The organism is Flavobacterium hercynium, from assembly GCF_002217285.1.
In the GTDB taxonomy this organism is placed as follows: Bacteria; Bacteroidota; Bacteroidia; order Flavobacteriales; family Flavobacteriaceae; genus Flavobacterium; species Flavobacterium hercynium.
Genome location: NZ_MUGW01000008.1, coordinates 274,049 through 331,719, shown reverse-complemented (window position 1 = coordinate 331,719; position 57,671 = coordinate 274,049). Strand labels below are relative to the sequence as shown.

Here is a 57,671-nt window from a genome sequence, read left to right as displayed (position 1 = left end):
TACTTTCCGGAGCTATGTTATCTATATTGTATTTCATTTTTTTCTTTATTGAAACAAAGAAGTAATCTGTTTGAAATCTTTTGAATCGGGTGAAAATGATCCGTAAATCTCATTGAACTCTGTTGTCAGTTTCTCAAAATCATAATCTTTCTCCAGCTGATCCATACAGGTTACAACCAAACTTCGTTTTGCTCCCGGGCTGTAAGCTGCATCTAGCTTTAAAGCATAATTCAGCAGTTTATAATCAAGATCACCAAAACGCAAATGTTTTTGATAGGTATTAAAAACACAGGTTTCTTCTTCGTCATTTTTTAATTTTAATTCTCTTTCATTACTCATCCAGCCGTGACCGTGACGAGTTGCATAACTTCTTGTTACGTAATAAACCTCAACATCTTCGATTTTTAGTTTAGTACAAATTTCGATAGCATTTTTTGAAGTTGTATTGGCATACGTTACATTAGGAAATACACCGTGATCCATATCCAGTAAAATACCCTGACTTCCTTCAAAAATTAAATGATCGTATTTTGCTAAAAAGCTGTAATCGCAAATATTCCATTTTGTTTTTTCGATCGTTTCAATGTAGTGACTTACTTCATGATCGACTTCAAGCGGATCTAAAAAACCATAGTAATAAGCGATTTTACTCAACTTTTCGATTAACATTTCTCGTGGTGCTATCAAGTCGATCGCAAATAATTTATACGGTCCTTCATTACGCTTCATGGTTGAGCCAACGCCTTTTCCGCAAGTTCCGTGATCGATATTTTTGGCATTGCTTCTGTTGTGCCAGACATCAAAAGGGGTTGTAATTTTTGCCAGCGGATGAATGTAAAGTTCTAAACTTCCGTTTTGCGCTTTTAACTCTTCGGCTTCATTGACTAAAAAAACGGGGTGAATAGTGCAATGTTCACTAAAATAAGACGGCAAACCGCGAAGTGCACCACTTGCAAAACTTGAGTGAACGTGTTTTCTGTCACCGATCATAACGGTATGCGCGGCTTGTTGTCCTCCTGAAAAGCGAATAACTATAGATTCAGGGTTTTGTTTTGCCAGAAAATCTGTTGTTATGCCTTTTCCCTCATCACCAAATCCTAAACCTATAACTATTTTCGCTGTTTTCATTTCTTAATTATATATCTTATCTCTTTGCTTTTTGCTTAAAAAAATCACGTTCTTATCATCTTCTTATCACGAAAAGTCGCAAAGTCGCAAAGTTTTAAAGTTTTAAAGCATTTCTATGTTGTCTAAATTATCTGTGGTTGCAGTTGAATCTGGTTTTGCTAAACCTGAAACAGACGTTTTGTGTTTGTCACAGATGATTTTTTTAATTACGTTTGGAATTTCTCTATGGTCTTCAATTGAAAGGCAGTTTTGTCCTAACAAAGCTTTCCATTCTTCATCTGCATCAATTGCCTGACCTGAATGCAGTACGCTTATGTGATATACATCGTATTTTTTTTGCGCTTCTGCCAGTAACTCAAGATGTGTATATGTCTGTTGTCCCTGTCCCATAATTTCTTTTATGGCCGAAGCTGGAAGTGTTTTTAGTCCTGGTTCGTCACCAACCGTAAACAACAATCCTTTTTGGCCTCTTTTATCAAAAGCATCTGTTTTGGTATGAAAGGCTGCAAAATACCAGGCTAATAAATAGCTTTCGCCCATGTTTCCACCACCACCGCCTTCGATGTATGTTCTAGTCAACCACATGTCTAGTTCTTCATCTCCAGATTCAAATTGTCCTACCTGAAGCGGATATCTGTCGCATTCATGATCGCCAATTCCTAAGAATAAAAGAGCCGGATCCGGAACGCCTCCCTGAATGATTCCACCCATTAGTTTAGGTAGACCTTCTTTGATTAGTTCATGTGGAATGTGTCCCATACTTCCTGTAACGTCAAGACCTAAAATAATTGGAACTGTATTTGGATGAACTTCTGAATCTCTTGCTTCTCTAAAAACCACACCATTTGGGTTCATAGATTCATGCGCCATTCGTAACGCATTTTGTGTAAATATCTCGCTAGCTGATTTACTAGCATAACCTACTTTTTTTGCTCTGCTTTCGCGTGCACCGAAATCGTATCTTGTACCTCCCATAACTAAAATGTTTTACCAAATAAATATTCGAATCTCTTTTTTGTTACTTCAAACTGAATGTTTAAATTTCTAATGGTCAACGAAAGTTCCATGTCTTTCTGAACAAAGGCTTCCGGTTGGAAATCAGCAAATGTCAAACTGTTTTTATCCAGCGGACTAATGTCGATTAATCCTTCTTGCTCTCTTTCGAGTCTCTTTATTTTTAATTCTATATCTTCAACTCTACGTCTGTAAATTAACTCTGAATCTTCACCAATTGTTTTGGCTCTGTCTTCTCTAATCTGATCATTGTTTCTTTTTAAAGACTCAATAAATCTTGGTTTTAAATCGTCGCTCATTGGGTTTGTTTTTTTGTTTCAAGTTTTTTTGTTTCAGGTTTCACGTTATCTGCAGCAACTTGAAACTTGGCATGTTAAAATTGAAATGGTTAATAGTTTTTTTTAGCTTTTCCTTGTTTTATGTTTAGGTTTCGCAGTATCTGCGGCAACTTGAAACCTGAAACTTGAAACCTATTTACAAAGTAATTTTAATAACTTCTACACTTTCTCCTTCGAAATCTTTTACAGAATTCGTCGTAAATATTTTGTCAAAACAATTCAAAACTTCAAATCCTTTATTGAAAATTCCGTGGCTTACGGCTAGGTATAATTTTCCGGCGTTTTTCTTTTTCAGTTCTTCTGCTAATCCAACGAAAGTTCCTCCGCCGTCGCAAATGTCATCGACAATTAAACAATCCATTCCGTTTAAATCGTCTTCGTACACTTTAAATCCAGACAATTTTCCGGTTTTTACATCACGGCTTTTGCTGCATTCTACCACCTCAACGCCTCCTAAAAACTCCGATACTTTGTAGATTTTCTTTAATGCACCACCATCCGGAGAAATCAATTTTACGTTTTGACCAATTACTTTTAACACTTCCTGAATAAAAGTATGATTTGGAATAACCTCGCAATTGTTTACTAATGCAGGAGTAACTTCTGAATGCGCATCAAAAACAAAAACTTTATTTAACTGAAGTCCGTTTATAATATCTGCATATACTTTTACTGATAATGATTCTCCTTTTATCATAACACGATCTTGTCGTGCTGCCGGGAAATACGGAATAAAAAGATCAATAACTTTTACATCCATTCTGCGCAAAGCATCTACTGTGATACACAATAAACCCAAATCGTTGAATGAATTTAATCGGTGTGTGATGGTTATCTTTTGAGTTGTATCAAAATTTGGATCGATTTTAATATGTGGTTCTCCTCCGGAAAATGTAAAACTTTGAAATTTAATTTCTTCCTGGTTAAGAACTGGGGCGAATTTTGGGTCTAAATTTAGTATCATAGTTTTTTAGTTTGCGTTAATTATACGCAAATGTAGAATTTAATTTTTAATAAACAATTTATTTTGTGTAAAAATTACGCAAACTTATTCTTTTTCTTCTTTAAAGTATTCTTTGGAAACCTTTTGCGCTATCAATTTTCGCTTTTCTTTTAATGCTAAATCCTCGCTATCAAAGGCTTTAACCATTCTTTGCCCTTTGGTTCCCACTCTTCCGTACTGCACGATTATATTTTTACCGTCTAAACCAATTTCCCAATATTTATTACTTCCGTTTGCGGTATTGAAATAACGTTCAAACGCAACATTGCTATTCGCAGTTTCATTTTGAGTATTATGCAAAGCATCATTTTCAACTTCAATATTGATTTCCTGCATTTCTACTTCATCAAAAAAAGATTCGTTTTTCAGCGCAGCTCCAATCATTTTTAAAACTCTTGGTCTGTTTTCGATCCAGTCTTTCGAATAGATCTGACAAACGGTCCAGCCATTGGCTTTTAGAATTTCCGGTCGTAACAAATATTGTTCGAGGATATCATTATTAGCATAATGCAAATCGTCATCAATCATTATTCCTAAAATAAAGGCTTCATCATCTGCTGCTTTTTTAATTCCCAGATGGCATTTAAACTTACTTTGTCCAATATTTTTGGTTACGAAATAACCCATCTTTTCCATTTCTGCCTGAATCTGATCTGAAATCAGACTTGATGTTTCGATTTTGTGTTTGCTGTTGATCGAATTTAAAACATTGTTTGCGGCTTCTAATTGTCCTAAACTAATCAGTTCTGCATATTGCAGGTATTTTCTAAAGTAATTGGCACCTTCATTGTATTCATTCTTAATGTCAGTATACTTAATCGAACTAACGACGCACATGCTTCTCTTCGCTCTTGAGAAAATTACATTCAGTCGTTTTTCTCCGCCACGTTTGTTAATTGGACCAAAGTTCATCAGCATTTTTCCGCTTGAATTATATCCGTAGCAGGTACTCATGATGATAATGTCTCGTTCGTCTCCTTGTACGTTTTCAAGATTTTTGACAAAAAGTCCAACAAACTGATTGTTTTCGATACGTTTGTATTCTTCTTCAATCAGGTTTTCAAAAACTTTATCTTCAACACAAAGATTTTCTATTGCCGTTTCGATTTCGTTTTGCTGTTCCATTGAGAAAGCGACAATTCCGATACTTTGTTCTTTGTTTTGTACCAAAAGTTCCCGCACCATATTGGCAATATAGGCTGCTTCTTTTAGGTTAGAACGTGCGTTGTACACTCCTTTTTGAATATAATGATACGAGATCGGTTTAGAGAACAAAGATTCCAGATTGTTCTTTGCTTCTTTTACATCTTCCACAATTATAGGTTTACCTAATTTACTATGATCCTTTAAATCCGGAATGGTCAATAATTTACTATCGTAAAAGGAAGCGTTAGAAAAACCAATCAAAGCTTCATGCTTGCTTCGGTAATGCCATCCGAGCATAATCGAGGGAAACTTGCGCGCTCCTTGTTTCAGGAAACTGTCGGCATCTAATGAGAAATAATCATTGTCTTCTGCTGTGGCATCTGTCCATAAATCATCTTGGTTGACGGATGAACTTCCAAAGAAATTACTTGGCGGCATTTGCATTTCATCCCCGACGATTATCGTTTGCTTGGCTCTGTAAATTGGTACTAATCCTTCTTCGAGCGTTATCTGACTTGCTTCGTCAAAAATAACTACGTCAAAATAATTTTCATCAACAGGCAAGGTGTCCGAAACGCTTAGCGGACTCATTAACCAAACGGGTTTTATTTCGCGAATGATTTGTCCGGAATCTGAAGAAGCTAATTCGCGAATCGATTTAAATCGGATGCTTTTACTGAATTCATTTTCCAGTATTTTTCGTCCTTCTGTAATCGATCTTTTGCTTTCTTTCTGGTCTGGCGTCATTCCGGAAACGGACATTTCAGACATCAAAATCAGCTCTTTCAAATTACTGACTTGCTTGGCGATAATGTATTTTCCGTTTAAGGCTAATAAATCGGCATGCATTCTTTTAACTTTCTGAATTGAAGTATGCAGCAAATCCATGTTGAATTTTTTATGCGTGTAATTTATCGCATAATACTTTTCTAATGATCGTTCGGCTAAAGTAATTTTGAGATGCTCCAGCGGAAGCTTTTTCGTTTTTAATAATTGAATTACCGATGGATTTACGTCTTGTATTTCATCAAAAAAGGAAGCATACAGGTCAAAGTACATTTTCTTGGTATTTATCGCTGTAATTTGATTCTCGATATCTGTAAGACTTATATTCTCATAATTCTCGATGCTGTTACACAAAGAAGAATTTACTTTTAAGAACAGGTTTTTAATTTCGGCTACTTCTTTTCGTTCTGCTTCGTTTAAGTTTCGGGCAAAATTTAAAATCGTTGCATCTAATTCTTTTTTAAGCGTTTCGGTGTGGTACTTTAATTCAAATAAATCTCCGAGATTGTATTTACTTTCTAATTCACTTTTTAAGACATTAAACTTTTCTTCTTCTTCAAACTGAGCGCAGTAATTCTCTAAAATTACAGACAAGCTTGGTTTTATGGTATGTTTGTTAAGATCGTAAACGGCTAAAATTTCGTTTCTGATCTTTTTATAATCGGAGTTGATGAAATTAAAAAAACTGTTTTCGTTTTTTCTGATGACATCCAAAGCAGTTCTGGCATCGGTTTCTGATGGTGCGCTTTTCCAATGCGGATATTGTTTGGTTAATCTATCAATGTCTGTTCTTAGTTTCAGTAAGCTTTGAACGTCAGTTTCAAGTGATCGAAAAAGAGCGCTGTTTGATTCCAGTAATTCTGATTTATTGCTATCAAAATAAATAAACGTTGCCATTGCTTTACGCAGGAATTTCTGAATCTCGAAAAACGTATTTACTTCTGTTGGAATTGCTACAAAATCTAATCGTTCTGAAATATTTTCCAGTGTTTCCTGACTGCTTTCCAGATCTTTCTTTAAATCTGATATGTGCTGGTATTTACGAAAGGCATCTGTTTTTAGAAAACGAAACGGATGCACCGAGAAAAACTCCGATTGATTGGTTTCCTTATTGATTTCAAAAAGCTTTTCGAACAATTCGTGATGTGTATCCCAATCCTGCAAACCTGCATTATCGTCCAGCATATTTAAACTGTCTAACAAAGCCTTGTGTGTGCTGGATACTAAAACATCGAAAAGTGACTTGATGGTAAGTTCTGTATCGCCATCGATTCTGGCATTCATGAAATCATGAAAAACAGCTACTTTATTGATTTCAGCATCTATTTGATCTACAAGATTATCCCGTTTTTTGGCGATAGTCTGAAAATTATTTTTGGCGGCTGTAAAATCGGTAAAGGTTTGCTTTAAATCTAAAATAAACTCTTTTTTATCTGCCTGCGAATCGTGAATCAAACAACATAAGTCGTCTAAGCCTTGATTTTTAAGTCTGTAAAAAACCACATCTAAGGCTGCACGCTTTTCACAAACGAATAATACTTTTTTACCATTTGCAACATAGTTAGCAATCAAATTGGCAATAGTCTGTGACTTTCCGGTTCCCGGTGGTCCTTGTATGATGTAACTTTCTCCGGTTTCAGAATATTGTACCGCATTGTTTTGCGTAGGATCGCTCGCTACAACATTGAACGTTTTGGTAAAATTGTTCCCCGAATCTAATTCGGTTTTAAAATCTTTCTGCGCCAGCGAATTGAACAAGCTTTTAAAGACATTGCTCTCCACATCATTCTCGATTACCTGATTGTAATCACGAACCAATGACATTTTTTTGTAATTGAAATTACCTAAAATCAAGTTACAAGTGTCAAATTCCCAACGAAACGGATTTACATCGCCTTCGTCAAGCTGATAAAAGGCTCTTTCGATGGTTTTGTTTTCATTAAAAAACTGCGGACTTTGTTTGATATCGCTGTTAATCAAATATTCTAATGACGAAGCCTGCGTAAAAACATAATTGCGAAACAACTCTAAACCATACGGCTGAAAGTTTTCCTGCTGATAGGAATAATTCAGGTTTCGTTTGTCCTGAATGGCTTCTTTCTTTTTAGAACGTTTATTGAATTGTGTCAGGATTTGTTTTGCCTGCGAATGAATGAGTTTTATTTTCGGTTTACCAATATAATCTAAAACAATTCCGGAACTGTTTTTCTCAATTTGCACGCGCAACAATTCATAAATGGCTTCGATTTTGGTTTCGGATAGCTGAATGGTTTCCGGCAATCGAATATCATAAAGTTCTTTTAGCATGTTTGCCAAAACAGGATTGATCTCTACTTCTGAATCCAGAAATTCAAGTGAATAATCGTCTTTTACTCCTTTTTTCTTGGTCAGTGTAACGGATGCCAAAAGTAAAGGCGAAACTATTTTTTCTGAACTTTCTTCTTTTGTGTTAAACCAGTTCAAATTACACAAAACTAATTTCAGCTGGCTAAAACCGTATTCGTTGATATCTTTATTAGCTTCTAAACGAATTTTATCCAGAGTTGGCACGATATAAGTATTGTCGCCAAACTCTAAATATTTATTAAGTGAAATGGTACTTGTATTGCTTATTTTTTTTGAAATATCTTCATTCCAGTAAAACAAAGATTTAGGATCAATGTTTTCATAATTCAATGCCTGCGGAACAGATGAAATGGTAAGATTTAAAAATTTTAAATTGGGCTGGAAATATAAAAGTCGGTTTCGCTTGCTGTTGTCGAATAATCGGTTTCGAAGTTTTTCGTGAATGAACTGATTTTTATTTTGAATTTTTCCATCGATTAAACTAGACAGATCGTATTCGGTTTCCGGATTATAATCTCTGTAATTTTGGAGTTTTTCGATAATTTCATTTAAATCTTTCCAACGATTTTCCCTGTTTAATTCTGTCATTCCAAGAATAATATTTGAGATCGCAGGATTGATTTTACTGTTCAGAAAATACATTTTCTTTCTGTAGTCTACAAAACGCTTTACATCTTCACTTACCGTAAAATCAAATTGTAATGTGATACTTGCCAGAATCATTCCCAACACAAAAATATCGGTCAGTGGATCATGGTGATCGAACTCAAATTCGAAACTGCTATAATCTTTTACGTAAGATGGTATTGCGCTATCTTCATTATCATCTTCAGAGTAACTCTTATCTCCATAAGCTCTGGTTACGCCTTCTCCAATTTCAGTGGTACTAAATTGCTCGCCCGAAATTTCGAAAGCTTTACTTTTGCTTTTAAAAAAGGCGGCAATTGCTTTTCTATTGTCTTTTATTTCGAATGCATCATCTGTAATATGAAGATGCTGATCTTCAATATAAATTGACGAAATATCATCAAGCGATGCTACTTTTCCCTGATTATGGATAGCTGAAACAGTTTTTAACAGAGGCACTATTATCGCAATAATGTCATCGTTAGCAAAAGCTCCTTTTTGAAAATTGTCTGTGATAAATTGATAAAAAGCGGATTCCTTGATAGATTTAATCATCTTAATATGTGTTTTCTAAGTCTGATTCTAATATTTTATTTAAGGTAGAAGTGCAATTCTGAGCAAATGCTTTATAAGTCTTTTCGGTGAGATTGAGTTCTTTCTTCAGAATTGCTTTCATTTCATCTTCTAAACCTAATTGCTCTGAAATATCCAAAATATGTCCCACAAAAGCATCCTTTAAATCAGGATCGCACAACCCAAAGTCGAGCATAACATAAGCGTAATACTCTTTTAAGTTTTTTTTGCTGTCTGCAATTTTCAGTTTGAATACTTCATCAATAAAAGAAGCTGTGTTTCGATCTGAATTAGAAAAATATTGTTTGTAAAGTGCTGTACAATATTCAGATTGTGCCCATTTTGGTTTCAGAATAATGGAGATTAATTCTTTTGTGGTATCAAAAACCACTTTTTTAGAAAAGAGATTGAGCTGATGTAAATCTATTTTTCCGGATATTATTTTTTCTGTTTTAGAGTAATAATTGGCATTATCTTTTTCGAAGATTTCCAGCGATTTTGCTCTGATAAAATTCTCAGGATGTGTTTCTCCGTCTGATCCTTTTTCTATTCGTTCCAGAATTTCGTTGGCTTGTTTCAGATAACTTTCTGCCGATACTTTTTCTAAGCCTGTATTTAGTTTGATTAAAGTCTGAATCGTGGTTTCTAAACTTCCGCTTACTTTTAAAGCGCCAAGGTCGCAATATAATTCGGTGTAAAGCTGATACAATCTTGCAGTTTCGTAATAAAACAATTCGCTGTTGCTATCACTTGCAATGGTATTAATGATTCTGTTTGTGATTTCGTAATCTCCATTTTCCAGATTGAAAAGCAGAATGTGTGACAATTCATGTCCGAATAAAACCAATAATTCGTCTTCGTTTAATAACTTTAAAATGGTTCCTGATAAAATGATATGCGCTTCGTTTTCAAAAAAAACAACTCCGGCGTTATTACCATCCATGCTTTGCGACTGATAAATCGTGATCGGAACTATGATGCCCAATTTATCTTTTGCTGTTTTTAAAATTTCATAAACTTTCGGTTCCGTTTCGGGATCAATTCGATAGGAGTTTTTTAATAAATCCGTTTTAAAAGCTTCCTGCTGTTCTATTTTTACTTTTTCTTCAGCAAACCAAGACCAGGTTTTGTCTTGCTTTTTAAAATAATCTTTTAAATCCGAATGGAATGGAAATGGTTTAATCATCGTAATTTAGTTTAAGCAAATTTTATTTCAAAGTGAAAGCCATTTTGTATTAACGCATTGTATTTTAATTTATCAAACTTAAACAGTTTTGCCGGACGTCCGCTTTTTATTGGCGAGAAATTTTCTGTTTGTTCGAGAAAACCATAACTAAGAATTTTTTTTCTGAAGTTTCTGCGATCAATTTCTTTTTCAAGAATGGTACAATACAGATTTTCAAGGTCAGAAAACAGAAATTCATCCGGAAGCAAATCAAAACCAATAGGTTCGTAAGTCAGTTTTGCTTTTAATCTCGAGATTGCTTTTTCTAGTATTATGTTGTGATCAAATGCCAATGCGGGAATTTCATCTATTTTATACCATTGTACTTTCTCTGCATCAGTATCTGCCTTTATTTCTAAATGAGAAGCATCGACCAGAGCATAATAGGCCACTGAAATGACACGATTACGTGAATCTCGGTAAATGTCGTCTCCAAAAGTGTACAATTGCTCCATAAATGTCAATTGTACATTGGTTTCTTCGTGCAATTCTCTGATCACCGCATCACTCAACGATTCGTCCTGTTTTACTAAACCGCCCGGTAATGCCCAATATTTTTCGGTAGAACCAAATTGCTGCTGTATTAGAAGCACGTACAGATTGTTGTTTTTGTAACCAAAGACAATAGCATCTACAGCAATCCGTATATTTTGAAAATTTTCCATAATTTAAACTCGTTACCTTCTGATGAAAATTATAATCTATTCCCCAGAAACAATTTTAATTCTTTATTAATACTTTCAAAAAAAGAACTCGAAGTATTATTTTTTGCTGTTAATACATATACAAACTCTTCAGGCACGTGAAAACTATTCCACAATAATTGCAATTTGTTTTCTTTGATATATTTTCTCGCATTACAGTTCCACGTGATGGCAACTCCTGAGTTTTTTGAAAGCATTTCGAGCATTTCAGATTCTGATGGAATGATGTAATTTGGTACCATTGAGGGTCTTTTTTTGCTGAAAGCATGAAGCCAGAATATTTTGATGTGTGGAATCCTCGCATCATGAGAATACCATTTCTGACTGTTGAGCCATTGTTCTGTTTCGGTATAATTGTCTGCTTTTAACTTCTGACGAAACTCTGCTGCATCCAGACTTACCGGCGCGACCATGATTAGTTTTATCTTTCCGACAATTTCATAGATGGTATCGAATGTATCGTACCTTTTTGTTGTAATGGCAAAATCTAATTTCTTGGCATTAACAAGTTCAAAGAGTGCATCGTTCTCTGCAAAGGTAAAATCGATAAAATCGAATTTGGAGAGCAAAACACTGCCACAACTATTGAATAAATCTTTTGAAATACCAACTGAAATTAAGCGAACTGAATCTTCGGCTTTTGCCCTGAAACCCGTTTCTACATTTTCTAATCGGTCAAGTGCATCAATAATTAAATTATTGAGTAACTTAGCGTATTCTGTTGGTTCTACGCCTTTTGACTTTCGGTTAAACAATTTATAACCTACATGCGCTTCGAGCATTGATATCTGCTGACTTACTGCCGGCTGACTCATAAACAATTCTTTTGACGCAACGGAGAAGTTTCCGTTTTTATATACCGCCTTAAAAGTTCTATACCATTCGAGATTCACCATGACATAAATATTTTTATAACAAACATAGTTTATTTTATTTTTACTGATATCACTTAAAGCGTAAATTTGTCAAAAATTTTAAAATATTATGAAAAAAATAGCTTTCTACACAATTATAGCATTTACAGCTTTTAGCACAGCTGCTACAGCTCAAAAAACAAAAATAGGGATGAAAAAAGTATTATTTGTGGTAACCAGCAATGATAAATTGGGTAACACAGGCGAAAAAACAGGATTCTGGTCAGAAGAATTTGCTGCACCGTATTATGAATTATTAGATCAGGGAATAGAAATTACAATTGCTTCTCCATTGGGTGGTCAGCCGCCAATTGATCCAAAAAGTGCTGATCCTTCGTCTGCAACAGAAGACACGAAACGTTTTGATGCTGATAAAACATTACAGGAAAAATTAAAAAACACACATAAACTTTCGACTATTAACCAAAAAGATTATGACGCTGTTTTTTATCCTGGAGGTCACGGTCCATTATGGGATTTAGTAGAGGACAAAAGTTCAATTGCTTTGATTGAATCTTTTTATACTCACAAAAAACCGGTTGCTTTTGTTTGTCATGCTCCTGCAGTTTTGAAAAACGTAAAAGTAAATGGTGAATTTTTAGTAAAAGGTAAAAAAGTAACCGGATTTACAAACGCTGAAGAAGAAGCGGTTGGATTAAGTAAAGTTGTTCCATTTTTATTGGAAGATGCTTTAACTCAAAATGGAGGAAATTTTTCTAAAGGTCCAAATTGGCAACCATATGCTGTAGAAGACGGACTTTTAATCACAGGACAAAACCCGGCTTCGTCTAAATTAGTAGCGGGTAAATTATTGCAAAAATTGAATAAATAAGCTACTAAGGTTCTGAGGTTCTAAGTTGCTAAGGTTTTCTCTTAGGAACTTATAAACTCAATCTCTTATTCGCTAATTAATAAACAGATACTAAGCTTGCTGGATCAGTTTCAAGAAAAAAACTTAGAACCTCAGCAACTTAGTATCTTAGCAACTTTAAATAAAAAACACATGTTAAACTTTGAATTATATAATCCGACGAATTTAATCTTCGGAAAAGGGCAAATCGAAAAATTATCAACTTTAGTACCAAAAGACGCAAAAATATTATTGGCTTACGGTGGTGGAAGTATTTTTAAAAACGGAATTCACGAACAGGTAATCAACAATTTAAAAGGTTTTAATATTATTGAATTCGGTGGTATTGAACCTAATCCGCATTTTGAAACTTTAATGAAAGCTGTTGAAGTTATTAAAGCGGAAAAAATTGATTTTATTCTTGCTGTTGGTGGTGGATCTGTAATTGATGGTGTGAAATTTATTTCGGCTGCTGTTAATTTTGACGGAAACCCAATTGACATTTTACAAAAACGTTTGTTGATTAAAGAAAATGCGGTACCGTTTGGAACTGTTTTGACTTTACCTGCAACGGGAAGCGAAATGAATTCAGGAGCTGTTGTTACGATTAAAAGTACTCAGGAAAAACTTTCTTTTGGCGGAAGCGCTTTGTTTCCTAAATTTTCTATTTGCGATCCTACCGTTATTGAGTCTTTACCAAAAAGACAATTACAAAATGGTGTTGTAGATGCTTACACGCACGTTATGGAACAATACTTAACGTATCCGCACGAAGGTTATTTACAAGACAGAATTGCTGAAGGAATTTTGCAGACCTTAATCGAAATTGGTCCAAAAGTAGCAGAAAATCCAACAGATTATGCTTTGGCTTCTAACTTTATGTGGAGCTGTACAATGGCATTAAACGGTTTGATTCAAAAAGGAGTTCCTTCTGATTGGGCAACCCACATGATTGGTCATGAATTAACAGCATTATACGATATCGATCACGCAAGAACGCTGGCTATTATCGGGCCAAGTTTATACACGGTGATGTTTGATACCAAAAAAGGGAAATTAGCACAATACGGAAGAAGAATCTTTAATTTAACAGGTTCTGATGATGAAGTAGCAAAAGAAGCGATTAACAAAACAGTTGAATTTTTCCACACTATGGGAATGGATACTAAACTTTCTCAATACACAGACGATTACAGCAAAACTGCTGATTTTATCGTATCTCGCTTTGATGAAAGAGGCTGGAAAGGTTTAGGTGAAAAACAATTGATTACTTTAGATAAGGTAAAATCTATTGTAGAAATGAGTTACTAAATTTTCAGCTTTCTGAAACTAAAATGAAAAAGGCGTTCTTAAATTATTAGGAACGCCTTTTTACAATACTAAAACAAAACTAACTAACTCAATTTTTGTTAAACTCATTAAACTCTAATTTATAAAGAGTGTTAACGTAGTATTCTTACTTTTATTGTGTAGCTAGTGAAATATTTTTTTTAATTTCTTTCGTTTAATTTTTTAGTGATCGCATCATTTAGTTTTTCTACCGCTTTCTTCATATTCTTCAAATCGGTATTTTTAATTTCTTCTAACATTTTTCCGTACAGGAATGCCTGAAGATCGTACTGGTTTTCTTTATTCTTTAAGATCAAAACTCCCGAATCCGGTTTTCCGACTTCATTAAAATAGATGCCTGCAATCATACTATTTCCCCTGTGCTTTCCAAAGATACTTTCGACATTCTTGCCTGTTGAAAAATTATTTGCTATACTGTTGAAGTTTTCTACAATTGTTTTACGATCATCAATATTAGCGGTGAAAATACTGTAGAAAATCTCAGAATCTTCTCTGTCGTCAGCAATATTTTGATCAAAATTTAAAATTTTGGCATCTATTTTATTATTCCATTCTGTGTAAGCAATGCTTGCGGCTTTCTCAGGAATTACGTTACTAACTTCTACCGAAGTACTTGACATAATTACTTTTTCATCTATCCATAATTTACTTACTTCCTTATTATTTACTTTTTCTTTCGTTATTTTTCCGATTTTCTTTTTCCTGAACTCATTGATTTCGATTGTATTATTTTTCAATGCAAACTGAATTCTATTGAAATAATGTACCGCAAAAACATCACAATCGTAGCGCTGTAACATGCCGTTTGTCCAATATTTGGTCATAAAGAAATGATCAATTTTAATGTATTCCGGTCCGTCAAAGATTTTTCCGTCTTTGTATGTTGATTTTATATCATAAAGAGGATGATCGTACCTATCCATATTCTCCAAATAGTTGTTTGAATATTGGTACTTTAGCTCTCCTTTTTCGTAATATTCTACGTAATTGAATTCTCGAAAATCGGTTGCAAAATAACCTTGATACGGTTTCTCGTCTTTGTAAATTCCTTCGAAAGCATCCCCGCCAATATCTGCGATATAAAAAGACTTATCTATTATTTTTGTTAATTTTCCGTTTGTGTACTGTTTCTGTTTGCGAACATTTTCATCTGACATACTTCCATATTTATTTTTATAAAACACTTCTTCGGTCATTTCTCCGTTTTTGAATATCGTACGTTTTTCAGAATCTGTCAACTCCCCATTATAAGGCAAATCATTCTTGTACTCTATTATTCCTGTTACTTTTCCTTTGTCATAAAAAGTCGTTTCTCCATTTAAGATATCCTCCTTGGAATTGTATGTTTTTATAATGTTGTCGATATTATAATCAAAAACTTTTTGCAATCCATTTTTTTTGAAATTCACGACCTGAATCAACTCATTATGATCCTTATCTTTTGTTTCGATAAAAGTTCCATTATAAGGTTTTCCATCTTTATAAATTCCTTTCGCAACAAGACTATCTTTATCCGTTTTTATAATTGATTCTCCTTGTTTTAGTCCTTGCACATAATTTTGATTTGCAAGTAATCCACCCGAAAAAGTTTCATCGAAATTACCGTCAAAAGGTTTTCCGTTTTTATAAGTACGTTTTTTTATAACCGTTCCTTTTTCGTTATATGCAATTTGCTCCCCCTCAATATTACCATTTATAAACTTCGTAGTTTCAGCTACTTTTCCGTTAGGATGATATTTAATTTCTTCTCCTGATTTAATACCCTTTTTATAGGAAGTCTTAGATTTAATCGCCACAGCAAAATTGTTCTGCAGATAATACTGAAAACCAATTCCTGTGAAAAAGTTTTTTCCATACGTCTCAAAATCACCTTCATTTAATGTTTGAATCAATTTTCCAGCAGCATCGTAATTTACTTGCTTAATTGGATTCATAACATACTCTTTAACATTATAAGTTGTTTCTTGTGCAAGCTGTTTCGAATTAATCCAAAATGTTTTTACGGAAATAAGTTTACGCTCTACAGTTTTTTTACCTTTAGAAGTAACAATTGCATTCGATTCCTCAACTACAGGATATGCTGTAATCACAGGATCGTCGCCTTGTTCTTTCTTTCGATTTCTGTCTACTTTATTAGTGCGATAATAGTCCCAATCATTAATATCCTCAAAACTTCCGCTTACAGGTTTTCCATCCAGATAAACACCTTTTATTAAAATGGTTCCGTCCTGATGGTACACGATTGTTTCTCCGTTCTTCCTGCCGTTTTTATAGCTAATCGTTTTGCGTTTTTTTCCATTCGGATAATAATACGTCAGAACAGGAACAGCCGTATTATTATAGTATTTATAAAATGAAAGATCAAAACCGTTTGCATCGTACCAAATTACATCTCCTACATAAGCATTCTCATCACTTTTTAAAGTGTATCCTTGAAATTGCGGTGCTTTACTTATGTAAAAATCTTCAAGCAACGTCAGATCTTTAACCGTTTTAGAAGGGCTGATTCTGTAATAAGATGCATTCTCTTTTTTTGTTTTATCCCAGTTCTCATCAAAATAAGTGAGATTTGATTCTTGAGCATAAAAATGGGTTGCTGTCAGCATTAAAACAAGCGTGTAAAATTTATTGGTCATATTTGAGAGAAATTTCACCAAAACTAATGATTTTTAAATGATGATTCCCTTTTTTTAAATAAAAACAGATTTACACATTAGCTTTGTTCTCATTTTAGGTAAATCGCACAAAAAAAGAAACGGATTCCATAGTTTTCAAAATTTTCTTAAATCAGTTTTTGTGTTATTTCTGCATTATTAAGTACTTTTGTTTTAAATTAATAAAAAAATGAGCGAAAATTTAAAATTTGCAGTAATTGGAGGTGGAAGCTGGGCGACGGCGATTGCAAAGATGTTATGCGTAAATCTTTCAGAAATTGCGTGGTATATGCGTAATGACGCAGCGATCGAGCACATTCAGAAATACAAGCACAATCCCAATTATTTAAGTTCAGTAGAATTTGATACTAAAAAGCTTAAGCTAACCAATAATATTAACGAAGCGGTAGAATATGCAGATTACATTATTTTTGCTATTCCTTCTGCGTTTCTAGATACTGAATTAAAAAACTTAACGGTTTCCTTAAGTGATAAAATAATCTTCTCTGCTATTAAAGGAATTGTTCCTGAAACAAGTTTGATTGTTGGAGAGCATTTTCATATTCAATACGATATTCCGTATTACAACATTGGTGTTATCACCGGTCCTTGTCATGCTGAAGAAGTAGCTTTAGAAAGGCTTTCGTATTTAACCATCGCCTGCGGAGATCCAAACAAAGCAAAAACGGTTGCTAAAACACTTTCCGGAAATTACATTAAGGCAAAAATTTCAGACGACATTATTGGAACTGAATACGCTGCGATGCTTAAAAACATCTATGCTATTGCTGCCGGAATCGCTCATGGATTAGGTTATGGCGATAATTTTCAATCGGTTATGATGAGTAACGGAATACGTGAAATGAAAAAATTCATCCGAAAAGTGCATAAAATGAAACGTAACATTAATGACTCTGCTTATTTGGGCGATTTATTGGTTACAGGATATTCGGTGTTTTCAAGAAACAGAATGTTCGGAAATATGATTGGAAAAGGTTATACAGTAAAAAGTGCTATGATGGAAATGAGCATGGTTGCGGAAGGATATTACGCTACTAAAAGTGCTTATAAACTAAATCAGGGTTACGGTGCAAAAACACCTATTATCGATGCTGTTTATTCTATCTTATACGAAGGAAAAGATGCCAAGTCTGTGTTTAAGAAATTAACGGAGTCTTTGGACTAGGTTTTTTTGAGAAAAAAGAAAATAGAGTAAAGACTTTAACTTTACTATTGAATATAAAAAAGAGCCGGGATTTAGCAGTAAATCCCGGCTCCTTTATGTATAGTTGAATATTCTTTTAAATCTAAAATCTACATTCTAAAATCTAAAATTTAAAATCACTTCACCATAATTCCTTCAACAAACAAAATTGGCACTTCCTCCGTATTGTTTTCGTTGATTAGGTTTGATTTGAAGATGAATTTTTTATCGTATAATGTGTTTCCGATGAAGAACGTTACCATGAATTCGTTGTTTAAAACCAGAAGGCTTTTTTCAACCATTTCGATTTTTACTACTGAAACGGCAGGAACTTCAACAAAAGCATGACGTAAAACAGAAGTTTTTTTCATTTCTCCATCGATGGTTCCAAATGCTTTTGAAACTACCATAACGCTATCTAAATTAAAATCACTGTCGTTTACTAAATAAGCGTACCATACTTTTTCCATAAAGTCGTCGCTCCATTCCTGAACAGCAGCTAAAAAAACGTTTTCTACTTCGGGGATTGTAATATCTTTTTTCATAAGTGTAAAAAGTTATAAAGCCAAAAGTCGAAAGCCCCAATTAGGAGACTTTCGACTTTTGACCTTCGGCTTAAATTATATATTTGCTTTGAATTGCTCTAAGAAACGTACGTCATTTTCATAAAACATACGAATATCACCAATTTGATACAACAACATGGCAATACGCTCTATTCCCATTCCGAAAGCAAAACCGTTATATTCGTCCGGATTGATATCGCAATTTTTAAGAACGTTTGGATCTACCATTCCGCAACCTCCAATTTCTAACCAGCCTGTTCCTTTTGTAATACGATAATCGGTTTCTGTTTTTAGTCCCCAGTAAATATCAATTTCGGCGCTAGGCTCTGTAAACGGAAAGTAAGACGGACGCAAACGAATCTTCGATTTACCAAACATTTCTTTCGTAAAGTAAAGCAGGGTTTGTTTTAAGTCTGCAAACGAAACATCTTTGTCGATGTACAATCCTTCTACCTGATGAAAGATACAGTGCGACCGTGATGAAATTGCTTCATTACGAAAAACACGTCCCGGAGAAATGGTACGGATTGGCGGTTTGTTATTTTCCATATAACGCACCTGAACAGATGATGTATGCGTACGCAACAACACGTCTGGATTCGTTTGTATGAAAAAAGTATCCTGCATATCACGTGCCGGATGGTATTCCGGTAAGTTCAATGCTGTAAAGTTATGCCAGTCGTCTTCGATTTCCGGACCTTCGGAAACGTTGAATCCGATATTAGCAAAAACATCTATTATTTGATTTTTAACAATAGAAATAGGATGACGCGAACCAATAATTACAGGTTCTGATGATCTAGTTAAATCACCAAAAATACCTTTTACTTCTTCTTTGCTTTCCAGTTCTTCCTGAATAAGACGTACTTTTTCTTCTGCAACAGCTTTTAAAGTATTTATTACTTGTCCGAAATCTTTTTTCTGGTCGTTTGGAATATTTTTGAACTCTGTAAAAAGTTCTTTTAATAATCCTTTACTACCCAAATATTTTATACGAAATTGCTCTAAGGATTCTTTATTTTTATCATTAAAGGCTTTAGCTTCCTCTATATGCTGTTTTATCTTGTCTATCATTTTCCTGCCATAATTGAGGGAACAAATTTAAGGAATTTGTTCCAAGTATAATATTTAAAATCTAAAGTTTCCTTCAAATTTAATAATCTATTTTATGAGGCTAATTTTACCTTCAATTTGCTTTACTTTTTCAAGCCAAAAGTCTATTCCTTCCTGATTCTTAATAATTTCTTTTTTAGAACGTGATGAAAAAGGACCAAATTTAGTCCAGTTTTTATTCCTGTCTTTATCGATTTCACTTTTAGTAGCTGGCTCAATTCGTGTGCGCCAAAAATCAATATTTTTAAGATATTTTGCTTTCATATCTTCAAAATACTCCAATAATTTTTCTTTTGAATTCGGAATATAACCCGGTCCACTGCATCCGCAAGAGTGAAATGTAATGCCAACAGTATACAAACTTTTAATGTGTTCCCATTTTTTTACATCATCCTTTTTTGGTGACTCAAAATCAAGTCCCATATTGGCCATTAATGCTGCACATTCCGGACATTTGGCTTCCTGGTCTGATTTCTCACCTCTGTTTATATCATTCATCAATCTCCTCTTAAATGTTTTTCGACAATTAAAACAAGCGTAATGTGGTTTATAGGAAACCATGGCATATCTACACATCTCTTTTTTTACTAAATTTTAAAGTGCTATTTTCAGTTAGCATTCCAGTCCACAGATATTGAAAACTGGAATGATAACTAAAAAACTATTCAATAAGTTTTCGTTCTAAAAAATAATTGACAATGGCTTCTTTCATCAATACCGATTGTTCTCCTGCTTTTAGTGGTGGCAATTCTTCTTTTACCTTATAATGTGGCCAGCCTTCTTCGTCAAAAAATTCGAATTCATAAAACCCATAAGGTTCTAATAATCTGCAAATGGCAATATGCATTAGATTGAGTTTTTCGTCTTTTTTGAATTCACGGTGTACTTTTCCGAGTTCCTGAACTCCAATTAGGTAAATTATGGCATCTAAATCTAGGTCTTCGCCTTGCGAAAATTGATTTGAAAGTATATCGACGAGCTTTTCCCAACGCTCTTTTAATTGTGTATCTCTGGACATTTGTTTTTTAATTATAAATTATGAATTGCGAATTATAAATTCACGAATCATAAAATTTAGTCTGCAAAGATACGCACTTCAAATCCAAAGACCTTAAAAAACGAAAACTTCTGTTTTATAGTGATTAAAATGGCACACAGATGACGCTAATTCTAACAGATTTGCGCAGATTTTTATTGTTTATTTTAAATCACGAAAACTTTAGGTGGTTAATCAGACAAATAATTTTAATCACCGTTACATCTGTTACATCCGAATAATCTGTGGGCTAAAAAACATTAGAACCTTTGCATCTCTGAACCTTTGAACTTAAAAAAGATATATATTTGCGCCTCAATAAAATCATAAACATTATGAGTATTTTAGATATTATTTTGGGAGCGCTTTTGGCCTTTAGCTTGTATAAAGGAATTAAAAACGGGCTCTTTGTAGAAATTGCCTCTTTTGTTTCTTTATTGCTGGGAATTTATCTGGCTATTAAGTTTTCATCATTTATGAAGGAAATCATAATGAAATATGTTTCCTGGAATCCGAACACGATTCAGGTTACAGCATTTCTACTGGTATTTATTTTAGTTGTAATTGGTGTTTATTTGCTGGCAAAATTCCTAACTGGAATTGCCGACTTCGCTCAATTAGGCTGGCTTAATAAATTGGGCGGCGGTTTTTTCAGAATCCTGAAAACGATTCTGATTGTGAGTATTTTTATTGCTCTTTTTGAAAAAGTAAATTTCGACAATACTTTCGCCGAAAAAGAAACTTTAGATAATTCGATCTTTTATAATCCAATTAAAAAAGTAGCCGGTTTTGTGTATCCGTCTTTAGAAAAATGGTACGAGACTTTTAAAGAGGAACATGCTAAAAAGAAGGAGCATACTCATACAGAAACGGAAGAGAAAGAAGAATAATTTATATCTCGATCAACCTAACAGGTTTTCAAAACCTGTTAGGTTTGAACACTTATTCGAGTAGAAGAACTTTACTCGTTTATCTTCACTTTTCGAAATGATTACTTTATAACGAATAGTTTACGTGAAATAGTTTTCAATATTTCCTTGTCGAGCATTCTTTTCAAAGTTCCGTAGGAACGATCGATTTTGTAGCAACGGATTTTAATCCGTTGTTTAAATAGCGACCACATCTAAAGTTCCAGAGGAACGATCCATTTTATTTGATTTGCCTAAACAGGCGTAAGATATCGGTCGATCCTATGGATCTTTTTTTTTATTCTATTTGCAAAACCGGATTAAAATCCGGCTCTACAATATCAGCCGAGCCTATGGCTCTTTACAAACAAAATCTAATGAAAATAAGTCAAATACATAAAAGGTTTTGAAAACCTTGCAAGATCTCTAATACGACAAAACCTAACAGGTTTTGAAAACCTGTTAGGTTTGAATACTAATTTGAATAGAAGAACTTTACCAGTTTATTTCTAGTTTTTGTCCTTTTTTAAGGGTAATATTTTGTTTTTTAGCACCGCTGATTAAGGTTGTTTTTCCGCCTAGTTTAGATAAAACTGAAACTTTTTTAAGCGTTTTATTTTCCCATTCCATTTGGATTTCGAAACCTCCTCTGGCACAAATGCCTTTTACACTTCCGGTTTCCCAAACATCTGGCAAGGCTGGTAATAATCGTATTTCGTTTTCATCTGATTGTACCAGCATTTCAGCAACTGCTGCTGCTCCACCAAAGTTTCCATCGATCTGAAATGGCGGATGTGCATCGAACAGGTTTGGATATGTTCCGCCACCTCTTCTTGGTGTTTCTGTTTTCTTTCCGTCCGGATCTACGTAGCGAAGTAATTCTCTGTACATTTTGTAAGCACGGTTTCCGTCCCACAATCTTGCCCAAAGATTAATACGCCAGCCTTTTGACCAGCCGGTGGTTTCGTCTCCTTTTATTTCTAATGTTTTTCTTGAAGCATTAGCGAGATCGGGTGTTTTTTCAGGTGTAATATGATCGCCTGGGAAAAGTCCAAATAATTGGGATTGGTGACGGTGTTTTGGATCTTCGTCATTCCAGTCAAAATACCATTCTTGCAAGTTTCCTTTTTTTCCTATTTGATACGGATATAATTTTGCGATTGCGGTTTCCAGCTTCGCTCTGAATTCAGCATCTACATTGAGTACTTTTGAGGCTTTTACTGTTTTATCAAAACATTCTCTGATCATCGCCAAATCCGCTGTTCCTCCGTATATCGTTGCGCCTATAAATCCGTCTGGTGCGATGTATTTGTTCTCGGGTGATGTTGATGGTGAAGTAATTAATTTTCCGTTTTTATCGGTAACCAGCCATTCTAATAAAAACTCTGATGCTCCTTTCATTAGCGGATATCCTTCGTCTTTTAGGTATTTTTTATCTTGGGTAAATACATAATGTTCCCAAATATGTGTACTTAACCAAGCTCCTGATATTGGCCAGCACGCCCAGCTTGGGTCTTCTTTTCCAAAATTCCCAACCGGATTTGTCATTGCCCAAATATCTGAATTATGTGCCGAAGCCCAACCTTGGTTTACACCATAAAAAGTCTTTGCGGTTACTTTTCCGGTTACTGAAAGGTTTTTTATGAAACTCAAAAGAGGCAAATGCATTTCTGAAAGATTCGTGTTCTCGGCAAGCCAGTAATTTTCTTCTACATTGATGTTCATGGTGTAGTTACTACTCCAAGGCGGACTCAAATGCGGATTCCAGATTCCTTGCAGATTTGCCGGAACGCCTAAGGTTCTTGAACTGCTAATTAGCAAATAACGTCCGTAATTGAAATAAAGAATTTCGAGATTTTTATCTTCTTTTCCGTCAGCATAACGTAATAATCGTTCGTCTGTTGGCAGATTGGGAGCGGTTGTTTTACCAAGTTCTAAGTTAACGCGATTGTAGAATTTTTGATAATCGGCAACGTGTGCTTTTTGTAATGTTTCGTATGATTTTGCAAAGGCTTTTTTTAAATTTTCGGCTGCAATTGCTTTGTTGTTTAAACCTTGTGTTGCCGGATTTTTGTCGAAACCGTTAAAACTTGTTGCGATAGCGACATAAATCAGAGCTTCGGTTGCATTTTTGACTCCTAAACTGTTGTTGGAACTTACGATTGTTCCATCAGTATTTTTAATTTGCATGAGGGCGGTAAAACGTGTTCCTCTTTCTTTTTCTAAAAGGAATGAGGGTACAACCTGATAACCCGGGTTTTCATGTATTGGTGCTGTACCGTTTAAGGCTAGCGTATTATTTTTCACTTCTACGTTGGATTGCAACAAACTGCTGGAATTGATATCAAAACTTAACGCTCCTTTTTGACTGCTGGTGAGTTTGATGATCATGATTTGATCTGGTGCGGAAACAAAATACTCACGGGTAAATTTTACGCCCTCTATTTCGTAGCTTACTTTTGATATGGCGTTTGCAATATCGAGTTCTCGATAATAATGGGAAACTTTTCCGGTGTTGGCATTTTTTATTTCCATGGTTCCGAGCGGTGCATACGCTTCGGAGTTTTTACCTTGAATTTTTTTATTGAGTTCGTCGGCTAATTTGTAGTTTTCGTTCTGAAGGGCTTCGCGAATAGCAGGAAGATTTTTGTAAGCTTCCGGATTCATGTTGGCGTTTACGGGCTCTCCTGACCAAAGTGTCGCGTCGTTCAGATAAATTTTATCTGACTGAACACCTCCAAAAACGGTTGCACCAAGTTTCCCGTTTCCGAGAACAAGGCTTTCTTCAAAAAATTCGGCGGGTTGATTGTACCACAAAACATGACTGGATTGTGCCGTCATGCTCATACCGAATGAACAAAGAACGACAGCCAACCACTGTTTTTTTATGATTTTTACATTCATATTAGTATTGTTTTATTTTAAAAATCAATTTACAATTTATTTAATCTCCACACAAAGATAAATTAATAAAAACTGAATGATTCTTTCTAACGTTTTCCGCGTGAGGGATAGCAGCTGGCTACCGAAGTAGCGCGAATAGCCCGACCGCATTTTCGAAAGGCGCGCAATAAGCGGTTTGCTGCATAGCGCCTTTTGTAAATGCGGTCACGCCCTAATTATTTTTGCAAAACAGCATTAGATCTGAACCTTAGTTTGCCGGTTTGTAATTGAAATTTCTAAAGGTAACTTTTCCTTCTCCCACTGCTGAAAGTCCAAGACGAAGACTCATGAATCCGCTTAAGACATTGTGGTGAAAGGCTGATACTTCTGCAGAATTTTCGATTTTTGTCCACACTCTTCCGTTGATGCTATAAAACATGCTTACGAGTTGCTCTTGCTTTTCTAAACGCAGAAATAATTTTCTTTGGTTTACCCCTTTTTGCGTTGGAAATTGCCACGATCTTAAAATAGCCAAAATGTTCTCTTTGTCTGCCGCGATTCCGGTGTAAAGTTTACTGTCGTAAAACAGAACAAGTCCTGCTGTTGCGTTTCCTTCGATTTCGACTTCGACTTCTGCACTATACGAATGATCTGAAGGGGTGCATAAAAGCGGAGAACTGTCGCCTACTCCATTTCCTTTTGCCGTAATTTGAATTCCTTTGTTAGTAAACTTAAATCTATCTGCTTCGTATTGATTGTAAAATTGCCATTGCGGATTAAGTTCAGAACCTGAGAAACTATCTGAAAGCGAGAAAGTACTTTTTATGGTTTTACCGGCAGGTTTTTTAATCGCTCCTTCGGTTTTACTGTTTTCAGGCATTTTAAACCAGCCGTCTTTTGTCCATTCTACAGGTTGCAGCAATGTTTGGCGTCCCATGTTGTAATAACCGTTTTCGTAACCGTGAAAAACCATCCACCAATTTCCTTTGGCATCATCGATTAAGCTGGCGTGTCCTTTCGACAACCATTTTTCTGAACTATTGTTTGTTTTTAGAATTGGATTATGCGGTGCGTTTTCCCAAGGTCCTAATGGTGATTTTGATCTTGCCGAAATTACCATGTGACTTGTTGCTGGGCCGGCGGTTCCGCCTTCTGCAACTGTCAGGTAATAATAATCTCCATGTTTCAGCACTTTTGGCCCTTCCATACAGAAGCATTCTATTGCCCAGTCTGATGGAATTTTCCAACCGTCGTAAACATGTTTTCCTTCGCCAGCAACTGCTAATCCGTCTTTTGATAAGGGCACATAGTCGCCATTGCTGAAGTATAAATAACGGTTTCCTTTGTCGTCTGCAAAATGTCCGGGATCGATGTTTCCGATTTTTAAGTCTATGGGATCGCTCCAAGGTCCGTTTATACTGTCTGCCCAAACTACATAATTGGTATCGTTTGCCGGAAAATAAATGTAAAACTTATTATTGAGTTTTACTAAATCCGGAGCCCAAACAGAACCTACGCTTTTCTTAAGGGCGTGGGTTACGGGTTTCCAATTGACCAGATCTTTTGATGTCCAGATTAGCAAACCCGGATAATAATTGAAAGAGGAATGTACAATATAATAATCTTCGCCATCTCTAATTATGGATGGATCAGGATAATCTCCAACAAAGATTGGATTTTGATAAAATTCTGTTCCTGCTTTGGTATTCTGCTGCTGCGCATTGCTGGCAAGCGATATCGAAAATAGAAAGAGGAGAATGACTTTTTTCATAATAAAGAAAGGTTTTATCTGTTTTGAAATACGTTGCTTACTTGTTTACTTCGTATTTTTGATTGGCTGTAATCATTTCCCAATTGTCTGTTCTAAATGGTGATGCCGGAAATTTTTCTTTGTTGAAAAGATTGATTTCAGTATCGTCATCTGCCCAACCGTAATGAATGGCTACGGGATTTGGCACATTTTCGCTGGAAACAATTACGGTGTTATTCTTGATTATCGCTTTCGCGGAATGAAATACTTTGTCTGCTCCTGCGATCTCAAATCCTTTTAGGTTTTCTGAATTGTCGCCAGCTGTTAATCCGCCTCCAATGTTATTGAAAGTCAGAATGATTTGATTTCCTTTTATTTGTTGTGCTTTGTAAGTTGGTCCACTGTAAACTCTTTTTTTACCATAAAAGTTGTTTAATGCAATGGCGGCCAAACGAAGTCCAACCTCTTGCTTGTTTTTTGGGTGAATGTCTTTTGCATCTCCAATATCTGTTGTTACGGCCATTCCTGTATTTGGTAACTGCAAGGTTTCTGATTGTGCTTCACGAAGTTCTGCCCATTTACTGCCTACTTTGCTGTTTCCTTTGAATTCATCGAAGGTTGACAACTGCACGAAGTAAAAAGGAAAATCACCTTGTTTCCATTTTGTTCTCCAGTCTGTTATCATAAGCGGAAATGCTTTTTTGTACTGTTTTGCTCTCCACACATTGGCTTCGCCCTGGTACCATAATACACCTTGAAAAGCATACGGAATTAATGGATTTACCATAGCATTGTATAAAAGTGATGGATAACTGTTTGGTGAAGCAGATAGTTTTACCTGAACGACATTGAATTTCCAAAGTCCTTCGAGTGCCAAACTTTTATCGCCAAACTGAATTTTTAGATCTGCCGGATCGCCATAAATTCCGCCACCTCCTGAATAATCTGCAATGCGAACTGCGATTACATTTTTTCCTTCTTTTAGAACGCCTGCCGGAATTTTATACACTCGTAATGCTTCCCAAAGTTTATTGGTACCTACTTCTACACCATTGATATAGGTTACATCTTCGTCGTCTACTTTCGCCAAATGCAAAACGGCATCAGCTTTGGCTTGCTCAGCAGATAATACGATTGTTTTTCGCATCCAGACTACGCCATCGATATTACCGATCTGTTGGTTTTCCCATAAAGACGGCACTTTGATTTCCGGCCATTTGCTATCATTATGATCTGCTTTTTTAAACTGCTCTTCATTATCCATGGTAACAGGAAAGCCCTGAATTTTTTTGATATTGTCTAAAGCTGCATTTTTATATGCTTCAAATACGGCATCCATATCTAATTGCGGAACATCAGCAATCATGCTTTTGAACTCTTCGCTGTGTTGAAATGCTTCGCGGCTTGTCCAGGTTTCTACGCAGGTTCCGCCCCATGATGTATTGATGATCCCGATTGGAATATTTAATTCGGCATACAGTTTCTTGGCAAAGAAGAAACCCGCAGCTGTAAAATCGCGAATGTTTTCTTTGTTAGCTACAAGCCATTTTCCTTCTTTCAGGTCTTCTTTGGGTGTTCCGCTCAAATCCTGAGCTACTCCAAAATGACGAATCATAGGATAATTGGAATCATTTATTTCTTTTTCGAAATTCATGGTTTTGTACATCTGGAATTCCATGTTGGATTGTCCGCTGCAAATCCATACCTCTCCCACCAAAACATCTTTGACGGTGATTTTATTTTTTCCGGTAACGATAAGTTCAAATGGTCCTCCTGCTTTTTCGGCAGTTAGTTTTATCATCCATTTTCCGTTTTTATCTGCCTCAATAGTTTTCGTTTGTTTGTTAAAACGAACTTCTACTTTTTCACCTGCATCCGCCCATCCCCAAACCGGAATTTCTTTGTTGCGCTGCAAAACCATTCCGTCAGAAAATACCAAAGGCAACTTTACGTTTGCGTTTGTAATGATGCTGAACATCAGGAAAAGAAAAGCTATGTTTTTTTTCATCATTTTTACTTTAAAATTGATCATTTAACCCTTTAAATGATATAAGTGATATAAGAAAAGAAAAGTGCAATGTAAATTGAAACTTAAATTTTCTTATATCACTTAGGATAGATTTACTAGATAAAATTAATTAATAATGCACTGGTATCTCAACAATAGCGGGCATTACTAAGTAATTCTTTCTTATTTAACTGTTACTGAAACTTCGTTTTTGACGTCTCTCGAAGAATTTCCTACTTTGAAAGTATATTTTCCTGGTTCAACTGTCCATTTTTTAGTCGCAACATCGTAATAAGCTAATTCTTTTACCGGAATCTGAATCGTTACAGTTTCTGATTTTCCTGCTTTAACTAATACTTTTTTGAATCCTTTTAGTTCTTTTGCTGCACGGCTTACTTTTGAATCAGCGATAGAAGAGTAAACTTGTACTACTTCTTTTCCATCTACTTTTCCAGTATTTTTTACATCAACTGAAATAGAAATTGTTTCTGTTGCAGCATAAGATGTTTTGTCTGCTTTTGCATTTCCAACAGCGAAAGTTGTATAAGATAATCCGAATCCGAATGGGTATAATGGTGCAATGTTTTTAGTATCAAACCAACGGTATCCAACTAAGATTCCTTCAGCATAATTTACTGCTTTGTCTCCAGGGAAACTGTTTGTAGCATGAGCCGGAGAATCCATCAGTTTTTTAGGCATTGTCCAAGGTAATTTTCCTGATGGATTTACTTTTCCTAATAATACATCTGCTAAAGCATTTCCGCCTTCTGAACCGTTGAACCATGTCCAAACTAAAGCTGATGTTTTTTGGCTGATCGCATCTACATCAAATGGAGCACCCGCTACCATAACTACAATAGTTTTTGGGTTAACGGCTAATACTTTTTGAATTAATTCTTCTTGTCCGAATGGTAATTGTAAGTTTCTACGATCTGATGCTTCTGTTTCATAATCACGGTTTGAACCTGCGAAAATAATTGCTACATCTGATTTTTTAGCTGCTTCTAAAGCTTCCTGCAATTTAGCCGGATCTAATTTGTCGATTGTAACTGGTCCATTAGAAGTAATATTTCCTAAATTTCCTTTGTTTTTTTCGTCGTAACGCTCTAAGTATCCTTCAGCATAATTAATTTGTACTGATGAAGGCAATCTGTTTTTTAAACCTTCAAGCGGTGTAACTTCTCTTTTTGTTTTAACTCCTGCTCCAAATCCTCCTAAAGCATTTTTCTTTGTTGCGTTGTTACCAATCACAGCGATAGATTTTACTCCGTCTAATTTTAATGGTAGTGCATTGTTATCATTCTTTAATAATACAACTGCTTCTGCTGCAATTTTATAAGCATCCTGATAATGTGCTTCTGTAGCGATACTACCTTTTACACGGTCTTTACCACCAATCGCTTTTACTTTGAATAAAACTTTTAAGATTCTGCGAACGTGAACATTGATTTCTTCTTCTGAGATTTCTTTTGCTTTTGCTGCTGCAATTAACTTATCTGCCAAAAAGAATTCGTTGAATGGTTTTGGTGTTCCCATTTCGATATCTAATCCGCTTTTTAATGATTTTACTGTTGAGTGTACTGCAGCCCAGTCTGAAACTACTACTCCTTCAAATCCCCATTCGTCACGTAATATTTTGTTTAACATATAATCGTTCTCACATAAATATTCTCCTCTGAATTTGTTGTAAGCGCCCATTATGCTATACGCTTTTCCTTCTTTTACTGAAGCTTCAAAAGCTGGTAAGTAAATTTCACGAAGTGTACGCTCGTCAATTTGTACATCGACAAAATCACGATTTGTTTCCTGGTTGTTTGCAGCGAAATGTTTTACACATGCCATAACATCGTTGTCTTGTAAACCAACTACCATTGGTACGGCTAATTTTTTGTTTAAGAAAGGATCTTCGGTCATGTATTCGTACGTTCTTCCTCCAAGCGGCGTTCTAACGATATTGATTGCCGGTGAAAGCAACATATCTTTATCTCTTGCACGCATTTCTTGTCCAACACTACTTCCAAAAAGATATGACATTTCAGCATTCCATGTTGCAGCCAAAGCGCCTGCAGCAGGATAATAGGTCGCAAAATCGTTTGTTAATCCTGCCGGAGCCCAGTTATCACGGGAAATTTCCTCACGAACTCCCAACGGACCATCAGCCATTTTTAATTCCGGAATGCCTAAACGTTCTACACCGCCTGTTGTAAACATGCTGTTTCCGTGCAACATTCCTATTTTTTCCTCGATTGTCATTTGACTGATCAGTTTTTCGATCTCTGCGTCAAATTCTGAACCTATTTCTTTGCCTTTGTATTCTTCTGTCTGAGCTGAACTAGATTCTGCTGTTTTTGCATCATTTTTACACGAGGTAAATGCAAAAGCCAAAGCTACTGATAGATATAAAATTTTGTTTTTCATGCGTAGTATATTTATTGTTTTAGAATAGTAATGTTTTTGGTAAGATGAATAGCATCTGAAGCGCTTCCTATCTGAATTTCAATCGAATTGTTTTCTAACTCGAATTGTTGTTTCGCTACATTCCAGTATTGAAGGTCTTTAGCTTTTAAAATTAAGGAAACTTTTTTGGTTTCTCCTGCTTTAAAAAAGATTCTCTGAAATGCTTTTAATTCTTTCTCCGGTCGTTCGACTTTTGATTCTAATTGTTTTACATATAATTGAATAACTTCGTCTCCGTCTTTATTTCCTGAATTGGTTACAGAAACAGTCACTTTTACTTCATCGTTTTTCTTGATTGTTTCCAAATTGGTTTCTACCGAATTATATTTAAAAGTCGTATAACTCAACCCATGTCCAAAAGCATATAAAGGTTTGCCTTTAAAGTATTGATATGTTCTGCCATTTCGAATGTTATAATCTAAAAAATCCGGTAAATCGGTAATGTCTTTTACCCACGTTTGTGTTAATCGGCCAGCTGGATTATAATCTCCGAAGAGTACATCTGCCAACGCGTTTCCTGTTTCCTGACTGTTCTGCGTCATGTGAACAATGGCAGGAACATGTTCTTGTGTCCAGTTGATCGCGTACGGAAAACTGCTTATAAGCGTTACGATTGTTTTAGGATTTGCCTGATAGACTAATTTGATTAGGTCTTCCTGCTCTAATGTGATCGATTGACGGTCTACAGCTTCTTTCCCTTCACTTGGCACAGGACAATTAGCCCAACCAGCATTACAAACGGGATGATTACCAACAATTACAAGTACTACATCTGCTTTTTTAGCTAGTTGGACAGCTTTGCCATCTGTATTGTTCTTAGCATAAAGTATTTCTACATTATTGCCCAATTTCTTTTTTATGCCTTCTAAAGGAGATACCAAATAAGGAGGCGTTCCGCTGTACCAGTCTAAAAGGACTTCGTCTGCACGCGCTCCGATTACGGCAATTGTTTTTAGTTTTTCTTTTTGTAAAGGCAATAACTGTCCCTCATTTTTTAGCAAAACAATCGACTTTTGAGTGGCTTGCAATGCGATGGCTTTGTGTGCTTCTGTTTTCCAAGGATCGATGGTGTCTTTTCCTTTTCCGATTTTTGCATACGGATTTTCGTCTGATGCATCGAGCAAACCAAGCTGAATCATTACACGGTAATTTCCGCGAATAACGGCATCGATTTCTTTTTCTTTTAGATAACCGTGTGCCACTGCTCCGTAAACACCTTCGGTAAATTCGTCTAAAAACTGATTGATACCTGCTTTTACTGCTGCCGCTGCTCCCAGATATTTGTCTGCATAGAATTTATGATCCGACAATAACAATTGAAAAGCGCCTCCATCGGTACAAATGATTCCATTTTGTCCCCATTCTTTTTGAGTAATGTTTTTCAGCATCGGATGTACCATTGCGGGAATTCCGTTTACTTTATTATAAGCTGCCATATATCCGCGTGATCCTCCTTCAACAACGCCCATGTAAAATGGTAAAGCATAATATTCGCGCCAAAGTCTTTCATCAAAATCAGATGATGTGTAGGTTCTTCCGTCTTCGTTGCTGTTCGCCAGAAAATGTTTCATCAGCGAAGCGGTCTGCCAGTATTTTGGATTATTTCCCTGCAATCCTTTTACAAAAGCTACAGTCAATGTTCCGTTGAAAAAAGCATCTTCTCCAAAACTTTCTTCGGTACGTCCCCAACGCGGATCTCTTGCAATATCTGCATTTGGAGCCCGAACGACTAAACCGCCACGATTGTATTTCTGAAAAGCATATCGTGTTTCGTATCCTTCTACTTGGGCAACTTTCTGAATTAAATCGACATCCCACGTTTCACCTAAACCATACGCCTGAGGAAAAGTTGTAGTTGCTACCGGTTGTTTGTTTTTTCCTCCCCATCCTCCGGGACCACCAAGTGCCAAACCATGTAATCCTTCTACATGTCCTGCTCCCACAACTCCTAATCTGGGTACAGACGGATTTGTGCTTAAGGCTGCAATCTTTTCATCAAGTGTCATTAACGATAACAAATTGTCAATACGCTTTTCAGTATTTAATGTAGCATCTTGAAAAGGATATTGTTTTTGCTGTGAAAACCCACAAATAATGGACAAAAGAAAAACGATATGTAGAATGCGGTTTTTCATTTATAGTTTTTTGTTGTGATAACTAAAACCCGACAGTTTTAAACCTGTCGGGTTATAAATCACTATGAATTATATTTTTTTGAAACGAATTGCTGTTCCTCCAGCTCCTCCTAAATGTAAATTAAGTGTGTCTGAAGCTTTTACTGTTTTCTTAGAAATTGCGATTTCAGCAGGATTATGTGTTTCGTCTGTTCCCGGTGCATCAGCATAAATATGCGCTTCGTAAGTTGCATTTGGATCTAAAAATGATAACGAAATGTTTGTATCTCTTGCATTTTCATTAGTAATTGTTCCTAAATACCAGTCAGCGCTATTTCTGTCTTTACGAACTGTTGTAATGTATTCGCCAATTTTACCTTCTAATATCTTGGTATCTTCCCAATCTGTTGGAACGTCTTTTAAGAATTGTAATGCCGGTTTTCCTTCGTAATTTTCAGGAAGATCTGCCATCATTTGAATTGGCGCATAAATTGTTACATACAATGCCAACTGCTGCGCTGCTGTTCCGTGTACTCTTTTACCCGGATAACCTTGCTTAACCTCAACATCAAAGATTCCCGGTGTAAAATCCATTGGGCCTGAAAGTAATCTTGTAAAAGGAAGAATCGTTAAGTGATTAGGCGGATTTCCTTCACTCCACGCATTATATTCTTGTCCTCTTGCTGCTTCTCTCGAAACCATATTTGGAAATGTACGACGCTCTCCTGTATCTTTTATTGATTCATGATATAATACGGCTAAATCATATTCGGCTGCTTTTTCCAGAACGTATCTAAAGTAGTTTACACCAAATTGTCCAAAATGCCATTGTTTCATATTTAATTTAGAGCCAACGTGACCAATTTTTACCGAATGCATTCCCAGTTTTTTGTACAACGCAAAACCTTCGTCAATTTCTTTTAAGTAATTAATTAGGTTTGAACCTGTTTCATGGTACCCAATAAGGGCTACGTCTTTTTTCTTACCGTATTCTACCACTTTTTCTAAATCGAAATTGTCTGCACTTTTTGTAAAACTAAACATGTGCATGTGGTTTTCATACCATTGTGGTGTCCAGCCTTTGTTCCATCCTTCGATCAATAAATGATGAAAACCTTCTTTTGCGGTAAAATCAATGTATTGTTCTGCACGTTTCGTTGTCGCACCTTGTTTGTCGCTTTCCCAAAAAGTATACTTCCCGATGTGCATTCCCCACCAGATTCCGAAATATTTGTATGGCTTGAAGTAGCTTGTGTTCTTTAATTTGTTTGGTTCGTTTAGATTTAAAATCAAATATGACGTTATTAAATCTGCTGGTTTTTCTCCTATTTGAATAGTTCTCCAAGATGAAGTAAACGTGTCTTTTACACGAACTTTTACACCATCCGCCCAAGGCACAAGATCTGATTTTAATTGTGTTCCGTTGGTATGCACCAAAGTCATACTGGCAAAGTCAATTAGATTAGCTTCGTGAAAACTCAAGGCTAATCCGTTTTTGCTTTCTATTGTTAATGGTGTTAAAACAGTATCAAGTGTCGTAACCGGAGCGTCTTTAAAAAGATATTCGTCACGGTTTTCTCTGTTTGCCGGAATCCACCATGCTTTTCCATCTTCTTTTAGGTTAAAAGTCGTTTTCTCATCCATAATGAAAATACTGTCTTTTACATTTTGTTTTGGATAAACATATCTAAAAGCTACTCCGTCATCAAAAGCACGAAACTGAATTTGAAGCTTGCGTTTGTTTTTTGATTTTTGCTGTAACTCAACTACTAACTGATTGTAGTGGTTTCTAATGTTTTTCTTTTCTCCCCAAACTTGTTCCCAAGTTTCGTCAAAAGAAGTATTTTTTACACTTTTGATTTCAAAATCTGTGCTTAAGTTTTCGTTGTCTTTTAATAAAAATCCCATGTCTGATGCTGTGATCACTTCAGAATTTCCGTGTGATACGGCATACTTTGGGGCATTGTTTACTAATTCAAATTTTATTTTGTTTGCTCCGTTTGGAGATGCCAATTCATAGGAATTCTTGTTCTTCTGGCTGTACCCAACTGTAACAGAAAGTAATACAGCGGAAATGATGATATTTTTTTTCATGCTATTTTTTTTAGAGTTTTATTTAAAATAAACCGGATGATGTAGATACCTCATCCGATTTAAAAAACTAAACTTAAACTCAATTTTTATCTGCTTCACTCCTAAAGCAGTTTTGTCCTGAATGCACTGTTAATGCAATTTTAAACCAAAAAGAAATTCTGGTTTTGTATTTTTATCGCTTTACAAAAAGTCGTTTTACTCTGCTGTAATTACGATTGTAGCTTGTTTTAATCCTTTACTTTTTGCTGTTAATTCTAATCTTCCCGATTTTTTTCCGGACTGAACCACAACTAAACATTTTCCGTTAAGAGCGGTATGTTTTGAACCTTTGTAGGATTCGTGACTTACGGGATCTCCGCTGCAAACCCCTACTATTTTTCCGTTTCCTTTTAATTCGAAATTAATTTCGTTGTTGGCATTTGGCGCTAAGATATCTTTTGCATCAAGAATGTCTACTATTACAAATGACAAATCGTTTCCGTCTGCTTTTATGGTACTTCTGTCTGCTGTAAGTTTAAGATTTGCTGGATTTCCGGCTGTTTTGATTTCTTTTTCTAAAACTGTTTTTCCGTTTTTACGGGATACTGCTTTTAGTGTTCCTGCCTGAAATGGAATTCTCCACATAACATGCAGATCGTCTCCTTTTTTGCTTCTTACTCCAACTGATTTTCCGTTTAAGAAAAGCTCCACTTCATCGGCTTTATTATAGTATGCCCAAACATCAACGGTTTGTCCGGCTTTCCAGTTCCAGTGCGGAAAAATGTGAAGAACCGTTTTATCTGTCCATTCACTTTGGTACATATAATACACATCTTTTGGGATTCCGGCTAAATCTACAATTCCAAAATAAGAACTCACAGATGGCCATTCGTACGGAGTTGGTTCTCCGATATAATCGAATCCTGTCCAAATGAACATACCGGATAAGAAATCGTGTTTTTTAATTATTTTCCAGGTTGCTTCATGTGTAGATCCCCAAGGTGTTTGTACCTGATCGTAAGCAGAAACGGTATTCCCCGGATTTCCTTCTGTAAATTTAAGATCCCAACGTACCGGCCATTTTTTTATGGTATCTGAAACGGCATCATAATAACCTCTGGTTTGTAATCCCGAAGTGGTTTCTGTTGCAATAAACGGCACATTTGGAAAGTTCTTTTTATGATGCTCATACGTTTGATGCGCATAATTGTATCCGATAATATCCAATGCTCCCGATTTCGCAATAGCGTTGAATTGTACATTCGCTTGTTCGAATTGCAGTGTTACATCGTCAATATTCATGTTCACCGGCGGGTTCATTCCTGCTGTAATGGGTCTTGTTTTATCGTATTTGCGTGTTAAGTCTGCTAATTCTATTGCCGTTTTCGCGCCACTTTCACTCCATTGATCCGGAATTTCATTTCCGATGCTCCAAATAAAAACACTGGCGTGATTACGATCGCGACGCAGCTGATCTACTAAATCTTTCTCATGCCATTTGTCCCAATCATTGGCATAATCGTATTTGGTTTTAGCAATCTTCCACATGTCAAAAGCTTCATCCATTACAATGAAACCCATTTTGTCGCACAGTTCTAAAAGTTCTGTTGCAGGCGGGTTATGACTTGTTCTGATTCCGTTTACTCCCATTTCTTTCATGATTTCAAGCTGACGCTCGATAGCACGTGTATTAATTGCAGACCCAAGCGGACCTAAATCATGGTGCAGACAAACTCCTTTGATTTTGACTTGTTTTCCGTTTAGGATAAAACCTTTGTCAACATCAAACTTAAAGTCTCTGATTCCAAAATTGGTTTTGTACTGATCTACAACCTGCTCATCAATACTAATTTCTGTAACGGCAGTATATAATTCCGGTGCTTCAACAGACCATAAAACGGGTGTTTCAACATCTGATGCCTGATTTACAACCAAATTTGTATTGGGTTGAATTGTTATATCTTGAGTAACTGATGTTACCTGAGTATCATTTTTAAAAATAGTAGTTGTTACTATTGCTTTTTTAGTAACGGTGTATTTGTTCTGAATGGTAGTTTCAAAACTAACCGAAGCTTTTTCTGCTGTAACTTTTGGTGTCGTAACATAGGTTCCCCATTGTGCTACATGCAGTTTATCTGTAGTTTCAATCCACACATTTCTGTAAATTCCTGAACCGGAATACCAGCGTGAATTGGGTTGTTTTGAATTGTCAACCTTTACAATAATTTCATTTTCTTTATCACCATAATTTAAATACGGTGTCATTTCATATTGAAAACCAATATATCCGTTCGGACGTTTTCCTAAATAATGTCCGTTTACCCAAACTTCACTGTCTTTGTAAACGCCATCGAATGTAATCGAAGTTACTTTGCTGCTGTCTGCTGCTGCAACTTTAAATGTTTTTTTGTACCAGCCTAAACCTCCATTAAGTGATCCTCCTCCGTATCCTCCAGGACTTTTTTCATCAAACTGACCTTCGATACTCCAATCATGCGGAACGTCTAATGTTCTCCATGTTGTTGAAGCTCCAATGGTGTCTTTGTCTTTTATACTATCGTTTAAATGAAAACTCCAATCTGAATTAAAAGAAACTTTTCTGTTAGCAAAAGCGTCTTCTTTTTTGCTGCAAGAGCTTAATAAGATGATTCCAACTAAAGTTAATAAGAAAAGTGAGCTACTTAAATTCTTTCGTTTATGCATCGGTACTATTTTTTTGTTTTTTGGAAATTGAATATAGAAACAATTAAGAATGCTATTATTTCTATTGTGATATTATAAATCCCAGCTTTAAAAACGAATAATGTCTTTAAAGCTGAGATTTTAGATTTTAAACTTACTATTGTTTAGCAATCAGGTGATATACTAAATACCCACCATCTGCTCTAATTGCAATATAGCTTAATGTTGTTTCTGTTAATTCAACAATTCTTACGTTAGTAAAACTGAAAGAAGAACTAAAGTAACTAGCTTCATTTGGGTGTAACATTTCTACTCCTCCGTTGAAAGCAATTTTATCTTCTTTAAACTCTTTAGTTAGCGTATAATTGAAAGTTCCTGTTTTTGTAGTTTGCTCTGCACTTCCTACTGTTGGGTTGGTTTGTGTTACTGTAACATTGTACCCTCCGTTAAGATCGAAAGTAACTTCTCCCCAATTTTTATCTTCCAAATTTGCCCATGGAATATCTGTAAGAAGTGGCCACCATCCTGGAGCACTAATTGTACTGTTTTCATACTTACTATCAACAAATTCAAGAGGCTGAATCATGTTTAATACCCATGTTTTTCCTTCTGCTCCGTTAGTAAGGCGACCCCATCTTTCGTCTCTAAAGTAATTATCATCATTTTCTGAAATTGTTACCTGAACAGGAGTTGTTTCTACAGCTCCACCTCTTGTATAAGCAGTGTAATGAATAGTGAAAGTACCGGCAAATGGAAGCGCGATAATATCATTGCTTTTATTAGAATGTCCTAAAGCATTTCCTTTACTATCAAAATAACTCCAATACGAAATAGCTTCCGGATTATTGCTTGTTACCACAATTTCATGCTCATTTGTAGGACTTTGAACAATAGAATATTTAACGGCATCAGAAGTTAAACTAACTGCTGGTAAACTTTCGCGGTCTTCAACAGGCTCACATGAAAATAATAATGAACCTATGGTTACTGCTGTGACTAATATATATAATATACGTTTCATAATCATTTTGTTTTAAATTAGTTCCAACCTGGATTTTGTTGAATTGTTCCGTTTGAAATTACAACTTGTGATTGTGGCAATGGGAACCAACCTAAAGTTTCAGTTCTAAAAGTCACATTAAATTGAGGATCACTGTTAGTGTTATCAATTTCAGCTTTCGCCACATCAACACCTTGTCTGATAAGGTCAAAATAACGTTGTCCTTCAAGTGCTAATTCTAATTGACGCTCTTTCATGATCGCTGCTTTAGAAACAGGAACTCTGTTTGTTGTGTTTTGGAAAGCACGGTCACGAACCTGGTCTAAATCTGCTTGTGCGATACCTGCATTTCCATCTAAGTTTAACTCAGCTGCCATAAGCAATACATCTGCATAACGAATAATAGCATAATCCTGATCATTATCAATTTGGAAATTTCCTCCTTTAACTTCAGTTATAGCAGTACCCGCAGCATCTGTAATTGGGCAATATTTTTTCCATGAATAACCTGTGTATTGACGTTGTTCTCTTTTTTGAGCGTCAAAGTTTAAATTTTCAGCATCATAGCTAATAATTGTTGCATCTCTACGAGTATCTCCAGGTGAGTAAGCATTGTATAATTTTGGTGATACTGTAGCTCCACCCCATCCTGTTGCATATTTTCCGATAGATCCTCCACGAGGTGCGATGTTTACCTGAAAACGGTTTCCTTCGTTTAAGTTCCAGTTTCCTTTTCCTGAACCGTTAAAACGAACAGCCCAAACTATTTCTGTATTATCTTCTAAGGCAAAATCTTCGAAAGAAGCTGCTAACCAAAGGTGAGCAAAATCTTCTACTAGACCGTGTCCACTATTGTTTACTACATCATTAATGTATGAAACAGCCTCTGCTTTTGTAACTACACCAGCCAAATCCGGCTTTTTGTAATAATCTGTGTAAAACAAAAATGTTCTTGCTAAATACGCTTCTGCAGCCCATTTTGTAATACGACCGAAATTAGGATCTTTTGGTTTAGAATAATTTTGACTTCCTAAATTATCAGCTGCAAATTTTAAGTCACTTCCAATCAAAGCATAAGTAACCTCAGCTGCTTGTCTTGGTAATTCAAATTGATCTGGTTTTACAGTATGGTCAAGAGGTACAATATCTCCAAACATTTTTGCTGCCTGAAAATGAAAGTGTGCTCTTAAAAAACGAGCTTCAGCTTCGTATTGTGTTTTTAAAGCTGCATTTGTTCCCCATTCTACTTTATCAAGATTTTCTAATAGAACGTTAGCTCTGTAAATTCCTAAATAAGAATTTGTCCAGATCAATCCGTTCATATCTTTATCTGTAGTGTATAAGAAACGATCCCACTCTAAATCAACCATTGGATCTGCAACACCAAATCCACCAAAACAGTTGTCAGATGCCTGCTCGCTCACTATCAATTGTGTTCCGTAAGCTTCTCTTTGCAATACATCATAAATAGCTACAAGTCCTTCATAAGCATCTGCTGGCGTTTTGTAAAAACTATCGGTTACCTTATCAGTATAAGGCTCATTTTCAAGAAAATCTTCCGAACAAGCTCCTAAAACTAATAAGCTTGAAAGGGCGAATATTTTTATATATCTTTTCATCATTTCGTAAATTAAAAGTTAACATTAAGACCCATCATATAAGATCTCGGTTGTGGGTAATATCCAACATCAATACCTCTTGCCCATTCCTGACCTACGTTTACGTTTCCAAAACCAATTTCCGGATCCATTCCTTTATATTTTGTAAAAGTGTAAAGGTTGTTAGCTGCAACGTACAATCTAAATTTGCTGAAGAAACTCAATTTGTCAGATAATTTTACTAAATCACATCCAATAGTTACGTTCTTAATTCTGAAGAAATCTGAATCCTGAACATATAAATCTGAGAACTTTGTATAGTTTCCATTAGGATCTGTTCCGTAAGTAACTCTTGGAGTTGTATTAGATGTTCCTTCAGAAGTCCATCTGTTTAATATCTCTGTTGTGTGGTTTGAGTAAGCACGAGTATAATCATGAACTCCAAAAACGTTTTGTCCACCAGCTGTACCATAAGTATTTACAGATAAATCAAATGCTTTGTAAGACAAGTCAAAATTAACACCGTATGTATAATCAGGATTAGGATTACCAACTTCTGTTTTATCATTAGCATCGATTTTTCCGTCTCCGTTTAAGTCAACAAAACGAACATCACCAGGAGAAGCATTTGGCTGAACACCTGCTGCAACCTCAGCTGCATTTTGGAAAACACCATTTGTTTGTAATCCCCAGAAATAACCCATTGGTTTTCCAACTTCAACACGGTTCATTTCGTCTAAACCTTGAAATAATAAGTTAGATTCTCCGTGAATGATTCCTTCATTGTTAGCAATTCTAAGTACTTTGTTTTCGTTATGCGAAATGTTTGCATTGATACCAAAATTCCAGCCTCCGAAACTTTTACGGTATCCTAAAGCAATCTCGTATCCTTTATTGCTTACGTCTCCACCATTAATATAAGGTGCTGTTGCTCCTGCATACGTTGGGATAGAAGCCAACACTAACCAATCTTTTGTTTTCTTATCGTAGTAATCGAATGTTAAAGTAAAATTAGTAAACAATGTAGCATCAAAACCTAAGTCTAATTGCTCTGAAGTTTCCCATTTTAAGTTACGGTCAGCAAGCTGATCAGGGCTTGAACCTACTAATACAGTTTCGTCTCCAGTTCCAAAGTGGTATCCTTTGTTTGTTGAGTTTACAACTGACATGTAAGCAAATCTTCTTGAGAACTGGTCATTACCATTTTGTCCCCAGCTCGCTCTAAGTTTAAATGTATTTAATACTGCGTTTTCTTTAAAGAAAGTTTCACGATCTAAGTTCCAACCTGCAGAGAATGATGGGAAAATAGCATATTTGTTATTTGGTCCAAACTCTGAAGATCCGTCTCTACGTACTGTAGCAGATAATAAATATTTGTTGTCGTAATCGTATAATAAACGACCAAAGTAAGACTGAATAGCATAATCTGTACGGTTACCTTTTACCACATTAGACGTTGGGTCTTTTGAGTTATCAAGGTAAGCATGAGCAAAGTCAGTAAAAATTAAATTTCTACCTTGACCTTCCATATAGTCTGCTGTATTCTTTTTAGCAGAAGTACCCGCTAATAAATCAAAGTTATGAGATCCTGCAAGTACAAACTTGTATTGTAATGTATTTTCAAAAATCCATCCCAGTGATTTTGTACCACTTTGAGTAACACTTGAAACCACATTGTTGTCGCTTGAAGAAAGAGAATAAACTGGTCTGAAAGAACGGTAATTACTATCTGTCATATCAACACCAAAACTTGTTCTAAACGTAAGATCTTTTAAGATTTTTAATTCAGCAAAAAGATTCCCTACAAAACGATTGTTTTTAGTTTGATTAAAGTTATTGTAGTATAATGACCCAACAGGGTTAGAAACGTCAGCAGAAATATTAGATCTTGCAAAATCTCCATTAGCATCATAAGGATTATCAATCGGAGCAGCGTTTATAAAGCTTCTGATTCCGTTACTGTAGATACCGTCATCAGCAACACCACTTGATTTAGTGTTAGAGTAAGTAAAGTTTTCTCCAATTTTCAAATAGTTTTCAATTACCTGTGAAGTTGAGTTCACACTAAAAGTAATACGGTCATAACTTGACTGATTATTTGCAGAACCAATCATACCGTCTTGTCCGTAGTAAGACAATCCTGTTGCAATAGTCGATTTTTTATCACCACCTGTAATTAATAAAGAGTGGTTTTGTTTTATTGCTCCGTCATTGAACAAATGATCTTGCCAATCTGTACTAGTACCATTTATTTGTGCCTGGCTGTACAAAGGTGTTAAACCAGAGTTTACACGAGCTTCGTTCATGATAGTAGTATATTCTCTTGTATTCAAAAGGTCAAGTCTTTTTGCAACTTGCTGAAAACCTGTATAGCTGTTTAAAGCGATATTCATTTTTCCGTCTTTACCTTTTTTAGTCGTTACAAGGATAACTCCATTTGCAGCTCTTGCTCCGTAGATAGAAGCAGCAGAAGCATCTTTAAGAACGTCGATTCTTTCGATAGCTGAAGGATCAAGGTATCCGATACCGTTATCAACAACAACACCATCAACTACATAAAGAGGATCACTTTTTCCTGCAGTACCTGCTCCACGAATGTTTACCACCATGTTTGCTCCCGGTTGTCCTGAAGATGAAGTTACGTTAACCCCTGATGCCTGACCTTGTAAAGCATTTACAACATCTAAGCTTGCTACTTGCTGAATATCTTTTCCAGATACTAATGATGTTGCAGCCGTGTTTACCTTTTTCTTTTGTGTACCGTAACCGATAACAACAATTTCTTTAAGTTCAGCTGTTTCACCTTGTAAAGTAACGTTTATTGTTCTTTGTGTTCCAACGGTAACCTTTTGTGTTTTATATCCCATAAAGCTTACTAGCAATACATCGCCGGCTTTCGCTTCAATTTTATATAATCCATCAAAATCAGTTACTGTACTTGCTTTTGACCCCTGCACTACAACTGTAGCACCCGGAACTCCCATGTTGTCGTCTGCCGATGTTACGTTTCCGCTTACGAATTTGGATTGCTCCTGAGCAAAACCGGACTGCCATGTAAATACGCTAAGCAACAGCGCCATACAAAACGGAAGCATTTTTGTTTTTATACAATATTTGCTTTTCATAATAATTAAGGATTGGTTAAATTTATAGATAGTTACTCTGATAATTTAGTATGCATTCGAAATGATTTGTTCGAATAATTCTTGTCTGCCGCTTAAAGGCTGAGGCTCTCCGCTTGCACGTGCAATTTTGCTTAAATCTTCAAGAGTCAATTCTCCTTTTTCGAACTTAGCGCCATTACCACCATCAAATGAGCTGTAACGTTGTGTGCGTAATTTTTTGTAATCTGTATTTTGTAAAATTTGATCTGCACAGATTAATCCTCTTGCAAAAACATCCATTCCAGATATGTGTGCAATAAATTTGTCTTCTAAATCGATTGAATTTCTTCTCACTTTAGCATCAAAGTTTACACCACCACCTTGAATTCCGCCACCTTCTAAGATTACCAACATTGCTTGTGTAACCTCTTGAAGATTAATAGGGAATTGATCTGTATCCCAACCATTTTGGTAATCACCACGGTTAGCATCAATACTTCCTAACATTCCGGCATCAACAGCAACTTGCAATTCGTGCTCAAAAGAATGACCTGCAAGTGTAGCATGGTTAACTTCAAGATTTAATTTGAAATCATTTTGAAGTCCGTATTTGTTTATAAATCCTAATGAAGTAGCAGCATCATAATCATATTGGTGTTTTGTTGGCTCCATTGGTTTTGGTTCGATCAGGAAGTTTCCTTTGAAACCTTCTTTACGAGCGTAGTCTTTACAAGTATTCAAGAATCTTCCTAAGTGGTCTAATTCTCTTTTCATGTCTGTATTCAACAAACTCATGTATCCTTCACGTCCTCCCCAGAAAACATAATTCTCACCACCAAGTGCGATAGTAGCATCGATAGCAATTTTTGCCTGAGCACCTGCGTAAGCCAAAACATCAAAGTTTGGATTCGTAGCTGCACCATTCATGTAACGAGGATTACTGAACAAGTTTGAAGTTCCCCACAATAATTTAATTCCTGATTCCTGTTGTTTTTGTTTTGCGTATTCAACCATTGTCTGAATACGAGTTTCAAATTCTGCTAATGTTGGAGCATCGTCCACAACATCAACATCATGAAAACAATAATATGGCAAACCTAATTTTGTCATAAATTCAAAAGCCGCATCCATTTTGTCTTTAGCTCTTAAAATTGCATTTTCATTTTTATCCCATGCAAAAGTTTCTGTAGAAGCACCAAACGGATCTCCTCCTGTATTGCATAGCGTATGCCAGTAAGCCATTGAAAAACGTAAATGTTCTTTCAGTGTTTTTCCGGCAACGACACGATTTTCATCGTACCATTTAAATGCTAATGGGTTATCACTTTCTCTTCCTTCGAACTTAATAGTATCGATGTTTTTAAAATATTGGTTCGTTGTGCTCATTATTATTGTTCTATTTTAATATGATTTTTCCATTCGTGATATAAATCCTGGTATTGATTTGTTAGGATTTTATTGGGTTCAATACGATCTAAACATTGCAATCCCTGAAAAGCTTCGTCGAGTGAATTGTAATATCCGTATCCGTAAGCAGCACCTCTTGCAGCACCTTCGGCACCAGAAGTGTTGTATAATTCTAAAGTTGTTTGGGTGGTATTGGTAAAGATTTCTCTAAAAACCGGACTTAAAAATAAGTTGGCATTACCTGCTCTTACTACTGTTCCGGATACACCAACCGATTTCATTACATCAAAACCATAATTCATAGCGAACACGATTCCTTCACATGCAGCACGAACTAAATGGGAAGGCTGATGAATGTTGAAATTTAAATTCTGAATTCCTGATGTTGCATTTTTATTATTGAAAATACGTTCAACACCATTTCCAAAAGGGTAAAAACGAAGTCCGTTGCTTCCTGCTTCTACTTTTGCAGCTTCAGCATTTAGCTTTTCATAAGCTATTAAATCAGCTCTGTCTACTGACATAATTTTGCGCAGCCATTGGTATAAAATTCCAGAACCGTTAATGCATAACATTACACCGTTATGTTTTTGAGTTTCTGTATTGTTTACGTGTAAAAAAGTATTGATTCTGTTTTGTTTGTCGTAAGCATCCTGATCGCTTACAGCATAAACGACTGCCGAAGTTCCGGCTGTTGTAGCTATTTCTCCAGGTTTCAACACATTCAATGACAAGGCATTGTTTGGCTGATCTCCTGCTCTGTAAGTTATTTTTGCATCTGGATTTAAGCCTAGTTCCTGTGCTATTTCCGGATGAACAGTTGCCTGAATTCCAAAGTTGGAAACAATTTCAGGAACGATGTCTGCCGACAATCCCATTTCAGAAAGAATTTCAGTTGCCAATTTCCCTTTTGAGAAATTCCATAATGCTGCTTCTGATAATCCAGAAGTACTTGTTTGGGCAATTTTTGATAATTTTGCAGCGATAAAATCACCTGGAAGCATCATGTATTTTGCTTTTTCAAAAACAGCAGGTTCGTTTTCCTTAACCCATTTCAATTTTGAAGCAGTAAAATTTCCCGGACTTCCCAAAATTTGCTGCTGACAATTTTCAGCACCCATTTTTGCATACACGTCATCTCCAATAAGAGCTGCACGGCTATCGCACCAAATAATTGAAGAGCGAACAGGATTTAAATTCTCATCCGTCAAAACCAAACCATGCATTTGATACGCAATACCAATTCCTGCAATTTTCTTTAAATCTATTGCTGATTTTGCTCCCAATTGTTTGATTCCGTCTTTAACAAATTGCCACCAGGTCTCCGGATCTTGTTCCGCCCAACCAAATTGGGGAGCAATGATTGGCATTTCAAAATCCGGAACGCTAACAGCGCCAATAATCGCTCCGTTTTCAGGGTCGAATACTGATAGTTTTATCGATGAGCTTCCTAAATCAATTCCTAAAAATAACATTTGTGGTATTTTAATTAATTATAGAATATATTTGTTTCTTTTTAACTTATGGTCAAACTGAGTTTAACTTATGGTTAACTTGACTACAAGTGTAAAACATTTTTTCTATATTAACAAAATATTAGATGTTTTTTTTTGCTATTACAATTAATCAATATCGATTATTACAGATATCCTAAAATAGAGTCTAAAATTGAAATAAAAAATGTCAAAAAAATAACGAATCAGCGATTTGACAATCAGTCATTTAAGACCTTTTTTCAAAAAACATTAAAAATGAGAATAAAACAATCAGCTGATTTTCAGAAAATTATTACGTTAAAAAAAATATAAGGTTTCAAAACAGTCAGTTATTCATTTTATTTATTTAATTTGTCAAAATTTTAGTTAGAATATGGTTAAAAATGTAGAGGATGATTCAGCTCTGAAAAATGAGCAGACTGCAATGAATGCAATCACGATTGACTGTGTTATATTTGGTTTTGACAAAGGAAGCTTGGAGGTACTTTTGGTACAACACGGAGAAGGAATCAGTAAAGGTAAATGGGGACTTCCGGGAGGTTGGATTTATAAAAAGGAAAGTACTGATAATGCAGCACATCGTTTGCTGAACGAACTAACGGGCCTTGATAACATTTATCTGGAGCAATTGAAAGCTTTTGGAGACCCTGATCGTTTTCCGCTTCGTCGTGTTATTACTATTGGTTATTATGCACTCGTAAAACGAGAAGACTATAATATTAAAGCCGGTTTTACGGCATCTGATGCCAAATGGTATAAAATCAATACTATTCCTGATTTAATTTACGACCACAACGAAATCTTATCTTATAGCCTGAGACATCTTCGCAACAGAGTTCGTCAGGCGCCAATCGGGTTTAATCTTTTACCTGAAAAATTTACCTTATTGCAGCTTATGCATTTATATGAGGAAGTTTTGGGGATCGAAATGGATAAATCGAATTTCAGACGCAAGATTCTTCACATGAAATTATTGGTTGAGCTTGATGAGAAACAACAGGATGTTTCGCATCGTGCCGCTAAACTATACAAGTTTGACCCTGCTATTTATAAAAAACTTACTGAAAAAGGATTCAATTTTGAGTTTTAAAATTTACTGAATCAAAAATGGAATCTTTACACGCCAAAAATAACAATCAAAATACCGAAGCAACCGGAACCGAAATTGTAGAAGAACTTTCTATTGACTGTGTTATATTTGGTTTCAACAAACAAAATCTGGAAGTGCTTTTGGTACAACATGCCGAAGGGGAGAGTATTGGAAAATGGGGACTGCTTGGTGGTTTGGTTAAAACTAAAGAAAGTACTGATAATGCGGCAAACCGGGTTGTATTCGAACTTACAAATCTCGAAAATGTTTATCTGGAACAGTTAAAAGCTTTTACAGATCCTGATCGTGTACTTTTTGAGCGTGTGATCACAATCGGTTATTACACTTTAATAAATCAGGAAGACTACAACATAAAAGCAGGCTCCAGAGTTACTCAGGCCAAATGGCGTAAGATTACGGATATTCCGGATTTAATTTTTGACCACAACGAGATTCTGAAATACAGTATAATGCATTTACGCAACAGGATTCGTCAGGCTCCAATTGGTTTTAATCTGTTGCCTGAAAAATTTACACTTTTGCAATTGATGCATTTGTATGAAGAAATTATGGGCGTTGCATTGGATAAATCTAATTTCAGACGAAAATTTCTTCACATGAAACTCCTTGTAGCACTCGACGAAAAACAGCAGGATGTCTCACACAGAGCGGCAAAACTTTACAAATTTGATGCTGCTATCTATAAAAAATTAACGGAAAAAGGATTTAATTTTGAATTTTAAAGTACAATTTTATCTTTAAGATCTAACTATCGGACAACTACATTCCAGAATCCAAAACTTTGCGCTATCTTTGCCCCTTAATAGTAGGCTTTAAAGTATTTACAGCAAAGCAAATTTATACCCAAAAATTACTAAAACTCTTAGAGAGAACTGAATATAGAAAATGAAAAAGATACGTAACTTTTGCATTATTGCACACATTGACCACGGTAAAAGTACATTGGCAGACCGATTATTGGGCGCTACACAAACGGTTACAGCTCGTGAAGAAAAAGCACAATTGCTTGACAACATGGATCTGGAACGTGAACGTGGTATTACCATAAAAAGTCACGCCATACAAATGGAATATACTTATAAAGGAGAAGAATATATTTTAAATTTAATTGACACTCCTGGTCACGTTGACTTTTCATACGAAGTTTCGCGTTCGATTGCTGCCTGCGAAGGTGCACTGTTAATTGTTGATGCTGCTCAGAGTATTCAGGCACAAACAATTTCGAATTTATACTTAGCCTTAGAAAATGATCTGGAAATTATTCCGGTTTTAAATAAAGTAGATTTACCAAGTGCTAACCCGGAAGAAGTTAGTGATGATATTATCGATTTATTGGGATGTAAATTAGAAGATATTATTCACGCTTCAGGAAAAACAGGTTTTGGTGTAGAAAATATTCTGGCTGCCATTATCGAAAAAATTCCTGCTCCTAAAGGAAATCCGGATGAGCCATTACAAGCTTTGATTTTTGACTCGGTTTACAATCCGTTTCGTGGAATCGAAGTAATTTTTAGAGTTGTAAACGGTCAAATCAAAAAAGGACAGAAAATTAAATTCATGGCCACCGGAAATGAATATTTTGCTGACGAAATTGGAACTTTAAAATTAAATCAGGTTCCTAAAAATGTTATTTCTTCGGGTGATGTTGGTTATTTGATTTCTGGAATCAAAGAAGCCAAAGAGGTAAAAGTGGGTGATACACTTACAGATGCCAAAACGCCAACAACGAATATGATTACAGGTTTCGAGGATGTAAAACCAATGGTTTTCGCCGGAATTTATCCTGTTGACACAGAAGATTATGAAGATTTGCGTTCTTCTATGGAAAAACTGCAATTGAATGATGCTTCATTGGTATTTACTCCTGAAAGTTCTGCGGCATTAGGATTTGGTTTCCGTTGCGGATTCTTAGGTATGCTTCACATGGAAATTATTCAGGAACGTTTAGAGCGTGAGTTCGATATGACTGTAATTACTACAGTACCTAACGTTTCGTATCTTGCTTATACTAAGAAAGATCCTGAAACTGCATTTGTGGTAAACAATCCTTCTGACTTACCTGAACCTTCCCGTTTAGACCGAGTTGAAGAACCTTTTATTAAAGCAACTATCATTACAAAAGCTGATTTTGTTGGAAACGTAATGAGTCTTTGTATCGAAAAACGCGGTCAAATTACAAATCAAACGTATTTGACTACTGAACGTGTTGAATTGAATTTTGATATGCCATTGGCAGAAATTGTATTCGATTTTTACGATCGTCTTAAAACGGTTTCTAAAGGATATGCTTCTTTTGATTATTCCCCTATCGGAATGAGAACTTCAAAACTGGTTAAGTTAGATGTTCTTTTGAATGCACAAACGGTTGATGCGCTTTCTGCTTTGATTCACGAAGACAATGCTTATAATATCGGTAAAAAAATGACCGAGAAATTACGCGAACTGATTCCGAGACAACAATTCGACATTCCGATTCAGGCTGCAATTGGTGCTAAAATTATTGCTCGTGAAACGATTAAAGCACTTCGTAAAGACGTTACCGCAAAATGTTATGGTGGAGATATCTCTCGTAAACGTAAACTTTTGGAAAAACAGAAAAAAGGTAAAAAACGTATGCGTCAGGTAGGAAATGTTGAAATTCCACAAGAAGCATTTATGGCTGTTTTGAAATTGAACGACTAGATTTTTTTTCTTTTTAGAAGAATATCGACAAATAAATATAGAGTAACCCGATGACTTATGTTATCGGGTTATTTGTTTTAAAAATGTAGATTCACCACATTAATTCGTTTTAGGATATATTTTTGCAATAGACTTTTTGTCTCCTTGAGACAACTTATAAGTTCTGGAAAAAGAAATATAATCTAAAATTAGACCGCTCGGAATGCTGTACATCATAATAGACTCTTTATCGAAGGCATCATAATCGACTTCATTAATTGAAAATTTATTAATAACATTCAAATCTACTTTCTCTTTATTCCATTTATATCTGTAATCATAGTAATAATATACAAAAGGTATATCCCATTGAAAAGACTTAAGAGGATGCTGAAGCTCATGTTCTAAGCCTAAAGCATGTCCGAATTCATGAAGAATAACTTCGCCTCCCTCCTCTTCATTATAATTCTTGCTCAAATTTGAAAAATTCATTGAAGGCTCATTTTGGCGAGTATCTTCAGAATTAATTCCTACAAGAGACCAATTTCCCTTACCCTTAAAAGATATTTTAATCTCTGCATACGCATTAGGTTCTACCCACTCAAATTTTAAATTAGCATATTTAGTCCATTCACTAGCGTATTTTTTCACCCGATCATGCTGATAGCTTACTCCATCTATAAATTTAATTTTTATAGTTTGACCTGGTTTCCAATATAATCCTTTATAGGAAACTCTCCCGGTCTGGTTTCTACTCATTTCGGGTTCGATCGTTGTACAAATATTCTCAATATCACATGATTCCATTTTTGCCATTTTTTCTCCCATCGTTAATTCTCGAGGCGATTCGGGCGATTCTGTGCTGCATGAAAATAATAGAACGCAACTTAATAATAAATAATTTTTCATCATATAAAGAATTTTAACATTAATGAGAATGAAAATAAACATTGTTAAAAAAATAATAAAATATTTAACAGTACAATAACTACTTATTAAGAAAAATAGTGTTTAACTCTTTAAATAAAGAATTAAAATAGACAAAATACTATCACTCTCACCGTCAATAAATACTCTTGTTACTAAGTAAAATTTAATGTTTTTAAAGATTACCTTCATTTTTATAATTAACGTATACAACATAATAACTCCATTAAAAATAAACAGGTAAATACTTATAAAAACAAAAGATTATTAACTCGATAACTTCATTCTTAATGCAATTGACTAGGATTTTGGAAGTTTAACTAATAAAAACATAATTTTAATCTTACAACATTTAAAAGCCATTATTATGAAAACTAAATTTTTTGTTATTTTATCGATGTTAACTTTCACATTCGCTCAAGCTCAGGAAGAGCAGCAAGTAGATTCTGAATTAAATTCTGCAAAAGGCGTTACCTTTCAGAACGGAGATATGTTTCTTGAAGGTGCTATAAAAATCAGTACAGGGGGCGATCAGGACTTTTACGGATTTAGTCCAAAGTTTGGATATTTATTAAATGATAAAGTTGCTGTTGGGGCAAAAGTAAATTACTCCAGCAATAAACTGGAATCTACTGACACTAAAACCAATGTTTTCGGAGTTGGTGCTTTTGCGAGATACTACTTTCTTGAATTAGACAAAAAACGTTTTAAAGCTTTTGCTGAAGCTGGTCTGGGTTACGGACGTAACAGAGTTGAAACGCCAACAAGCGACAACACCAGCAATAGTGTTACGGGAGACGTAACAGTGGGTCTAAACTATTTTGTTACCAAAAACATCGCGGTAACGTTTACACTAGCCAATGTTTTAGCGTATAATAGTGTTTCGCCGGAAGACGGTGTATCATCAAATACGTTTGATCTAAACATCAACTTATTTGAAAACATTTTCGACCAGCCACAGTTTGGTCTTTTATATAGATTCTAGATCTTTATAAAGTGAAAAGACAAAAAAGCTGTCCCAAATTGGGACAGCTTTTTTGTTTTCATAAACTTTGAACCTTTGTATCTTTGAACCTTTGTAACCTAAAAAGAAAAAATGCTGGACGAAACCCCAAAACGATTTGACCGGATTGTTGCTATTCTGATTCAATTACAATCTAAAAAAATTGTAAAGGCTCAGGAATTAGCCAATCGTTTTGAAGTGAGTCTGCGCACCATCTATCGCGATATTCGAACACTGGAAGCTTCCGGTGTTCCTATTTACAGCGAAGCAGGCGTTGGTTATGCTTTAATGGAAGGTTACAGATTGCCTCCTGTAATGTTTACTACCGAAGAGGTAAGCAGTTTTATCGCCGCAGAAAAACTAATGCAGAAATTTACCGATCCTGTTTTGGGATCACATTATGCATCGGCGATGTACAAACTGAAATCGGTATTAAAAAGTACGGATAAAGACTGGCTTTCAAATATCGAATCGAGAATCCTCATGCAGACACAGGATCCGATGTTTAACGATAATTCTCCCAATACTTTAGCGGTGCTTTTTGAAAGTATTTCAGAAAAAAAACAAATTCTGTTAACCTACAAAACTTTTGACAAGGAAGAAACCACACAGCGAAATCTCGAACCTGTTGGTGTATTTCATGATCATAATTGCTGGTACTTTTTAGGTTATTGCCATTTACGTAAAGATTACCGACAATTCAGAACAGATCGTATTCAGGCGATTAAAAAAACGGAAATTGATTTTACCATCGAACATGATGCACTGGAAACGTATTTAAACAAAACTCAAACCTTTCCGACTACTAAAGTCCGCATTTTAGTGGAAAGAAAGATTGCGCGATATTTAGCCTTTGAACGAAAGTATCATGGTTTTGTTTCGGAAAAAGAAGTTGGTGACCACATCGAAATGACCTTTATGTGTAAGGATATTGAAAACGGTTTTCCACGATGGTTTTTAATGTATGGTGATCATGCCACTATTCTGGAACCGGAACTTTTAAAAACGAAAACTTTAGAATTGTTAGACCGCAACAGAGAAAGACTTTTATAAAAAAACTCCCAACTAGAATTTATTTTTTCTATTGGGAGTTTTTTTTATTCGTTTTTCGGAAATCTATCTTTCCCAGAAAAATGGCGGTTCAATATTTAATGCTCTCAAATAAACATACGCCTGACCTCTGTGATGCACTTCATTATCAATAAAATACAAGATGTTCTGAATTACAGGAAATTCATATTGACCGAAAAGATTAAAGTTCTCACTGAAATCCTCTACCGATAATTGTTCCCAGTACTTGTTGATTTCGGCTGTTGCTTCGTCCCATTTTTCAAGATATTGCGCTTTAAAAATTAGTTTATCACTTTCTTCTGTAAATGGTTTAACTTCTTTGTTTACAATTCCTTTTAGTCCCGGACCTGCAATTGCCAATAGTTCATCGACCAATTTTGCAAACGGACGCATTCCGCCTATCGAAAATTCAAAGAAATCTTTCTCCGGAAAAAGCTGAATCAAACGTCGTGTAAGTGCTCTGTGTCCTTGCCAGTGTTTTAATAAATCTTCTGAACTGATAACTTGTGCTTCTAATGTTTTCATGATTGTAAGGTTTTAAATTTTTACTACTTCAAAAGTAAAATGAGCCGGTGACAACAGTTTGTCAGCAGGAAAAAAAATATTTTTTCTCCTGCTCACAAACGTAGAGACGCACAGCCGTAGAGACGCACTGCTGTGCGTCTCTACGTTTAAAATATTTACGTCTCAACACATAAATAGAACGTTCCTGTATAACACACCTTTAAGTTCGACAAAACCTTTGTACCTTTGCCCCTTAAAAACTTTGGAACTTAAAAAGAAATGATCGAAGATAAAAATCCGCAACGTACCAGCATAGCGCAATTAGGTGAATTTGGCCTTATTGAGCATTTAACCAAAAATTTTGATGTTACTCAGGAATCCACTTTAAAAAGTATAGGCGATGATGCGGCTGTTCTTGATTTTAAAGATAAAAAAGTAGTGGTTTCTACTGATTTATTGATTGAAGGCGTACATTTTGATTTGGCATATATGCCTTTAAAACATTTAGGATACAAATCTGTTGTGGTAAACTTGTCTGACATTTGCGCCATGAATGCACGACCAACTCAAATAACGGTTTCTGTTGCTGTTTCTAACCGTTTTCCACTAGAAGCCCTGGAGGAACTATTTGAAGGGATTACGCACGCTGCAAAAGAATACAAAGTAGATGTTATTGGTGGTGATACTACCTCATCGCAAAAAGGTTTAATTATTAGCATTACTGCAATTGGTGAAGCGAATGAAGAGGAACTTGTATATCGTAATGGAGCCAAACAAACGGACTTACTTGTTGTAACGGGTGATATTGGTGCTGCTTACATGGGATTACAGGTGTTAGAACGCGAAAAGCAGGTTTTTCAGGTGAATCCAAACAGTCAGCCTGATCTGGATATGTACAGCTACTTAATCGAACGTCAGTTAAAACCGGAAGCCCGCAAAGATGTTCGCACTTTATTACATGCTCTCGAAATCAAACCTACCTCGATGATTGATATTTCAGACGGATTATCGTCTGAGATTATTCACTTGTGCAAGCAGTCCAAAGTGGGATGTAATTTATATGAAGATAAACTTCCGCTAGATCCGCAATTTATCTCTACTTGTGAAGAGTTTAATATCGACAGTACAACAGTAGCGATTAATGGTGGAGAAGATTACGAACTTTTGTTTACTATTGACATTAACGATTTTGATAAAATAAAAGGAAACCCAAATTTCTCTATCATCGGACACATGGCAGACGAAAGCGAAGGCATTCACCTTGTAACAAGAGCCAATACTAAAATTGCTCTAAAAGCTCGTGGTTGGGATGCTCTAAGCGAATAATATACATTATCAAAAGCTTTTTCTGATTTAGATATTGAGGAAAATGGTAAAAGATAAATTCAACAAAAAAGAGGCTTTCGAGCCTCTTTTCTGTTTATTATAAACTATCCTTTTTTATAAATCTCCTAAACCTGTAATAGTAGTTTATATACAGTAACAAACAAGCGGTTGAAATTAAAACAACCGTTACATCAAAATTTTTCAAGTAAAGAATCGTAACGAAAAGAATTACAGGAATCAGAAAAAAGGAAAGAAAACGGTACCGCGCTTTGTTTCTAATGGTCTCTACTAAATTTAAATAAACAGGAAGTGTTGCGATAAAGAAATACAAAAATAATAAAAGACCTAAAATAAAATGAATCAGTAATGGAGACACTCCTATTGCATGATTATTAACTTCTTCCTTTTCAAAATAAGTTTTGCTAATAAACAGGGCAATTACGGCAAAGAAATCTAGGATCAGAATCGTGAAAAATGTATTTTTTATCAAAAAATTAAAAATTTCTTTATTGTCGTTTTTGTTCATAAGGTTTATAATATCTAAATTCTAATTTACGATACAAGTGTACTTAATGTTTTCTTTCATTTTGTTAACACCTGTTTTATTACTAGTCGAATATCAGGTGACTTTCAGCATCAAACTGTTTTCTCTCGGCTGCTGTCATTCTATTTCTCAAAAGACGAAGCGTATATCCTCCCTTTACAACACCATTATCCAAGTACAACCAATCTGAAACTTCATCATTACTAATTTCAGTAATATCATCATACTTTACATCTTTAGTATATTCTGGCACATTCTTTACAATACCAACATACTTATTCTTTTTTTCATAAACCATTATATTTGCGATCCATAATAATTCCACTCCTTTGTAGCTTTGATATCCTTTTTTTAGTGAAAAACCTTTTAAATTAGAATTTTCACTTCTTATTGCAGTCTCAAATTCGTTGAAGGTTTGCTTTGCTTTTAAAATAGCATTTGCCATTTCGATATCATCATCTTCAACCTTAAATATACTTGCAGCTTGTGTGGCTCCAGTTTTTTCGACATTATTTTTTACTTGTGCTTGTATCACTATCGAAAATATAAAAAATAGTATTACTTGTAAAGCTTGCTGTTTTGAGTAGTTATTCTGCATTTGTTTGTTTTTTAATATAAATCTATTGTTGTTTGTTACTTAAATTACTTGAAAGAATTAATTAATTATCACAGTCACTGGAATAAATTGCAAAATTGTCTTTATAGTTTGTCCATTTCATATTTAGATAAGATTCATTATCAACTGCAATGCATTTTAAATCAGTATTTTTAGTAAAATTTAAATTTGCAAACTTTATATTATTAGTGTTTTTTAAATTTAGCATTGTCAATTTATTTTTCGAACAATTAATATCGTATAATGCTACGTTTTTAGAAAAATCTAATTTTGTAATACTATTTTGATCGCAAATTATAGTCGTCAGAAATATGTTCTTAGAAACATCTAAGTTGGTTAATTCGTTTGCTGTGCAATACAATTCAATTAAACTAGTATTTTTTGCAACATCTAAACTCTTTACATTATTTCGATTAAAGCTTAAAATATTAAGTTTTTTATTCTTTGAAACATCTAAAATTGTCAATTGATTATCCATACAATTTAAATTTAATAGCTCCTTATTTTTAGAAACATCCAAAATCTTTAATTTATTTACGTCGCAATAGAGTCCTTTTAATTTTTTGTTTTTAGAAATATCCAATATTTCCAAATTATTCCAATTACAATTTAAATTAATCAATGCAAGATTTTTTGACACATTCAAATTATCCAAATTCGCACCATAACAACTTAGTTCAGTTAAACCTAAATTATTACTAACATCTAAAGAATTTAATTTATTCCAACTACAATTTAAATTGATAAGAGATTTATTTTTAGATAAATCCAAAAATGTTAACTTGTTTGAAATGCAATACAATTCAATCAAAGCCACATTCGGAGAAAGATCTAAATTCAATAAACGATTACTACTAAAATCTAAAACTGTTAGATTTAGATTTTTAGAAACATTTAGATTTACGATAAAATTAAAACTACAATCTAATTTTTTTAAATTCAGATTTTTTGAAAAGTCTAAAGATTTAAATGCATTCTTAGAACAATTTAAATTCTTTAAAGCTTTAAAATCTTCTATCCCAGATAAATCCACAATTGGCTCTGAATCAAACCTTTCTTCATTAATAACTTTTCTAGAAATATCCAGATCGACAATATCGACAATATTTGCAGTGAGAACTTTTTCATCAGGGCTACCGCTGTCTATACCTAGTGCTATAAGCTTACTTTCAAAAATTTTATCCGGAATAGAAGTGTATTGTGCAAAAGCTGGTACACTTACTAAAATTAATAGCAAAAATCTCAATTGTAAGTTTACTTTAATTTTATTAAAACATATAATCTGTAACGTATTATTCATCTTTTTTTTCTTTATAATATATATTAGTACAGCAGTTAAAAAAGTATTTCACTTCCTAATTTACTCAAATCAAAATTATATTGCTCCTCAATTTTATGATAAAAAACATAATCAATTATTGAAACAATTTTACTTTTTTACTTTTACTTTCTCATTTTTTGGTCTTTTTAAAATCCAACTCATTAAACTCTTTTAATAATTTGCCTTTTTCATTTCAATATACTTTTGTCAATACTATTATGAACTATTATTTTAAATAAGTTTTTTTAAGCCTTCTATTGTAAAGCCGTACGCAAAATCATTTGTCCCGGAAATGTACGCATCCACACATGTTCTTGCCCATAAAAGGCAACCATCCTAATATAAGATGCACCTATTCTCTCTTTAGACCACGTTTCTCCTTGATCATCACTGCGATAATAACATTTATCGTCTGCTAAAATTGCTATAGTGTTATCATAAATCTGAACATCATAGATCTTTTGGTCCTTAACAGGAAATTCTATTTTTTTCAGACTATTCCCTTCTGTTTTTTGATATAGTATATTACG

Annotated in this window: 41 protein-coding genes (2 of these 41 running past the window's edge); 10 read left to right on the top strand and 31 right to left on the bottom strand. The window is 35.1% G+C overall.

Annotation, left to right across the window (positions count from 1 at the left end; all coding sequences use genetic code 11):
• From B0A66_RS04280 to B0A66_RS04240, 9 genes are all read right to left on the bottom strand, one after another.
• Positions 1–37 carry the beginning of an NADAR family protein gene (locus B0A66_RS04280; RefSeq protein WP_089048608.1) on the bottom strand. 491 nt of this gene lie to the left of the window's left edge, so 37 of the gene's 528 nt are visible here — the first part of the coding sequence; it begins with the start codon at positions 35–37; its stop codon lies beyond the left edge, outside the window.
• 8 nt (positions 38–45) lie between these two features.
• Positions 46–1,128, bottom strand: coding sequence for an adenylosuccinate synthetase (locus tag B0A66_RS04275; RefSeq protein ID WP_089048607.1), 1,083 nt, complete (start codon positions 1,126–1,128; stop codon positions 46–48).
• A gap of 102 nt (positions 1,129–1,230) precedes the next feature.
• The gene (locus B0A66_RS04270; protein ID WP_089048606.1) at positions 1,231–2,103 is read right to left on the bottom strand and encodes a hypothetical protein; all 873 of its coding nucleotides are present in this window, start codon (positions 2,101–2,103) and stop codon (positions 1,231–1,233) included.
• Between the two features lie 2 nt (positions 2,104–2,105).
• Positions 2,106–2,441 carry a hypothetical protein gene (locus tag B0A66_RS04265; protein WP_031455095.1) on the bottom strand — a complete coding sequence of 112 codons (336 nt, stop codon included), beginning with the start codon at positions 2,439–2,441 and terminating at the stop codon, positions 2,106–2,108.
• 175 nt (positions 2,442–2,616) lie between these two features.
• A complete protein-coding gene (prs, locus tag B0A66_RS04260; protein ID WP_089048605.1) occupies positions 2,617–3,444 on the bottom strand; it encodes a ribose-phosphate diphosphokinase in 828 nt (275 codons plus the stop codon).
• 84 nt (positions 3,445–3,528) lie between these two features.
• Positions 3,529–8,943, bottom strand: coding sequence for an AAA domain-containing protein (locus tag B0A66_RS04255; protein ID WP_089048604.1), 5,415 nt, complete (start codon positions 8,941–8,943; stop codon positions 3,529–3,531).
• Position 8,944: 1 nt separating this feature from the next.
• Positions 8,945–10,147: a M48 family metalloprotease gene (locus B0A66_RS04250; protein WP_089048603.1), complete on the bottom strand. Its 1,203-nt coding sequence runs from the start codon at positions 10,145–10,147 to the stop codon at positions 8,945–8,947.
• Between the two features lie 11 nt (positions 10,148–10,158).
• Entirely contained in the window at positions 10,159–10,851 is a 693-nt protein-coding gene (locus B0A66_RS04245) for an NUDIX hydrolase (RefSeq protein WP_089048602.1), read from the bottom strand.
• A 29-nt stretch (positions 10,852–10,880) separates the two neighbouring features.
• A complete protein-coding gene (locus B0A66_RS04240) occupies positions 10,881–11,786 on the bottom strand; it encodes a LysR family transcriptional regulator (RefSeq protein ID WP_089048601.1) in 906 nt (301 codons plus the stop codon).
• An 88-nt stretch (positions 11,787–11,874) separates the two neighbouring features.
• On the opposite strand from B0A66_RS04240, the gene B0A66_RS04235 reads away from it, so the two are divergent.
• Entirely contained in the window at positions 11,875–12,636 is a 762-nt protein-coding gene (locus B0A66_RS04235) for a type 1 glutamine amidotransferase domain-containing protein (RefSeq protein ID WP_208862568.1), read from the top strand.
• A 171-nt stretch (positions 12,637–12,807) separates the two neighbouring features.
• Entirely contained in the window at positions 12,808–13,965 is a 1,158-nt protein-coding gene (locus tag B0A66_RS04230; RefSeq protein ID WP_089048673.1) for an iron-containing alcohol dehydrogenase, read from the top strand.
• 179 nt (positions 13,966–14,144) lie between these two features.
• Here the strand turns inward: B0A66_RS04230 and B0A66_RS04225 are convergent, their stop codons facing one another.
• Positions 14,145–16,640, bottom strand: coding sequence for a toxin-antitoxin system YwqK family antitoxin (locus B0A66_RS04225; protein WP_089048600.1), 2,496 nt, complete (start codon positions 16,638–16,640; stop codon positions 14,145–14,147).
• A 208-nt stretch (positions 16,641–16,848) separates the two neighbouring features.
• Between B0A66_RS04225 and B0A66_RS04220 the strand changes: the two genes are divergently transcribed.
• Entirely contained in the window at positions 16,849–17,844 is a 996-nt protein-coding gene (locus tag B0A66_RS04220; protein WP_089048599.1) for an NAD(P)H-dependent glycerol-3-phosphate dehydrogenase, read from the top strand.
• A gap of 155 nt (positions 17,845–17,999) precedes the next feature.
• Here the strand turns inward: B0A66_RS04220 and B0A66_RS04215 are convergent, their stop codons facing one another.
• The 4 genes from B0A66_RS04215 to B0A66_RS04200 all read right to left on the bottom strand — a co-directional run bounded on the left by B0A66_RS04215 (position 18,000) and on the right by B0A66_RS04200 (position 20,559).
• Complete coding sequence (locus B0A66_RS04215; RefSeq protein ID WP_089048598.1) at positions 18,000–18,407, bottom strand: hypothetical protein; 408 nt, start codon at positions 18,405–18,407, stop codon at positions 18,000–18,002.
• A gap of 75 nt (positions 18,408–18,482) precedes the next feature.
• Positions 18,483–19,502, bottom strand: coding sequence for a phenylalanine--tRNA ligase subunit alpha (gene pheS, locus B0A66_RS04210; RefSeq protein WP_089048597.1), 1,020 nt, complete (start codon positions 19,500–19,502; stop codon positions 18,483–18,485).
• An 87-nt stretch (positions 19,503–19,589) separates the two neighbouring features.
• Positions 19,590–20,039: a hypothetical protein gene (locus B0A66_RS04205; protein WP_244283386.1), complete on the bottom strand. Its 450-nt coding sequence runs from the start codon at positions 20,037–20,039 to the stop codon at positions 19,590–19,592.
• Positions 20,040–20,202: 163 nt separating this feature from the next.
• Complete coding sequence (locus tag B0A66_RS04200) at positions 20,203–20,559, bottom strand: hypothetical protein (protein WP_089048595.1); 357 nt, start codon at positions 20,557–20,559, stop codon at positions 20,203–20,205.
• 353 nt (positions 20,560–20,912) lie between these two features.
• On the opposite strand from B0A66_RS04200, the gene B0A66_RS04195 reads away from it, so the two are divergent.
• Entirely contained in the window at positions 20,913–21,467 is a 555-nt protein-coding gene (locus B0A66_RS04195) for a CvpA family protein (protein WP_089048594.1), read from the top strand.
• Between the two features lie 513 nt (positions 21,468–21,980).
• Here B0A66_RS04195 and B0A66_RS04190 read toward each other — a convergent pair.
• The 12 genes from B0A66_RS04190 to B0A66_RS04135 all read right to left on the bottom strand — a co-directional run bounded on the left by B0A66_RS04190 (position 21,981) and on the right by B0A66_RS04135 (position 46,036).
• Positions 21,981–24,389: a glycoside hydrolase family 95 protein gene (locus B0A66_RS04190; RefSeq protein WP_089048593.1), complete on the bottom strand. Its 2,409-nt coding sequence runs from the start codon at positions 24,387–24,389 to the stop codon at positions 21,981–21,983.
• Between the two features lie 247 nt (positions 24,390–24,636).
• Positions 24,637–26,139 carry a family 43 glycosylhydrolase gene (locus B0A66_RS04185; protein WP_165766580.1) on the bottom strand — a complete coding sequence of 501 codons (1,503 nt, stop codon included), beginning with the start codon at positions 26,137–26,139 and terminating at the stop codon, positions 24,637–24,639.
• Positions 26,140–26,176: 37 nt separating this feature from the next.
• Positions 26,177–28,126: a sialate O-acetylesterase gene (locus tag B0A66_RS04180; protein WP_089048671.1), complete on the bottom strand. Its 1,950-nt coding sequence runs from the start codon at positions 28,124–28,126 to the stop codon at positions 26,177–26,179.
• 183 nt (positions 28,127–28,309) lie between these two features.
• Positions 28,310–30,544, bottom strand: coding sequence for a glycoside hydrolase family 3 C-terminal domain-containing protein (locus B0A66_RS04175; RefSeq protein ID WP_089048592.1), 2,235 nt, complete (start codon positions 30,542–30,544; stop codon positions 28,310–28,312).
• Between the two features lie 11 nt (positions 30,545–30,555).
• Positions 30,556–32,718: a glycoside hydrolase family 3 C-terminal domain-containing protein gene (locus tag B0A66_RS04170; RefSeq protein ID WP_089048591.1), complete on the bottom strand. Its 2,163-nt coding sequence runs from the start codon at positions 32,716–32,718 to the stop codon at positions 30,556–30,558.
• A 69-nt stretch (positions 32,719–32,787) separates the two neighbouring features.
• On the bottom strand, positions 32,788–34,791 hold the full coding sequence (locus B0A66_RS04165) for a glycoside hydrolase family 97 protein (protein ID WP_089048590.1): 2,004 nt from the start codon (positions 34,789–34,791) through the stop codon (positions 32,788–32,790).
• A 195-nt stretch (positions 34,792–34,986) separates the two neighbouring features.
• Positions 34,987–37,473, bottom strand: coding sequence for a glycoside hydrolase family 2 TIM barrel-domain containing protein (locus tag B0A66_RS04160; protein ID WP_089048589.1), 2,487 nt, complete (start codon positions 37,471–37,473; stop codon positions 34,987–34,989).
• 136 nt (positions 37,474–37,609) lie between these two features.
• Positions 37,610–38,473, bottom strand: coding sequence for a hypothetical protein (locus tag B0A66_RS04155; RefSeq protein ID WP_244283385.1), 864 nt, complete (start codon positions 38,471–38,473; stop codon positions 37,610–37,612).
• A 17-nt stretch (positions 38,474–38,490) separates the two neighbouring features.
• Positions 38,491–40,071 (bottom strand): RagB/SusD family nutrient uptake outer membrane protein, encoded by a 1,581-nt coding sequence (locus B0A66_RS04150; RefSeq protein ID WP_089048587.1) that lies wholly within the window; start codon positions 40,069–40,071, stop codon positions 38,491–38,493.
• A gap of 11 nt (positions 40,072–40,082) precedes the next feature.
• Positions 40,083–43,175, bottom strand: coding sequence for a SusC/RagA family TonB-linked outer membrane protein (locus tag B0A66_RS04145; RefSeq protein WP_089048586.1), 3,093 nt, complete (start codon positions 43,173–43,175; stop codon positions 40,083–40,085).
• Positions 43,176–43,220: 45 nt separating this feature from the next.
• Positions 43,221–44,540 carry a xylose isomerase gene (gene xylA / locus B0A66_RS04140; protein WP_089048585.1) on the bottom strand — a complete coding sequence of 440 codons (1,320 nt, stop codon included), beginning with the start codon at positions 44,538–44,540 and terminating at the stop codon, positions 43,221–43,223.
• 2 nt (positions 44,541–44,542) lie between these two features.
• The gene (locus B0A66_RS04135) at positions 44,543–46,036 is read right to left on the bottom strand and encodes a xylulokinase (RefSeq protein WP_089048584.1); all 1,494 of its coding nucleotides are present in this window, start codon (positions 46,034–46,036) and stop codon (positions 44,543–44,545) included.
• 394 nt (positions 46,037–46,430) lie between these two features.
• Between B0A66_RS04135 and B0A66_RS04125 the strand changes: the two genes are divergently transcribed.
• The 3 genes from B0A66_RS04125 (at position 46,431) to lepA (ending at position 49,850) form a co-directional block, all read left to right on the top strand.
• On the top strand, positions 46,431–47,147 hold the full coding sequence (locus B0A66_RS04125) for an NUDIX hydrolase (protein ID WP_089048582.1): 717 nt from the start codon (positions 46,431–46,433) through the stop codon (positions 47,145–47,147).
• A gap of 17 nt (positions 47,148–47,164) precedes the next feature.
• The gene (locus B0A66_RS04120; protein WP_089048581.1) at positions 47,165–47,890 is read left to right on the top strand and encodes an NUDIX hydrolase; all 726 of its coding nucleotides are present in this window, start codon (positions 47,165–47,167) and stop codon (positions 47,888–47,890) included.
• Positions 47,891–48,053: 163 nt separating this feature from the next.
• Positions 48,054–49,850, top strand: a complete 1,797-nt coding sequence (lepA, locus tag B0A66_RS04115; RefSeq protein WP_089048580.1) for a translation elongation factor 4 — start codon at positions 48,054–48,056, stop codon at positions 49,848–49,850.
• Positions 49,851–49,949: 99 nt separating this feature from the next.
• Here lepA and B0A66_RS04110 read toward each other — a convergent pair whose 3' ends face one another.
• The gene (locus tag B0A66_RS04110) at positions 49,950–50,738 is read right to left on the bottom strand and encodes a zinc metalloprotease (RefSeq protein ID WP_208862567.1); all 789 of its coding nucleotides are present in this window, start codon (positions 50,736–50,738) and stop codon (positions 49,950–49,952) included.
• Between the two features lie 385 nt (positions 50,739–51,123).
• On the opposite strand from B0A66_RS04110, the gene B0A66_RS04105 reads away from it, so the two are divergent.
• Both B0A66_RS04105 and B0A66_RS04100 read left to right on the top strand, forming a co-directional pair.
• Positions 51,124–51,741 (top strand): outer membrane beta-barrel protein, encoded by a 618-nt coding sequence (locus tag B0A66_RS04105; protein WP_089048578.1) that lies wholly within the window; start codon positions 51,124–51,126, stop codon positions 51,739–51,741.
• A gap of 111 nt (positions 51,742–51,852) precedes the next feature.
• On the top strand, positions 51,853–52,812 hold the full coding sequence (locus B0A66_RS04100; protein ID WP_089048577.1) for a helix-turn-helix transcriptional regulator: 960 nt from the start codon (positions 51,853–51,855) through the stop codon (positions 52,810–52,812).
• 63 nt (positions 52,813–52,875) lie between these two features.
• Here the strand turns inward: B0A66_RS04100 and B0A66_RS04095 are convergent, their stop codons facing one another.
• Complete coding sequence (locus B0A66_RS04095; RefSeq protein ID WP_089048576.1) at positions 52,876–53,355, bottom strand: DinB family protein; 480 nt, start codon at positions 53,353–53,355, stop codon at positions 52,876–52,878.
• 258 nt (positions 53,356–53,613) lie between these two features.
• On the opposite strand from B0A66_RS04095, the gene thiL reads away from it, so the two are divergent.
• Positions 53,614–54,660, top strand: coding sequence for a thiamine-phosphate kinase (thiL, locus tag B0A66_RS04090; protein ID WP_089048575.1), 1,047 nt, complete (start codon positions 53,614–53,616; stop codon positions 54,658–54,660).
• Between the two features lie 608 nt (positions 54,661–55,268).
• Here thiL and B0A66_RS04080 read toward each other — a convergent pair.
• The 3 genes from B0A66_RS04080 to B0A66_RS04070 form a co-directional block, all read right to left on the bottom strand.
• Positions 55,269–55,802, bottom strand: coding sequence for a DUF2314 domain-containing protein (locus tag B0A66_RS04080; protein WP_089048573.1), 534 nt, complete (start codon positions 55,800–55,802; stop codon positions 55,269–55,271).
• Positions 55,803–55,863: 61 nt separating this feature from the next.
• The gene (locus B0A66_RS04075) at positions 55,864–57,120 is read right to left on the bottom strand and encodes a leucine-rich repeat domain-containing protein (RefSeq protein WP_089048572.1); all 1,257 of its coding nucleotides are present in this window, start codon (positions 57,118–57,120) and stop codon (positions 55,864–55,866) included.
• Positions 57,121–57,395: 275 nt separating this feature from the next.
• On the bottom strand, positions 57,396–57,671 hold the 3' end of the coding sequence (locus B0A66_RS04070; protein WP_244283384.1) for a VPS10 domain-containing protein. It continues 807 nt past the right edge of the window; 276 of the gene's 1,083 nt are visible here — the last part of the coding sequence; its start codon lies beyond the right edge, outside the window — the gene reads right to left on this strand; it ends in the stop codon at positions 57,396–57,398.

Excerpts from the sequence above, each read along its gene's own strand:
- B0A66_RS04275 (WP_089048607.1), bottom strand. The coding sequence starts at position 1,128 with ATGAAAACAGCGAAAATAGTTATAGGTTTAGGATTTGGTGATGAGGGA.
- B0A66_RS04270 (WP_089048606.1), bottom strand. The coding sequence starts at position 2,103 with ATGGGAGGTACAAGATACGATTTCGGTGCACGCGAAAGCAGAGCAAAA.
- B0A66_RS04265 (WP_031455095.1), bottom strand. The coding sequence starts at position 2,441 with ATGAGCGACGATTTAAAACCAAGATTTATTGAGTCTTTAAAAAGAAAC.
- prs (WP_089048605.1), bottom strand. The coding sequence starts at position 3,444 with ATGATACTAAATTTAGACCCAAAATTCGCCCCAGTTCTTAACCAGGAA.
- B0A66_RS04255 (WP_089048604.1), bottom strand. The coding sequence starts at position 8,943 with ATGATTAAATCTATCAAGGAATCCGCTTTTTATCAATTTATCACAGAC.
- B0A66_RS04250 (WP_089048603.1), bottom strand. The coding sequence starts at position 10,147 with ATGATTAAACCATTTCCATTCCATTCGGATTTAAAAGATTATTTTAAA.
- B0A66_RS04245 (WP_089048602.1), bottom strand. The coding sequence starts at position 10,851 with ATGGAAAATTTTCAAAATATACGGATTGCTGTAGATGCTATTGTCTTT.
- B0A66_RS04240 (WP_089048601.1), bottom strand. The coding sequence starts at position 11,786 with ATGGTGAATCTCGAATGGTATAGAACTTTTAAGGCGGTATATAAAAAC.
- B0A66_RS04235 (WP_208862568.1), top strand. The coding sequence starts at position 11,875 with ATGAAAAAAATAGCTTTCTACACAATTATAGCATTTACAGCTTTTAGC.
- B0A66_RS04230 (WP_089048673.1), top strand. The coding sequence starts at position 12,808 with ATGTTAAACTTTGAATTATATAATCCGACGAATTTAATCTTCGGAAAA.
- B0A66_RS04225 (WP_089048600.1), bottom strand. The coding sequence starts at position 16,640 with ATGACCAATAAATTTTACACGCTTGTTTTAATGCTGACAGCAACCCAT.
- B0A66_RS04220 (WP_089048599.1), top strand. The coding sequence starts at position 16,849 with ATGAGCGAAAATTTAAAATTTGCAGTAATTGGAGGTGGAAGCTGGGCG.
- B0A66_RS04215 (WP_089048598.1), bottom strand. The coding sequence starts at position 18,407 with ATGAAAAAAGATATTACAATCCCCGAAGTAGAAAACGTTTTTTTAGCT.
- pheS (WP_089048597.1), bottom strand. The coding sequence starts at position 19,502 with ATGATAGACAAGATAAAACAGCATATAGAGGAAGCTAAAGCCTTTAAT.
- B0A66_RS04205 (WP_244283386.1), bottom strand. The coding sequence starts at position 20,039 with ATGAATGATATAAACAGAGGTGAGAAATCAGACCAGGAAGCCAAATGT.
- B0A66_RS04200 (WP_089048595.1), bottom strand. The coding sequence starts at position 20,559 with ATGTCCAGAGATACACAATTAAAAGAGCGTTGGGAAAAGCTCGTCGAT.
- B0A66_RS04195 (WP_089048594.1), top strand. The coding sequence starts at position 20,913 with ATGAGTATTTTAGATATTATTTTGGGAGCGCTTTTGGCCTTTAGCTTG.
- B0A66_RS04190 (WP_089048593.1), bottom strand. The coding sequence starts at position 24,389 with ATGAATGTAAAAATCATAAAAAAACAGTGGTTGGCTGTCGTTCTTTGT.
- B0A66_RS04185 (WP_165766580.1), bottom strand. The coding sequence starts at position 26,139 with ATGAAAAAAGTCATTCTCCTCTTTCTATTTTCGATATCGCTTGCCAGC.
- B0A66_RS04180 (WP_089048671.1), bottom strand. The coding sequence starts at position 28,126 with ATGAAAAAAAACATAGCTTTTCTTTTCCTGATGTTCAGCATCATTACA.
- B0A66_RS04175 (WP_089048592.1), bottom strand. The coding sequence starts at position 30,544 with ATGAAAAACAAAATTTTATATCTATCAGTAGCTTTGGCTTTTGCATTT.
- B0A66_RS04170 (WP_089048591.1), bottom strand. The coding sequence starts at position 32,718 with ATGAAAAACCGCATTCTACATATCGTTTTTCTTTTGTCCATTATTTGT.
- B0A66_RS04165 (WP_089048590.1), bottom strand. The coding sequence starts at position 34,791 with ATGAAAAAAAATATCATCATTTCCGCTGTATTACTTTCTGTTACAGTT.
- B0A66_RS04160 (WP_089048589.1), bottom strand. The coding sequence starts at position 37,473 with ATGCATAAACGAAAGAATTTAAGTAGCTCACTTTTCTTATTAACTTTA.
- B0A66_RS04155 (WP_244283385.1), bottom strand. The coding sequence starts at position 38,473 with ATGAAACGTATATTATATATATTAGTCACAGCAGTAACCATAGGTTCA.
- B0A66_RS04150 (WP_089048587.1), bottom strand. The coding sequence starts at position 40,071 with ATGAAAAGATATATAAAAATATTCGCCCTTTCAAGCTTATTAGTTTTA.
- B0A66_RS04145 (WP_089048586.1), bottom strand. The coding sequence starts at position 43,175 with ATGAAAAGCAAATATTGTATAAAAACAAAAATGCTTCCGTTTTGTATG.
- xylA (WP_089048585.1), bottom strand. The coding sequence starts at position 44,540 with ATGAGCACAACGAACCAATATTTTAAAAACATCGATACTATTAAGTTC.
- B0A66_RS04135 (WP_089048584.1), bottom strand. The coding sequence starts at position 46,036 with ATGTTATTTTTAGGAATTGATTTAGGAAGCTCATCGATAAAACTATCA.
- B0A66_RS04125 (WP_089048582.1), top strand. The coding sequence starts at position 46,431 with ATGGTTAAAAATGTAGAGGATGATTCAGCTCTGAAAAATGAGCAGACT.
- B0A66_RS04120 (WP_089048581.1), top strand. The coding sequence starts at position 47,165 with ATGGAATCTTTACACGCCAAAAATAACAATCAAAATACCGAAGCAACC.
- lepA (WP_089048580.1), top strand. The coding sequence starts at position 48,054 with ATGAAAAAGATACGTAACTTTTGCATTATTGCACACATTGACCACGGT.
- B0A66_RS04110 (WP_208862567.1), bottom strand. The coding sequence starts at position 50,738 with ATGAAAAATTATTTATTATTAAGTTGCGTTCTATTATTTTCATGCAGC.
- B0A66_RS04105 (WP_089048578.1), top strand. The coding sequence starts at position 51,124 with ATGAAAACTAAATTTTTTGTTATTTTATCGATGTTAACTTTCACATTC.
- B0A66_RS04100 (WP_089048577.1), top strand. The coding sequence starts at position 51,853 with ATGCTGGACGAAACCCCAAAACGATTTGACCGGATTGTTGCTATTCTG.
- B0A66_RS04095 (WP_089048576.1), bottom strand. The coding sequence starts at position 53,355 with ATGAAAACATTAGAAGCACAAGTTATCAGTTCAGAAGATTTATTAAAA.
- thiL (WP_089048575.1), top strand. The coding sequence starts at position 53,614 with ATGATCGAAGATAAAAATCCGCAACGTACCAGCATAGCGCAATTAGGT.
- B0A66_RS04080 (WP_089048573.1), bottom strand. The coding sequence starts at position 55,802 with ATGCAGAATAACTACTCAAAACAGCAAGCTTTACAAGTAATACTATTT.
- B0A66_RS04075 (WP_089048572.1), bottom strand. The coding sequence starts at position 57,120 with ATGAATAATACGTTACAGATTATATGTTTTAATAAAATTAAAGTAAAC.